The sequence below is a fragment of the Sporosarcina luteola genome (assembly GCF_023715585.1).
Classification (GTDB): Bacteria; Bacillota; Bacilli; order Bacillales_A; family Planococcaceae; genus Sporosarcina; species Sporosarcina luteola_D.
The window spans coordinates 1,845,369-1,903,039 of the sequence record NZ_JAMBOK010000001.1; the positions used below are offsets into that span (position 1 = coordinate 1,845,369).

63 protein-coding genes, 2 pseudogenes, 1 riboswitch and 1 other annotated feature (2 of these 67 cut by a window edge) are annotated in these 57,671 nt (G+C 45.2%); of the genes and pseudogenes, 10 read left to right on the forward strand and 55 right to left on the reverse strand.

Annotated features, from left to right (window positions below):
• A protein-coding gene (locus tag M3193_RS09015) for an SDR family oxidoreductase (RefSeq protein ID WP_251626633.1) crosses the window boundary here: on the forward strand, window positions 1–415 show its end. Its footprint begins 464 nt before the window's first position; the window shows 415 of its 879 coding nt (coding positions 465–879); the start codon falls outside the window, past its left edge; the stop codon is at window positions 413–415.
• A gap of 19 nt (window positions 416–434) precedes the next feature.
• The gene (locus M3193_RS09020) at window positions 435–833 is read left to right on the forward strand and encodes a hypothetical protein (protein WP_251626635.1); all 399 of its coding nucleotides are present in this window, start codon (window positions 435–437) and stop codon (window positions 831–833) included.
• Here the strand turns inward: M3193_RS09020 and M3193_RS09025 are convergent.
• From M3193_RS09025 to M3193_RS09080, 14 genes and pseudogenes are all read right to left on the reverse strand, one after another.
• A complete protein-coding gene (locus M3193_RS09025; RefSeq protein WP_251626637.1) occupies window positions 779–2,980 on the reverse strand; it encodes a YhgE/Pip domain-containing protein in 2,202 nt (733 codons plus the stop codon). The two genes, M3193_RS09020 and M3193_RS09025, sit on opposite strands and share 55 nt — an antisense overlap.
• 69 nt (window positions 2,981–3,049) lie before the next feature.
• Complete coding sequence (locus M3193_RS09030) at window positions 3,050–3,622, reverse strand: TetR/AcrR family transcriptional regulator (protein WP_251626639.1); 573 nt, start codon at window positions 3,620–3,622, stop codon at window positions 3,050–3,052.
• 96 nt (window positions 3,623–3,718) lie between these two features.
• Window positions 3,719–3,985, reverse strand: a complete 267-nt coding sequence (locus M3193_RS09035) for a hypothetical protein (protein ID WP_353056378.1) — start codon at window positions 3,983–3,985, stop codon at window positions 3,719–3,721.
• Window positions 3,986–4,000: 15 nt separating this feature from the next.
• Window positions 4,001–4,387, reverse strand: coding sequence for an SHOCT-like domain-containing protein (locus M3193_RS09040; protein WP_251626643.1), 387 nt, complete (start codon window positions 4,385–4,387; stop codon window positions 4,001–4,003).
• Between the two features lie 12 nt (window positions 4,388–4,399).
• Window positions 4,400–4,764, reverse strand: a pseudogene (locus tag M3193_RS09045) (DUF2089 domain-containing protein).
• Window positions 4,765–4,966: 202 nt separating this feature from the next.
• Window positions 4,967–6,826: a ribosomal protection-like ABC-F family protein gene (abc-f, locus tag M3193_RS09050; protein ID WP_251626645.1), complete on the reverse strand. Its 1,860-nt coding sequence runs from the start codon at window positions 6,824–6,826 to the stop codon at window positions 4,967–4,969.
• Window positions 6,827–6,945: 119 nt separating this feature from the next.
• Complete coding sequence (locus M3193_RS16720) at window positions 6,946–7,068, reverse strand: RAxF-45 family protein (protein ID WP_353056379.1); 123 nt, start codon at window positions 7,066–7,068, stop codon at window positions 6,946–6,948.
• A gap of 74 nt (window positions 7,069–7,142) precedes the next feature.
• Window positions 7,143–8,390 (reverse strand): serpin family protein, encoded by a 1,248-nt coding sequence (locus M3193_RS09055; RefSeq protein WP_251626648.1) that lies wholly within the window; start codon window positions 8,388–8,390, stop codon window positions 7,143–7,145.
• Window positions 8,391–8,752: 362 nt separating this feature from the next.
• A complete protein-coding gene (locus tag M3193_RS09060; protein WP_251626651.1) occupies window positions 8,753–9,943 on the reverse strand; it encodes an acyl-CoA dehydrogenase family protein in 1,191 nt (396 codons plus the stop codon).
• A gap of 28 nt (window positions 9,944–9,971) precedes the next feature.
• Entirely contained in the window at window positions 9,972–11,138 is a 1,167-nt protein-coding gene (locus M3193_RS09065; RefSeq protein WP_251626655.1) for a saccharopine dehydrogenase family protein, read from the reverse strand.
• 24 nt (window positions 11,139–11,162) lie between these two features.
• Entirely contained in the window at window positions 11,163–12,641 is a 1,479-nt protein-coding gene (locus M3193_RS09070; RefSeq protein WP_251626658.1) for an aldehyde dehydrogenase family protein, read from the reverse strand.
• A 136-nt stretch (window positions 12,642–12,777) separates the two neighbouring features.
• Window positions 12,778–13,755, reverse strand: coding sequence for a hypothetical protein (locus M3193_RS09075; RefSeq protein WP_251626662.1), 978 nt, complete (start codon window positions 13,753–13,755; stop codon window positions 12,778–12,780).
• A gap of 3 nt (window positions 13,756–13,758) precedes the next feature.
• Window positions 13,759–13,827: pseudogene (locus tag M3193_RS16820) on the reverse strand (SEC-C metal-binding domain-containing protein); the annotation flags it as partial.
• A 39-nt stretch (window positions 13,828–13,866) separates the two neighbouring features.
• Window positions 13,867–15,384, reverse strand: a complete 1,518-nt coding sequence (locus tag M3193_RS09080) for a DHA2 family efflux MFS transporter permease subunit (RefSeq protein ID WP_435372038.1) — start codon at window positions 15,382–15,384, stop codon at window positions 13,867–13,869.
• Between the two features lie 209 nt (window positions 15,385–15,593).
• Between M3193_RS09080 and M3193_RS09085 the strand changes: the two genes are divergently transcribed.
• Window positions 15,594–16,478 (forward strand): TetR/AcrR family transcriptional regulator, encoded by an 885-nt coding sequence (locus tag M3193_RS09085; RefSeq protein WP_251626667.1) that lies wholly within the window; start codon window positions 15,594–15,596, stop codon window positions 16,476–16,478.
• A gap of 58 nt (window positions 16,479–16,536) precedes the next feature.
• Window positions 16,537–17,334, forward strand: coding sequence for a TIGR00266 family protein (locus M3193_RS09090; protein WP_251626670.1), 798 nt, complete (start codon window positions 16,537–16,539; stop codon window positions 17,332–17,334).
• A gap of 268 nt (window positions 17,335–17,602) precedes the next feature.
• Here the strand turns inward: M3193_RS09090 and hutI are convergent, their stop codons facing one another.
• The 3 genes from hutI to M3193_RS09105 all read right to left on the reverse strand — a co-directional run bounded on the left by hutI (window position 17,603) and on the right by M3193_RS09105 (window position 21,558).
• Window positions 17,603–18,856 (reverse strand): imidazolonepropionase, encoded by a 1,254-nt coding sequence (hutI, locus tag M3193_RS09095; RefSeq protein WP_251626673.1) that lies wholly within the window; start codon window positions 18,854–18,856, stop codon window positions 17,603–17,605.
• Window positions 18,853–20,526, reverse strand: coding sequence for a urocanate hydratase (gene hutU, locus M3193_RS09100; RefSeq protein WP_251626675.1), 1,674 nt, complete (start codon window positions 20,524–20,526; stop codon window positions 18,853–18,855). Before hutU ends, hutI begins: the two co-directional genes overlap by 4 nt.
• A 186-nt stretch (window positions 20,527–20,712) precedes the next feature.
• A complete protein-coding gene (locus M3193_RS09105; RefSeq protein WP_251626678.1) occupies window positions 20,713–21,558 on the reverse strand; it encodes a pyridoxamine kinase in 846 nt (281 codons plus the stop codon).
• Window positions 21,559–21,748: 190 nt separating this feature from the next.
• Here M3193_RS09105 and M3193_RS09110 point away from each other — a divergent pair, with 190 nt between their 5' ends.
• Complete coding sequence (locus M3193_RS09110) at window positions 21,749–22,300, forward strand: ECF transporter S component (protein ID WP_251626681.1); 552 nt, start codon at window positions 21,749–21,751, stop codon at window positions 22,298–22,300.
• Window positions 22,301–22,562: 262 nt separating this feature from the next.
• Here the strand turns inward: M3193_RS09110 and M3193_RS09115 are convergent, their stop codons facing one another.
• From M3193_RS09115 to M3193_RS09180, 15 genes are all read right to left on the reverse strand, one after another.
• Window positions 22,563–22,958: a metal ABC transporter substrate-binding protein gene (locus M3193_RS09115; RefSeq protein ID WP_251626684.1), complete on the reverse strand. Its 396-nt coding sequence runs from the start codon at window positions 22,956–22,958 to the stop codon at window positions 22,563–22,565.
• A gap of 135 nt (window positions 22,959–23,093) precedes the next feature.
• Entirely contained in the window at window positions 23,094–23,558 is a 465-nt protein-coding gene (locus M3193_RS09120; protein ID WP_251626687.1) for a VanZ family protein, read from the reverse strand.
• A gap of 176 nt (window positions 23,559–23,734) precedes the next feature.
• Complete coding sequence (locus tag M3193_RS09125; RefSeq protein ID WP_251626690.1) at window positions 23,735–24,052, reverse strand: hypothetical protein; 318 nt, start codon at window positions 24,050–24,052, stop codon at window positions 23,735–23,737.
• Between the two features lie 142 nt (window positions 24,053–24,194).
• Window positions 24,195–24,572: a DUF4440 domain-containing protein gene (locus tag M3193_RS09130; protein ID WP_251626693.1), complete on the reverse strand. Its 378-nt coding sequence runs from the start codon at window positions 24,570–24,572 to the stop codon at window positions 24,195–24,197.
• A gap of 148 nt (window positions 24,573–24,720) precedes the next feature.
• On the reverse strand, window positions 24,721–25,113 hold the full coding sequence (locus M3193_RS09135; RefSeq protein WP_251626695.1) for a hypothetical protein: 393 nt from the start codon (window positions 25,111–25,113) through the stop codon (window positions 24,721–24,723).
• A gap of 277 nt (window positions 25,114–25,390) precedes the next feature.
• Window positions 25,391–25,630, reverse strand: coding sequence for a hypothetical protein (locus M3193_RS09140; protein WP_251626697.1), 240 nt, complete (start codon window positions 25,628–25,630; stop codon window positions 25,391–25,393).
• 99 nt (window positions 25,631–25,729) lie between these two features.
• Window positions 25,730–26,143 (reverse strand): hypothetical protein, encoded by a 414-nt coding sequence (locus M3193_RS09145; protein WP_251626699.1) that lies wholly within the window; start codon window positions 26,141–26,143, stop codon window positions 25,730–25,732.
• A gap of 160 nt (window positions 26,144–26,303) precedes the next feature.
• Window positions 26,304–26,681 (reverse strand): hypothetical protein, encoded by a 378-nt coding sequence (locus M3193_RS09150; protein WP_251626702.1) that lies wholly within the window; start codon window positions 26,679–26,681, stop codon window positions 26,304–26,306.
• Window positions 26,682–26,815: 134 nt separating this feature from the next.
• Window positions 26,816–27,241 carry a hypothetical protein gene (locus tag M3193_RS09155; protein WP_251626706.1) on the reverse strand — a complete coding sequence of 142 codons (426 nt, stop codon included), beginning with the start codon at window positions 27,239–27,241 and terminating at the stop codon, window positions 26,816–26,818.
• A gap of 181 nt (window positions 27,242–27,422) precedes the next feature.
• A complete protein-coding gene (locus M3193_RS09160) occupies window positions 27,423–27,872 on the reverse strand; it encodes a DinB family protein (protein ID WP_251626708.1) in 450 nt (149 codons plus the stop codon).
• A gap of 134 nt (window positions 27,873–28,006) precedes the next feature.
• Window positions 28,007–28,144: a DUF3221 domain-containing protein gene (locus M3193_RS16825; protein ID WP_353056396.1), complete on the reverse strand. Its 138-nt coding sequence runs from the start codon at window positions 28,142–28,144 to the stop codon at window positions 28,007–28,009.
• Complete coding sequence (locus M3193_RS09165; protein ID WP_251626710.1) at window positions 28,145–28,348, reverse strand: hypothetical protein; 204 nt, start codon at window positions 28,346–28,348, stop codon at window positions 28,145–28,147.
• Window positions 28,349–28,426: 78 nt separating this feature from the next.
• Entirely contained in the window at window positions 28,427–29,275 is an 849-nt protein-coding gene (locus tag M3193_RS09170; RefSeq protein ID WP_251626711.1) for a collagenase, read from the reverse strand.
• A gap of 219 nt (window positions 29,276–29,494) precedes the next feature.
• Complete coding sequence (locus tag M3193_RS09175) at window positions 29,495–30,004, reverse strand: DUF3916 domain-containing protein (RefSeq protein WP_251626712.1); 510 nt, start codon at window positions 30,002–30,004, stop codon at window positions 29,495–29,497.
• Between the two features lie 356 nt (window positions 30,005–30,360).
• Window positions 30,361–31,788: a helix-turn-helix transcriptional regulator gene (locus tag M3193_RS09180; RefSeq protein ID WP_251626713.1), complete on the reverse strand. Its 1,428-nt coding sequence runs from the start codon at window positions 31,786–31,788 to the stop codon at window positions 30,361–30,363.
• Between the two features lie 85 nt (window positions 31,789–31,873).
• Between M3193_RS09180 and hutG the strand changes: the two genes are divergently transcribed.
• Window positions 31,874–32,821, forward strand: coding sequence for a formimidoylglutamase (gene hutG / locus M3193_RS09185; RefSeq protein ID WP_435372020.1), 948 nt, complete (start codon window positions 31,874–31,876; stop codon window positions 32,819–32,821).
• A 79-nt stretch (window positions 32,822–32,900) separates the two neighbouring features.
• Here hutG and M3193_RS09190 read toward each other — a convergent pair whose 3' ends face one another.
• The 7 genes from M3193_RS09190 to M3193_RS09220 all read right to left on the reverse strand — a co-directional run bounded on the left by M3193_RS09190 (window position 32,901) and on the right by M3193_RS09220 (window position 38,322).
• The gene (locus M3193_RS09190; protein WP_251626715.1) at window positions 32,901–33,863 is read right to left on the reverse strand and encodes a 2-hydroxyacid dehydrogenase; all 963 of its coding nucleotides are present in this window, start codon (window positions 33,861–33,863) and stop codon (window positions 32,901–32,903) included.
• 442 nt (window positions 33,864–34,305) lie between these two features.
• The gene (moaA, locus tag M3193_RS09195; RefSeq protein WP_251626716.1) at window positions 34,306–35,316 is read right to left on the reverse strand and encodes a GTP 3',8-cyclase MoaA; all 1,011 of its coding nucleotides are present in this window, start codon (window positions 35,314–35,316) and stop codon (window positions 34,306–34,308) included.
• Window positions 35,317–35,321: 5 nt separating this feature from the next.
• On the reverse strand, window positions 35,322–35,927 hold the full coding sequence (gene mobA / locus M3193_RS09200) for a molybdenum cofactor guanylyltransferase (RefSeq protein WP_353056381.1): 606 nt from the start codon (window positions 35,925–35,927) through the stop codon (window positions 35,322–35,324).
• Complete coding sequence (gene moaD / locus M3193_RS09205) at window positions 35,894–36,127, reverse strand: molybdopterin converting factor subunit 1 (protein ID WP_251626719.1); 234 nt, start codon at window positions 36,125–36,127, stop codon at window positions 35,894–35,896. Before moaD ends, mobA begins: the two co-directional genes overlap by 34 nt.
• A complete protein-coding gene (locus M3193_RS09210; protein ID WP_251626721.1) occupies window positions 36,124–36,570 on the reverse strand; it encodes a molybdenum cofactor biosynthesis protein MoaE in 447 nt (148 codons plus the stop codon). The genes moaD and M3193_RS09210 overlap by 4 nt, the downstream gene beginning before the upstream one ends.
• Window positions 36,557–37,078 (reverse strand): molybdopterin-guanine dinucleotide biosynthesis protein B, encoded by a 522-nt coding sequence (mobB, locus tag M3193_RS09215; protein WP_251626723.1) that lies wholly within the window; start codon window positions 37,076–37,078, stop codon window positions 36,557–36,559. The genes M3193_RS09210 and mobB overlap by 14 nt, the downstream gene beginning before the upstream one ends.
• Window positions 37,066–38,322 (reverse strand): molybdopterin molybdotransferase MoeA, encoded by a 1,257-nt coding sequence (locus M3193_RS09220; RefSeq protein WP_251626725.1) that lies wholly within the window; start codon window positions 38,320–38,322, stop codon window positions 37,066–37,068. Before M3193_RS09220 ends, mobB begins: the two co-directional genes overlap by 13 nt.
• A 61-nt stretch (window positions 38,323–38,383) precedes the next feature.
• Between M3193_RS09220 and moaC the strand changes: the two genes are divergently transcribed.
• A complete protein-coding gene (moaC, locus tag M3193_RS09225) occupies window positions 38,384–38,881 on the forward strand; it encodes a cyclic pyranopterin monophosphate synthase MoaC (protein WP_251626727.1) in 498 nt (165 codons plus the stop codon).
• A gap of 167 nt (window positions 38,882–39,048) precedes the next feature.
• On the opposite strand, the gene M3193_RS09230 is transcribed toward moaC, so the two are convergent.
• The 5 genes from M3193_RS09230 to M3193_RS09250 form a co-directional block, all read right to left on the reverse strand.
• Window positions 39,049–39,561, reverse strand: coding sequence for a MogA/MoaB family molybdenum cofactor biosynthesis protein (locus M3193_RS09230; RefSeq protein ID WP_251626729.1), 513 nt, complete (start codon window positions 39,559–39,561; stop codon window positions 39,049–39,051).
• A 15-nt stretch (window positions 39,562–39,576) separates the two neighbouring features.
• On the reverse strand, window positions 39,577–40,596 hold the full coding sequence (locus tag M3193_RS09235; protein WP_251626731.1) for a ThiF family adenylyltransferase: 1,020 nt from the start codon (window positions 40,594–40,596) through the stop codon (window positions 39,577–39,579).
• Window positions 40,597–40,692: 96 nt separating this feature from the next.
• The gene (locus tag M3193_RS09240; RefSeq protein WP_251626733.1) at window positions 40,693–41,340 is read right to left on the reverse strand and encodes a response regulator; all 648 of its coding nucleotides are present in this window, start codon (window positions 41,338–41,340) and stop codon (window positions 40,693–40,695) included.
• A complete protein-coding gene (locus tag M3193_RS09245; RefSeq protein WP_251626735.1) occupies window positions 41,337–42,404 on the reverse strand; it encodes a sensor histidine kinase in 1,068 nt (355 codons plus the stop codon). The genes M3193_RS09240 and M3193_RS09245 overlap by 4 nt, the downstream gene beginning before the upstream one ends.
• A complete protein-coding gene (locus M3193_RS09250) occupies window positions 42,391–42,864 on the reverse strand; it encodes a GAF domain-containing protein (RefSeq protein WP_251626737.1) in 474 nt (157 codons plus the stop codon). Before M3193_RS09250 ends, M3193_RS09245 begins: the two co-directional genes overlap by 14 nt.
• A gap of 277 nt (window positions 42,865–43,141) precedes the next feature.
• Between M3193_RS09250 and M3193_RS09255 the strand changes: the two genes are divergently transcribed.
• Entirely contained in the window at window positions 43,142–43,825 is a 684-nt protein-coding gene (locus tag M3193_RS09255) for an MOSC domain-containing protein (RefSeq protein WP_251626739.1), read from the forward strand.
• A 223-nt stretch (window positions 43,826–44,048) separates the two neighbouring features.
• Here the strand turns inward: M3193_RS09255 and M3193_RS09260 are convergent, their stop codons facing one another.
• From M3193_RS09260 to M3193_RS09300, 9 genes are all read right to left on the reverse strand, one after another.
• Window positions 44,049–45,110, reverse strand: a complete 1,062-nt coding sequence (locus tag M3193_RS09260) for a ribonucleotide-diphosphate reductase subunit beta (RefSeq protein ID WP_435372021.1) — start codon at window positions 45,108–45,110, stop codon at window positions 44,049–44,051.
• Entirely contained in the window at window positions 45,056–45,505 is a 450-nt protein-coding gene (locus M3193_RS09265) for a flavodoxin (protein ID WP_251626743.1), read from the reverse strand. Before M3193_RS09265 ends, M3193_RS09260 begins: the two co-directional genes overlap by 55 nt.
• Window positions 45,490–47,712, reverse strand: coding sequence for a ribonucleoside-diphosphate reductase subunit alpha (locus M3193_RS09270; RefSeq protein ID WP_435372022.1), 2,223 nt, complete (start codon window positions 47,710–47,712; stop codon window positions 45,490–45,492). The genes M3193_RS09265 and M3193_RS09270 overlap by 16 nt, the downstream gene beginning before the upstream one ends.
• 155 nt (window positions 47,713–47,867) lie before the next feature.
• Window positions 47,868–48,048, reverse strand: a riboswitch (cobalamin riboswitch).
• Window positions 48,049–48,340: 292 nt separating this feature from the next.
• The gene (locus M3193_RS09275; RefSeq protein WP_251626745.1) at window positions 48,341–48,682 is read right to left on the reverse strand and encodes a hypothetical protein; all 342 of its coding nucleotides are present in this window, start codon (window positions 48,680–48,682) and stop codon (window positions 48,341–48,343) included.
• Window positions 48,683–48,806: 124 nt separating this feature from the next.
• On the reverse strand, window positions 48,807–49,100 hold the full coding sequence (locus tag M3193_RS09280; protein ID WP_251626748.1) for an antibiotic biosynthesis monooxygenase family protein: 294 nt from the start codon (window positions 49,098–49,100) through the stop codon (window positions 48,807–48,809).
• A 172-nt stretch (window positions 49,101–49,272) separates the two neighbouring features.
• A complete protein-coding gene (locus M3193_RS09285) occupies window positions 49,273–50,154 on the reverse strand; it encodes an NAD-dependent epimerase/dehydratase family protein (protein WP_251626749.1) in 882 nt (293 codons plus the stop codon).
• Window positions 50,155–50,332: 178 nt separating this feature from the next.
• Window positions 50,333–50,785 (reverse strand): NUDIX hydrolase, encoded by a 453-nt coding sequence (locus M3193_RS09290; protein ID WP_251626750.1) that lies wholly within the window; start codon window positions 50,783–50,785, stop codon window positions 50,333–50,335.
• 68 nt (window positions 50,786–50,853) lie between these two features.
• Entirely contained in the window at window positions 50,854–51,105 is a 252-nt protein-coding gene (locus M3193_RS09295) for a hypothetical protein (RefSeq protein ID WP_251626751.1), read from the reverse strand.
• Window positions 51,106–51,424: 319 nt separating this feature from the next.
• Entirely contained in the window at window positions 51,425–52,681 is a 1,257-nt protein-coding gene (locus M3193_RS09300; protein ID WP_251626752.1) for an erythromycin esterase family protein, read from the reverse strand.
• 66 nt (window positions 52,682–52,747) lie between these two features.
• On the opposite strand from M3193_RS09300, the gene M3193_RS16725 reads away from it, so the two are divergent.
• On the forward strand, window positions 52,748–52,870 hold the full coding sequence (locus M3193_RS16725) for a hypothetical protein (RefSeq protein WP_285851868.1): 123 nt from the start codon (window positions 52,748–52,750) through the stop codon (window positions 52,868–52,870).
• 233 nt (window positions 52,871–53,103) lie between these two features.
• Here M3193_RS16725 and M3193_RS09305 read toward each other — a convergent pair whose 3' ends face one another.
• A complete protein-coding gene (locus M3193_RS09305; RefSeq protein ID WP_251626753.1) occupies window positions 53,104–54,285 on the reverse strand; it encodes a DUF3221 domain-containing protein in 1,182 nt (393 codons plus the stop codon).
• 432 nt (window positions 54,286–54,717) lie between these two features.
• A complete protein-coding gene (locus M3193_RS09310; RefSeq protein ID WP_251626754.1) occupies window positions 54,718–55,866 on the reverse strand; it encodes a DUF3221 domain-containing protein in 1,149 nt (382 codons plus the stop codon).
• Between the two features lie 97 nt (window positions 55,867–55,963).
• Window positions 55,964–56,177: a binding site (T-box leader), on the forward strand.
• A 47-nt stretch (window positions 56,178–56,224) separates the two neighbouring features.
• Between M3193_RS09310 and argS the strand changes: the two genes are divergently transcribed.
• Window positions 56,225–57,671 carry the 5' portion of an arginine--tRNA ligase gene (gene argS / locus M3193_RS09315; protein WP_251626755.1) on the forward strand. The gene runs 218 nt beyond the window's last position, so the window shows 1,447 of its 1,665 coding nt (coding positions 1–1,447); the start codon lies at window positions 56,225–56,227; its stop codon lies off the right edge, out of view.

The following is a 57,671-nucleotide window of genomic DNA, read 5'->3' on the forward strand; positions in this document are numbered from 1 at the left end:
CGACACCAATTTCTTCGGCCTGTTTTACTTATCAAAAGCAGCGCTGGCTCATATGAAGGAAGGCGACTCCATCATCAACACTTCTTCCGTCACGGCCTATAACGGCTCGCCGGGGTTGCTCGATTATTCAGCGACAAAAGGCGCCATCACGTCATTCACACGCTCCCTCGCCTTGAACTTGGCTGAAAAAGGAATCCGCGTCAACGCCGTAGCACCCGGCCCAATTTGGACGCCATTGATCCCGGCGACATTCGATGCGCAAAAAGTCGAGCAGCATGGAGCGGACACACCTTTGAAACGCCGCGGGCAGCCGGCTGAAAATGCACCTGCCTATGTTTTCCTTGCATCGAGCGATTCCAGCTATATGACGGGGCAGACAATCCATGTCGATGGCGGCGATTATGTAGGTTCTTGATCTTTTAGGGCGTTGCTCTTTGGGCGCGGAATGCTGTTCTTCTGGCGCGGAACGCTGTTCTTTGGGCGCGGAACGCTGTTCTTTGGGCGCTGAATGCTGCTCTTTGGGCGCGGAACGCCGCTCTTTGGGCGCGGAATGCTGCTCTTTGGGCGCGGAACGCTGCTCTTTGGGCGCGGAACGCTGCTCTTTGGGCGCGGAATGCTGTTCTTTGGGCGCGGAACGCTGCTCTTTGGGCGCGGAATGCTGTTCTTTGGGCGCGGAACGACGCTCTTTGGGCGCGGCAACCCCCACTCTGGACGCGACCATAGTTCCACTAACTATAAAAAAGCGATTTGCAGACCACAATCTGCAAATCGCTTTTTCTTATGCCTCTACAGTATCTCGTGAATACCGTTTTTTGAAAATCAATGCAAAATAGCCAAACGTAATCGCCAAGCACACGACCAGGAAGCCGATCAGCACGCCATTGCTTGCCCATAAATGCGCGAGGTCTCCAGTGGAGATCGATGCCTTGAACGCTTGGACGGAATACGTCATCGGCAACAACGTGTTGAATAGTTGAAGAGGTGCAGGAATTAATTCCAACGGGAACGTACCTGCACTCGTCGTCAATTGCAAAATCAAGATGATGATTGCTATGAACCGGCCTGGATCACCAAACAGCGACACGAGCATCTGCACAATTGCGATGAATGTGTAGCTCGTAATGATCGCTGTCAAAATGAACAGCGGCAAGCTGACCGTTTCCATTCCAAGCGCTCCTTTGATGATTCCGACGGCAACTAATGCCTGCACGAGTCCGACAATCGCCAAAACGGAAACTTTGCTCGCCATCCAGCCGAATGCGCCTGTCGGTTTGATCGCCGGTTCGACAAGCGGGAAGACGATCGATAACAGCAATGCCCCAACAAATAATCCTAATGAAAGGAAGTAAGGTGCAAATCCAGTACCGTAGTTTGGCACTTCATTGATGCTCTCTTTTTCAACATCAACCGGAGATGCCGCCATTTCATATGTCTTCTCATTCGGATTCACTTCACTTGCAGTCGCATTCGCCTCAGCGAGCTTCTCCTGCAGCGTCAGTGTTCCTTCATCTAACTCTTTCACTCCATCCGACAACTTAGCAGAGCCGTCCGCAAGCTCCTTCGATTTCGTAGCAAGCGTGCCGGTTCCTTCTTTCAACGTACCCGTTCCAGCATTCAGCTCACTCAAGCCGGACGCCAGATCAGATGAACCTTTTTGCGCTTTCGCAACGCCTTCCGATAGTTGACCAAGGCCGGATGCCAATGCCCCGTTCCCTTGCGCAAGAGCGGAAGCCCCCTCCGACAATGCAGAGGACGATCCGTTCAATTTATCCAATCCTGCGAATGCCTGCTTATGGCCTTCGCGCAATTGCCCAGCCGCGCCGTTCAACTGGGCAGCTCCTTCGCTGAGTGCAACCGTTCCTAATGAAAGCTCGGACATGCCGCCTGCTAGTTCAGCACTTCCTTGTTGCAGTTGACCCAACGCCGCCTTCAAACCTGCCTGCTGTTCCTCCGGCAACGAAGCCAATACTGGCGCCAGTTTTTCCGATAAATCACCGATGCCGGCATTCAAATTCTTCGAGCCTTCCGTCAGTTTTTGCGCAGCCCCGTTCAACACAGCTGATTTATCATTAATTGTCCCCACAGCTTTTCCGAACTCGGCTTCCTTTTGCGCAATTTGAGCGTAGCTGTCCCTCAACTTCTGAACACCTGCCGTATAATCAGCAATCCCGCCTTGCAATTTCGCAGCGCCTTCAGCCGCCTGATTCGCCCCCGTATGGAGATCCGCCACACCCGCGGAAAGCGCTCCGATCCCTTTCTTTAAATCCGCAGCACCTTTCGCGGCATCAGCCGTCCCTCTCGCCAAACGGTCCGAGCCATCCTTCAACGTAATCGTGCTTGACGCCAATGTCTCCAAATATCCTTTCAGATCATCCGCGCCTTTTGCAAGTTTGCTTGCGCCGTCATGTAATTTGCCTGCACCGTCCGCTGCCTCGCCGAATCCGTTGCCCATCTCGCTTATAGAGTCAAACAACTGCTCCGCATACGTCGAAGCGACTTTATCATTCACTTCCGCACGGATCCGATCCATTGCAGTCTCCCCGATCTGGGCAGACAAAAAGTTGAAGCCCTCATTCGGCTTGTACACAATCGTCAATTTCTCCGGATTTTCATCAAGCAATGTCGTTGCGTGCTGCGAGAAGTTCTCCGGTATTTCAATCGCGATATAGTAGTCCTGGTTTTTCAGACCTTTCTCCGCGTCCGCCTTGGAAACCTCTTGAATATTGAATTTGTTCCCTTCCATCAACTTGTCGACCAATTCATCGCCTAGTGCAAGCTGTTTTCCTTCAAACTCGGCGCCTTCATCCAAATTGACGATCGCCACCGGCAATTCACTCATATTGGCATATGGATCCCAAAACGCCCATAAGAACATGCCTGCATATAACACCGGAATGAAAAGGATGGCGATCATCGGTACAAGCATTTTTCTTGTACGGAGAAGCTGTTTCCATTCCGCGAATATCATTGATTTTTTCATTTGTCATTCCTCCGTTTATACTGATTGACCAAAAACCTCATCCGGTCAATCGTGAATAAAAAAAGAGTCTCAAGCTAAGAGACTTGTAAAAATGGTGCTGCGTAGTAATCCCGCAATCCGCTCTTCTGACAGCTCTTCGTCTTCATGGGTTTTCCCCCAATCGACGACAAGCGCCATATACGATTTGAACAGAAGGTAGGCAACAAGCTTGCTGTCGCAAGGCTTGAGTTCGCCTTTATCAATCGCCCGCTCAATTTTCGTTTTAATATAAGAGACGATTTCATTTTCAATTTCGGCGAGCACCTCAATGACTGCCGGTGTGCGCAGTTCTTTACCTTCATCGACCAATTTGGCGTATAATTGGTGCGTCTCCCGGAATTTCAGCATTTGCATAAGACGGGCATGGGCGTTCTGCTCAAAAGAAGCACCTTCCACTGTTGCCGCATCTGATGCAACACGCATCTCTTCGACCATCTGCAGGACGATTGCGTTAAACAGTTCTTCTTTGTTCGCGAAAAACGTATAAATCGTCCCTTTGCCGACATTCGCTATTTTAGCGACTTGGTCCATCGTCGTCGCTTTATAGCCGAACAGCGAAAACGACTTGGCGGCCGCCTCTAGGATTTCTTGCCTGCGATCCATTTCTCCACCTCGCTCTATTGACCAGGAAACAATTATGGTCATTCAGTCATTATAATACTCCCTTGTTCAGCAGATTGCAATAAAAAATAGAAGTTATCATAGTTTCACGATAACTTCTGTGCCATCCTTCGCTTTGACATTCACTAACCCAAGTCCCCGATGATTTTTCAACTCAGCAACAATGCCTCTTAATTCCCTTTTATCTATCTGTGGAATTGTAAACACTTTTTCCTTGTCTTCAGATTGCTCTATTATCCATTTGTTAATGAGTTTTTGAAGGCGTTCAGAAGACAAGATCAGTATGCCGATCGACAGAAACACATAAGGGATCGGGACAAATAGCCGCACCTTACCTGATTTCACTTTGACGCGCATCATTTATTCGATAAAAACGGAAACTGTATCGCCGTCTGCCGACTTGACGTCTACGATTTGTCCGTCCAGTTCATTATCTATCGCTTCAATAAGTACATCAATATCAATGTCTTTCACGTACTTTTCGGACTGGGGAATGTTCCCCGCAATGTTATGGCCCGCCTTCAGCAGAACTTTGATCAGCTTAATTGGCAGATTGACAGAAACATTGTCATTATCGGCCGACACGACTCTGATTTTCAATGTCTTATCCGAATATGCAGTCGGCTTGGATGAAGGTCCACTCCCGGATTCCCTGTTTTTCAATACTGCGATAAGCTCTGACGCATTCTCCGCATCCACTTTCCCCTCTTGGACCATCGTCAACACTTTCTCAATTTCCGTTTTCATCATGAATTCCCCCTATTCATCTTTTAACAGTTTTATTGCTTCTTCCGGAGTAATTTCTCCGCTTTCCAGCATAGCGACTACTTTCTTCTATCCACCTCGTTCTTCTTTTTTATCTCATATCCGAGCGAACTGACAACTTCATTCAGTTTACCTCGGACAGTCGGATACGAAATTCCAAGTTCCTTTTCAACTTCTTTAATATTCCCCCTGCACGCCAAAAACACTTCGACAAAATGGAGCTGTTCCCCCGACAACGCTGCCAACTTGGACAGCTCAAACTCATTTTCGATGGACGTATGGCATCGGGTGCAATGTAGCTTGGTGACTTTCAGCGTTTCACTGCAGACAGGGCAATGACTAATAACCGGATATGCCATAATTATCTGAATTCCCCTTTCATTGCATCCATCATATCCCATTCTTTTTGAAATAGCAAGCGTGATATTAATTATTTTAATCCAGTTATCAATAATCTTAATTAACAGGTTTAATTTCATTATCATTTTCAATGAGTAAATAAAAAAGGTAAAGGAGATTTTTCACCCCTTCACCTTTTTGTGTAAGTAGAGAATTTATTTTTCACTCGTTTTCAATCAACCATTGCTCATAGTAGGCATCCAGTTTTTCCTGAAGTGATTTAATCTTCTCTACCCTTGATTCGTAATCGTTCGGGACAGCTTCACTCGATAATTTCTTTTCCAACCGCTCAATTTGGATTTCCAGAGCAGCAATTTCTTCTTCCATACTCGTTTCCCTATGAAGTTTTGGCTGTTTGTCGACAGGCATCTTCTTCGGAGGTTCGGCGACTTCCGATTGCTCCATTTCGTTCCATTTCTGCCTCGCCCAGTCGAAAGGGCCTTCGAACATCGTCATTTTGCCTTCTTCCAGCCATGCTGTGCGGGAAAATAATTTATTCAAGAAGTAACGGTCATGCGAAACGGCGAGGAGCGTTCCCGGAAAATCCTCCAATGCGTCTTCCAGCACTTCACGTGATTCGATATCCAAATGGTTTGTCGGTTCATCTAGCACTAAAAAGTTCACGTCCTGATGCATCAGTTGAGCGAGCCGCAATCGCGTACGCTCGCCGCCGCTCAAATCACCGATCCGCTTAAACACATCCGGTCCGTAAAACATGAACTTCGCGAGTATATGCCTCGCTTCGCCTTCCTCCACGCCGACCTCTTTCCGGAATACGTCAAGCATGCGGGCTTTCGGATCCTCAATAGCAAAATGCTGCGAGAGGAAGCCTACCTTCACATTGCTTCCCAGTTTGCATACGCCTGCGTCAGGGGCAAGCTCGCCGAGAAGCATCTTCAGAACAGTCGATTTTCCGCTTCCATTCCGTCCGACAATCGCAGCACGGTCTTTCCAATAGACTTGCAGACTCGCCTTCCGCAACAATTCGTTTGCACCGAATGATTTCACTGCTTCTTGCAAGATGACGACTTCCTTGCCGCTTCTCGGCGCCGCCTCAAAGGACAATGCCATTTTCCGGGGATCGATCAAAGGCTTCCGCAATTTCTCCATCCGTTCCAGCGCCCGCTCCATATTCCTTGCTTGCCGGTGCAACCCCGCATTGGGAGGATTCGCCTCATTCGCCCATATCCGAAGCCGCTTGATCGCTTCTTTCATCTTCTTGATCTTCTTTTGCTGTTCCTCATAGTCTTGGAATTCGCGTAGAAGACGCTCTTCCTTTTCTTGGACGAATGAACTGTAATTGCCGTAGTACAGATACAGCTCCCCATCTTCAAGATCCGCTATCTTTTTCACGACGTTATCGAGGAAGTAGCGGTCATGTGAAACGATGACAACCGTCCCCGTGTAGTCCGTCAAGTACGCTTCCAGCCATTCGACCGCGAATAAATCCAAATGGTTCGTCGGTTCGTCTAAGAGAAGTAAATCCGGTTGGGTAAGCAGGAGTTTGCCTAACATGATTTTCGTCTGTTCCCCGCCGCTCATCTGACTGAATTCCTGCTCGACAAATGCTCGTAATTGAAGACCGTTGATGATCTTTTCAATTTCCGAATCTATCGCGTATCCATCACGCCTGACAAATTCATCCTGCAATTGGCCGTATCGAAGAAGCAGACGCTCCATGTCCACCGTATCTGGATTCGATAATTCCATTTCCAGTTCAGACATTTGCCGTTGAAGGGACTTCAGTTCCTCAAACGCACTTTGGAGCACATCGTAACCAGTCATCGGTTTGTCGAATGAAGGGATTTGTGATAAATAACCGATTTTAGCTCCCTTTTTGAAATGGATGCGTCCAACATCCGGTTGTTCGACAGCTGCAATGAGCTTGAATAACGTCGTTTTCCCGCTTCCGTTCCGTCCGACGACTCCTAGCTTGTCACCTGTCTTGATTTCCATTGAAAGATTTTCAAAAATGGTGTTGCCACCTAACATTTTGCTTACTTGTTGTATTGTACAGATCATTATTTTCCGCTTCCTTCCATCCTGTTTTCACAGCTAGAAGCGCACAAAAAAAAGACTGCGTTTAAGCAGTCTTCCCCCTAAAAATATTGCAAGGAATGATGTGCTAAACAGCTGTGTGATTACTGAAATTGTCTAAAAAAGGGCATACGTATCCCGTTGAGCGCAATTTCATGAGTAATCGCACATGAAGTGGCTAAATATTCCAATAGACTTACACGTGCATACACAGTGTCCAACATCATTCCTCACCTCCGTCCGATTAATAGTAAGAATAGTTTAGCACGACTCATTCGTTTTCACAATTGATTTTTTCTTTTTACATTTCCGGATTTGCGACAAAGCCCACGAAGAAGACAACCCCAGTTTTATCATGCGTAATCGCAATGAAAAACGGGCGGTTCACATCCATGACGAAAGGTTCGTCTGGCGGTGCAGAAGTGGGCTCCATTAGCACGCCTGTCACTGCAGCAGCTTTCGTTCCTTCTTCATTCACATCAATGTACGTCTTTTGCTTTACTTGGCTAATGAGTAGCGAGGCATCGCCTTCAACCATTTTGCTGAAATCAGCCATGTCCGTAAATGCACTTGCCATGCCGAGGGCTTCCAGCGCTTCATTCAGCTCTGTTTCATATGACAATTTGAACTTCGGCAAAAGGATTGTTCCTCTCATGCTTTTCATTTCTGATTGGATTTCTTCCCATTTTTCACTGGATAAAGTGCTTTGAAATTCCTCTAGACCAACGACTTCATTCGGCAGGACGACTGTCATGCTCATTTCACCATCCGCATATGGAAGTTGAATTGCCTGGTATTCACTGTTCGCCATGTAAAATAACTTTTTCTGCAACTTCATGAATGGCACTTCTTTTTCGGTTCCGTTCATCAAATGGAAGTCTCGATTTTCTGTATCTTTCTTATCAAAAGGGAATGTCCAATCACCTTTGAAATAAATAGCATTCAGCAGCATGGCTACAAGATCTTCGTCCAATGGTCCATCTACCATTTTGTCGATCTTGCCATTTGTCGCCTTTTCAACCCAGTCATTGATGCGTTTGGGCGAATTGTTGCTAGTGATGTCGATTTCCTCGATTTTTGCATTGAAATAATCCTTTGTCAGCTTGGCAAATTCGTCTTGGAACGTGTATTGATCGTTTAGCCATATGGAGTTTGCGACTTGAAGTTGAATGGCGTCGTTGTCTTTATTCAACATCGTCATGAGGGACGCGTTCGCTTTATTCAAATTCATCGGATCTATCCCTTCCGCTTGCAAGGCTTTCGCGATTTCTTCCTTCGTCACCCCATCCGCTCCGTTATACACCATTGCCAAAGCCATCAAAAGACTCGTCGGGGAAATGAAAAGATTCCCGTCTTCATCCGTTTCAATTTCATTTAGTAATTTAAATCCCAATTCATTGTTCGGTTCAACAATTGTTTTATAATCCATCTTTCCGAATTCAACTCCTTCGGCAATTTGAAGACTGCCTTGATCGGAACTTGTTCCACAGCCCGTCACAGGCAGCAGGAGGCTCATTCCAATGAGAGAGGCAACAATTTTTCGTTTCATGATGATCACCATCCTTTGTTCATTAGACATTACGGGATTGGAAAAAGTTACAACCGAAGTTCTGCACGAGTTTCGTGGTGGTTTGCGCGAGTTCGAGTAAGTTATGCTCGAGTTTGCATTAGTTATGCTCATTTTGTGATCTTTGGCCTTCTCCACTCTATAAAAGTTCGTTTATTAAACCTGAGGAGTAATCATAAATCACACCGAACCGCTCATAAAAACCGATATGTGATCATAAATCACAATAACCGCTCATAAATCCCGATAAGTGATCATAAATCCCACCAACCGCTCATAAACAGCGGATTTCCCATTCAAAAACGCCAAAAGCTCAGAAGCTTGTGGCGTTTTCTATCACTTATTCACTCAAACGGCCATTCCGGCAGCATATTGCTCAATTTCTTGTCTTCTCGATAGCCCAATACATATTCCGCCTGCATAATCGTATGGATTTCGCGCGTCCCTTCGTAGATGACCGGTGCTTTCGAGTTGCGCAGGAAGCGGGCGACCGGGTATTCATCTGAATAGCCGTAGGCGCCGTGGATTTGGAAGGCGTCGTCTGCGGCTTTATTGGCGAAATCGCATGCTTGCCACTTCGCAAGAGATGTCTCGCGTGTGTTGCGCAATCCTTTATTTTTCAATTCACCTGCACGGTAGACAAGGAGGCGGCTCATTTGGTAGCCTGCTTCCATATTGGCGAGCATTTGTTGGACGAGCTGGTGCTTGCCGATCGGTTTGCCGAATGTTTCACGCTCGTGGCAATATTTCACGCTTTCCTCGATGCAGCCCATGATCAAACCGACTGCGCCTGCCGCCACCGTGAAGCGTCCATTATCGAGTGCGGACATCGCAATTTTAAATCCTTCGCCTTCTTCACCTAACAAGTTCGCAGCTGGGATGCGCATGTCTTCGAAGAACAATTCTCCCGTATTTCCTGCCCGGATGCCGTATTTACCTTTAATCGCCTTCGATGAAAAGCCCGGCGTCGTTCGCTCGACGATGAATGCGCTAATGCCATGATGTTTCTTCGACTTATCCGTGTAAGCGAAAACAAGGAAATGATCCGCGACATCACATAAAGAAATCCAAGTCTTTTGCCCGTTGATGACATATTCATCCCCATCGCGCACCGCAGTTGTTGCCATAGCTGCAACATCCGAGCCAGCTCCTGGTTCCGTCAGTCCGAATGCGCCGATTTTCTCGCCCTTCGCCTGCGGGATCAGAAATTTGCGCTTCTGCTCTTCCGTTCCCCATTGCATAAGCGTCATGGAATTCAGGCCGATATGGACGGAAACCGCTGTCCGGAACGCTGTATCTCCGCGCTCCAACTCTTCACATAAAATAGCGAGCGAATTATAGTCCATTCCGCTCCCGCCATATTGTTCGGGAACACATACGCCCATGAATCCTAAGTCGGCGAGCTTCTTCCAAATGGCCGGATCGAATCCGCCCTCCGCATCCCATCGCTGGATATGCGGCATGATCTCTTCATCTACGAATTGACGCACCGTCTTACGCAGCATTTGCTGTTCTTCTGTAAACCCAAAATCCAATTCCCACAACCCCTTCCCCGCTTATCATTTACACATGCGCCTCTTGCGTTCTTACCGTTTCCTCAATGACAACACCGCGTTTTTTCATTTCTTCAATGTATTCAGCGCCCGGAACAATATTTTCCGGCGGATGGACGCCGCGTTTCGTGATCGTCCCGTTTCCGATCATTTGTGCAACAATTGAAATCGTGTTTGCCGTCGCACGGGCCATCGCCGTTTCATTCACCGTCAAATCCTTTTTCGTCACCAGGTTGTATTCATACGTTGCCGGCATCCCGTGCGCCTCTCCGCTCACGATCACACGAAGAAGGACGGCATCGGATTTATCGCCCAATCGTAATTGCGGTGAAAGCTGTTCACGCATGACATCGCGGACTTTAACTCGCTTATCCCCGACATTCACTTCGTTGTCGCGTGACAATAAACCAAGGTCGACAAGCAATTGGAACTTCTCGGCATGCCCTTTATACCGGATCGTCTTATATTCAAGCGTCTGTACATCCGGGAACGTTTTCGTCAACGTCGATGTGCCTCCGGATGTGTGAAACGCCTCCAACTCACCGAATTCATCGAAATGGATTGTTTCCACTTCGGATAATGAAGGGACTTCAAGGAGCTGCCCATTGCGGATGACGTGGGACGGGTCCGTATAATGATCGAAAACGCCTTCGAGCGAAAACACGACATTGTAATTAAGCGGTGGCTCCGGCTTTACTGGGATCCCCCCTACATAAAGCCTGATGCTTTCAACTTTGTCGAGCTTGCCCGCGCCGTAGCCCGTCAAGATGTTGATCATTCCTGGTGCCACCCCTAGATCAGGAATGATCGTAACCCCTTTCCCAGCCGCTTTTTGCGCCAATCCAAGCACAGCATCCGTCGCACCGCCGATATGTCCGCCGAGATCGATGGAATGAACACCGATTTCCACTGCGGTCCGCGCGACCTTCTCATTGAACGTGTAGAACAGCGCATTGATGACGACATCCCCAAGCGCCATCACTTCCTGCAATTGAAGATCATTTGTCGCATCGAGCTGCAAAAGGTCCAGCTTGTCGGACAGTAACTGCTCCGCGAAATCTTCTGCCTGCTTCAAATTCAGGTCGGCCAAATACACTTTTGTCACGTCGTTGCTTTTTACAAGATCGCGCACTGCTTCTTTCCCCATTAAGCCTGCGCCTAATACAACCACTTTCATGTGAACATCCCCTTTTATTCCGAATTAGTCCGTATCGATTTGCGCCCGTTGCAGCTTACCGCTGAAGTCGACGTAAATGCTCTTCCACTCCGTGAATACATCAAGCGCTGCTACGCCGGAATCTCGGTGGCCATTGCCTGTTCCTTTCGTACCTCCGAATGGAAGATGGATTTCCGCTCCCGTCGTTCCTGCATTTACATAGACGATTCCGGTGTCAAGATCCCGTTGAGCCCGGAATACTTTATTCACATCCCTCGAAAAGATCGAACTGGACAAGCCATAAACGACACTATTGTTCACTTCAATCGCTTCGTCGAGGCTTCCGACTTCAATTAGCGATACAACCGGTCCGAAGATTTCCTCCTGCGCCAAACGGCTATCCCATTTAACGTCCGTGAACAATGTCGGTTCGAAATAGTGGCCTTTCGCGAATTCCCCTTCCGTCAGCACATTTCCGCCCGCCAACAGCTTCGCGCCTTCCTCTTTTCCGATTTCGACATAGCTCTGGATTTTATCCAATGCCTTACCATTGATGACCGGCCCGATTTTCACAGACTCGTCCAAGCCGTCCCCGATCGTCAAATGCTCCATCGACGCTAATAATTTCGTTTCCAATTCTTCCTTAACATCTTTATGCACGATGACCCGGCTGCATGCGGTGCAGCGTTGGCCCGCAGTTCCGAACGCACTCCAAAGGATCCCTTCCACGGCCAGGTCGATATCTGCATCATCCATGACGATGACTGCGTTTTTCCCGCCCATTTCAAGTGACACTTTCTTTAAGTGGCGACCGCCTGTTTCCGCAACATGGCGACCTGTTTCGGTCGATCCCGTGAAGGAAATGACACGGACATCGGGATGCTCGATCATCGCTGTTCCTACTTCAGATCCTGAGCCGAACACGATATTGGCGACGCCTGCAGGAATTCCGGCCTCTTCGAAAATCTTCGCCATTTCATACGCCATCATCGGCGTTTCCGTAGCAGGCTTCCAAACAAATGTGTTCCCTGCAACCATTGCCGGGAAGGACTTCCATGTGGCAATCGCCACCGGGAAGTTCCACGGCGTGATCAAACCGACGACCCCGATCGGTGCGCGGACGCTCATCGCGAATTTATCCTGCAGCTCGGAAGGGACCGTTTCCCCAAACAGCCTGCGCCCTTCCCCTGCCATATAGAACGCCATGTCGATCCCTTCCTGCACTTCCCCGCGGCCTTCCTCGATGACTTTTCCCATTTCCTTCGTTAACACTTGCGCCAAATGCTCTTTCCGTTCCTTCATGAGATTGCCGATTGCATATAAGTAATCCGCCCGCTTCGGTGCAGGAACAAGTGCCCATTTTTTCTGCGCTTCCTTCGCCGCCTTCACAGCCAGATCTACGTCTTCACTTGTCGATAAACGTACTTGCGCCAGCTCTTCCCCATTTGCCGGATTCGTGACAGCTGTATACTTCGCTCCACCGCTGTCCTGCCAAGATCCCCCGATAAAGTTGTTCAATTGCATGTCTTCATTTCCCCTTTCCAACACGAACTATTTTACAACTGCTTACAGTCTATTAATTTCGACATTATCTTTATGAATCCCTTCTTTTGGAAGGAAAAATAAAATCCCGTACAGGTCACCACCTGTACGGGATCATTCATTTTTTTTGCGCTTCCGCAATATAGGATTTCAATGTATCCACATTCTTCATCATTGCCGAAACGGATACGCCAAACATTTTCGCCACTTCCGCCTGTGTAAACTCGGCATCTCCCAATACTCCGGCTTCGTGAGCCGTTTTAAAGAGGGAGGCAGCGAGAACTTCCGGCTTCCGGATGATGGGTTCCTCTTGAAGGCAAAAGATTGCAAAGACGAGTTTCACCAAATTTTTCATCGGTTCCTTGACGTTAAATTCATCCAGTTTTGATAAAGCGATATCCAACACTTCTTGTTGGGGTTCCGTCATGGATTTTTCAACGTCCGGTACGGCCAATTCCTCGGAACGGGGTTCATGTACACGCGTCAGCAAGAGGTTATAGACATCCATCATATATTCTTTAAAGAAACCTAAGTTGGCCGCACCCCCCCTGGATTCGGCGAATTCCATGATCTGCCGCTGGACGGAACCAGACCGATCGGCTACACGGTATAATCCATTGAGCAAATATGTATTCGCTGTGGGTTTCCGATCATCATACAAAGCGATGCCGAATAAGATATCCCCAACCATTAATTCTTTACTAGGAGACAACGGTAGTATGTACGTATTATTATCCAAAATCTGATCCACAGTTACCGTTTTTTCGGAAATTCCGTTCACTTTTCCAAGCAAAACGATGGGGTCATTCCAATGCTTCAGAAGCCGTCGGGTATCCGACCGTACAGTGCCACTCAACTCTTTCATTATATGACTTCTCCATAAGTCGAGCCGTTCAATGAACAAATAATATTCCCCTGTTACCTGTTCGATCTCTTTGCTGCTGAAAAACCTGCCGAGACTGGAACGCCATTCCTTCTCATATCGGCCGTACTCTGCGAATTCAGCGGGGAGGCTGATCGTATTTTCAAAATAGCCGGAGACGATCCTCCTTAGCTCATTATCAACCAAGTGCTCATTTGAAATATCGGTCTTCAAAGAGCAGCATCTTTTATATTTCTTACCGCTTCCACACGGACAAGGAGAATTCCTTCCAATCAATCCGCTCACACCTTTCTACTTAATTATAGCAAAAGACGGTGCAGGAGACTATTCCTGTACCGTCTTTGTTTCTATCAATTCACTTTCAGCCGGTGATTTCTTTTCTTCAAACTTCGGAGGACGGACCCTTTTCACAAAGAGAGTGAGGATCAATGCGGCAACGGAAATGAAGGTAGCAATCAAGAATGAGTAATTGATGCCGTCCAGCATCGCCTTCAAACCGATTGCATGCTCCATCGCTGCCATTCCATCTTTATCGGCAGGGATATTCCCGCTAGCCGCTGCATCGTTGAAAAGGGTTTCTCCAGAGTTTTCCATTCGCTTCGTCATAATCGTAAGAAGAATCGCAGAGCCGATCGCCCCGGAAACTTGCTGCAATGTATTGTTCATCGCCGTGCCGTGAGGGTTTGATTTCATCGGAAGCTGGTTCAGACCGTTCGTCATGATCGGCATCATGACCATCGACATACCGAACATCCGAATTGTATATAGAGCCATCAAGTAGTAATATCCTGAATCCAATTCAAGGCGGCTTAAGTAAAACGTCGTGATGACGGTAATTACAAGCCCGGTGATCGCTAGGATCCGCGCTCCATATTTATCGAACAGCCGGCCAGTGATCGGCGACATGATCCCCATCAGAACCGCGCCAGGGAGCATCAAAATTCCCGCCTCGAACGGTGAAATTCCGCGCACTTCCTGAACATAAAGCGGCGTCAAGATCATCCCGGAAAACATCGCCACCGACAATACGATGGAAATAACAGACGCAAGTGCGAACATCGGGTATTTATAAATCCTGAAATCCAACATTGGAACTTCCATCCGCAATTGGCGGATGATGAATACGATGAGTGAAACCGCTCCGATACTAATCGTTCCGTAAACGAGCGGATCACCCCATCCTTTTTCTCCCCCAGCCGAGCTGAATCCGTATAACAAACCGCCGAAACCGATTGTCGATAAAACGAGGGAGAAGACGTCAAGCTTCACCACTGTATTCGGCGTAATATTTTTTAGCTTCCAGAGCGCAAAGACGATTGTCAGAATCGCAAACGGCAACACGATTTCAAAAAGCGTGCGCCATGAATAATGCTCGACAATCCAACCCGACAATGTTGGTCCGATTGCCGGCGCCGTGAACATGACAAGTCCGAACATCCCCATCGCTGCTCCCCTCTTCTCAATCGGGAAAGCGACGAGCATGACGTTCATCAATAGCGGCATCATCAAAGCAGAACCTGAAGCCTGGATCATTCGTGCCGCGACGAGCATTCCGAAGGTCGGTGCAAAGATGGCAAGAGCCGTACCGATCGTGAACAACGTCATCGCCGTCAAAAACAGCCGGCGGTTCGTGAATTTCCGGACAAAGAAAGCACTTGCCGGAATCATGATCCCATTTACAAGCATATATCCGGTTGTCAGCCATTGAACGGCTGAAGGTTTTACCTGAAACTCATTCATAATAACCGGCAAAGCAATATTCAATAATGTATTGTTCAAGATTGCGACGAACGCCCCGAAGAATAAAATCGCTATCATTCCATAAGGAGGCTTTTCGTGCATTTTATTAATATCCACTTCCAAGTAAAGCTCCCCCATTCACTCTTAGTCTTTTTAACACATTTTCATATTTTATACCCTATGTCCAAAATAATCAAATCAAGAAACCGTTTTCATTAAAAAATAGTTTTCGACACTGACAAATCAATAGTATGAATGGTAAAATCAGTTTAGACCAACAGTACAAATTCGGAATATTAAGGGTGATAGAAATGAATGAACGTAAACGCCAAGTCATGCTATTAGCTAAAAAACTATTTATCGATAAAGGATTCACAGCTACGTCCGTTCAAGACATTTTGGAAGAAGCAAAGATTTCCAAAGGGACGTTTTATAATTATTTCACATCTAAAAATGAATGCCTTATGGCCATTTTAGAAGATGCCCATAACGAATCGGTCATCAGAAGACGCGAACTTCTCGTCGGGCATGATAAAAAAGACAAAGACATCTTAGCCGGTCAGATCCTCGTCCGGATGCAAGTGAACCGGGAACTGAATCTACTTCCAATTTACGAGGCAGTTTTTTATTCGACCGATGAAGAGCTCCGGAATTTCGTGAAAGCATACTACTTGAGCGAGTTGAAATGGATTGCCGGCCGCCTCGTAGACGTCTATGGCGAGGAAGCCAAGCCTCATGCCTTTGACTGCTCCGTCATGACGCTCGGGATGATCCAACAACTGAACCATTTCTGGAAAGCCGGCTCATCCAAGGACCTCGACATTGAAAAACTTGTCCATTTCACGTTCCGAAGGATGGACGCGCTCATGTCCGATATGATTAAACAGAAGGACGTACTGCTAGAACAACATATTTTCTCGTCATTAGAAATCCCGGCTGGAGATCTGAAAGAAAAGCTTCAAAAAGACCTGCTAGACCTTAAAAAGAAATTAGAACAGGAGCAAATTGGAAGCTGCGTAGACTATGCAGACTTCCTACTTTCCGAATTGCAGTCCGATAAACCAAGAGTATCCCTTTTGGAAGCCGTCGGCCGTTCATTCCGCGAAGAAAGCAATGGCAAGCTGCTGGCTCATCGTGTAAATGAAGTCATATTCCTGCTATGGAAATATATTGACTCGATTAAAACAAATTCATGAAACTTTTGAAGCCTACTGCCGTACAAGTAATCAGCAACTAACTATTAGGAGGCACTCTATGAACAACCACGAAATCGATTTCAAATTGTACGGAGACGATATGCAATTTGTAGAAGTGGAATTGGATCCAGGCGAAACAGTTGTCGCTGAAGCTGGTTCATTGATGATGATGGAAGATGGGATTGAAATGGAGACGATCTTCGGAGACGGCTCCGGAAATTCCGGAGGAGGCATCATGGGCAAGTTGATGGGAGCTGGTAAACGCCTGATTACGGGAGAAAGTTTATTCATGACGACCTTCACTAATATTGGATCAGGTAAAAAGCATGCCTCTTTCGCAGCCCCGTATCCAGGAAAAATCATCCCGATGGATTTAAGCCAATATAACGGCAAGATCATCTGTCAAAAGGATGCGTTTTTAGCTGCAGCAAAAGGGGTTTCTGTCGGAGTTGAATTCCAGAGGAAACTTGGCGTCGGCTTTTTCGGCGGCGAAGGATTCATCATGCAGAAACTTGAAGGGGACGGCATGGCTTTCGTGCATGCCGGTGGAACAATCATCGAGAAGACCCTTTCTCCAGGCGAAACGTTGCGCGTCGATACAGGTTGCCTCGTCGCCATGACACAGGACGTCAACTATAATATCGAAATGGTAAAAGGCGTCAAGACAGCATTGTTCGGCGGCGAAGGATTGTTCTTCGCAACACTGCGAGGACCGGGAAAGGTATGGATCCAATCACTGCCATTCTCTAGACTCGCAAGCCGTGTCTTCGCAGCAGCACCTCAAATGCCAGGCGGCGGCTCGCGCGATGAAGGCAGCATCGCAGGCGGATTGTTCAATATATTAGGCGGAAAATAAACAAGTAAAACCGGAGCGCCGCAGCGTTCCGGTTTTTTCTTGTGCGAAAAACGCATAAACTTCTATAATCACGCATAAATCCGAGGAATGAAGCATAAATCGCGAATTTGACGCATAAATCGCTAAATCGACGCATAAACGCGACTAGACGCGCATAACTTCACAAATCGACGCATAACCGCTCCCAGATGCGCATAAATCTCCATAAACGCTCATAAATGATTTCTCGTAGGGTGTTAGAACGCTACATTGTTCATTCACGGCGGCCTTACCCCACGACCAGTTCTCCCTTTTTCCAAACCTTATCGACATGGTTCACGCCGAATAAATACTGCAACTCCTGGTAGTTCGAAATATTCCACATGACGACATCCCCTTGCTTGCCGACTTCGAGCGAACCGACTTTGTCCTCCATCCGGATGGCGCAAGCGGCATTCATCGTCGCCGCAACAAGCGCTTCTGCAGGAGTAAGCCGCATTGAAATGCACGCCAAGTTCATGACGAGCGGCATCGAAGTCGTCGGCGACGAACCAGGATTGCAGTCCGTCGAAATGGCTACGGCAACGCCTTCATCGATCATTTGTCGCCCTTTCGCTGCATCCTCGCGTAAGTACAAAGCAGTTGCCGGCAATAAACAAGCGATGACTCCAGCCTCCGCCATTTGCTTGATCCCTTCATCTGACGCCTTCAACAGATGCTCGGCCGAAATGGCGCCGACTTTCGCCGCTAGTTCTGCCCCGCCATACGACTCAATTTCGTCCGCATGGATTTTCGGAATCAACCCGAGCTTCTTCCCTGCTTCCAAAATGCGTTCGGATTGTTCGGGCGTGAATACACCTACTTCGCAGAACACATCGTTGAAGACAGCTAGCTTCTCTTCCGCAATTACAGGAAGCATTTCGTTGATAATACTATTAATATATTCATCTTCATTGCCTTTATATTCTTGCGGTACAGCATGCGCCCCCATGAATGTCGGAACGAGGTCGATCGGATGAATTTCATTCAACCGCTTCGTCGCCCGCAGCTGCTTCAGCTCCGTTTCCAAATCGAGGCCGTAGCCACTTTTCCCCTCGACAGTCGTCACACCGTGCTTCAGGAACGAATCAAGCCTGCGCGTAGATTGCTCCACCAGCTCATCTTCCGTCGCCTCACGTGTCATCCGAGTGGTCGCATGGATGCCGCCGCCCGCATTCATAATTTCCATATACGTAGCGCCTTCGAGACGCATTTCGAATTCACGCTCGCGGCTGCCCCCATAAACGACATGCGTATGAGGATCAACGAGACCCGGTGTTACGAGACGTCCCGTTGCATCGATGATGTCCGCCTCGGACGCACGTTTGCCGAATTGACGCTCCAATTCCCCGGTCGTTCCGATTGCGGCAATGACACCATCCTCAATCCAAACGCTGCCATCTTCAATAATTCCAAGTTCAGACATTTCCTTGCGCTTACGCGGCGCATTTTTGCCCGCAATCGTCGCTAGTTGTGCTGCATGTTTAATCCAGATTGGTTTCAAGAATTTCCACCTTCCATCATTGGGATGTTAACCCCTTTTTCCTTCGCCGTTTGAATAGCGAGATCGTAGCCCGCATCGACATGGCGCGCGATGCCCATTCCAGGATCCGATGTCAAGACGCGCCCAAGCCGCGCTTCCGCTTCCTTCGTTCCATCCGCAACAATAACCATGCCCGCATGCTGGGAATACCCCATGCCGACCCCGCCGCCGTGGTGGACAGATACCCAAGTCGCCCCGCCAACCGCGTTGATCATCGCATTCAAGATCGGCCAGTCGGAAACGACATCCGAGCCGTCTTTCATTGCTTCCGTCTCACGGTTTGGTGACGCAACAGATCCCGAGTCGAGGTGGTCACGTCCGATGACGATCGGTGCACTTAATTCGCCGCTTGCAACCATGTCGTTGATAATCTTCCCGAAGCGCGCACGCTCCCCGTACCCTAACCAGCAAATCCGTGAAGGCAATCCTTGGAACTGAATCTTCTCCTGCGCCATTTTGATCCAATTGCAAAGATGTGTATTGTAGCTGAATTCACGTAAAATGACTTCATCTGTCTTCCGGATATCTTCCGGGTCTCCGGAAAGCGCCACCCAGCGGAAAGGCCCTTTCCCTTCACAGAACTGCGGACGGATGTAAGCTGGTACAAAACCTGGGAAGTCAAATGCCCGTTCAATGCCTTCGTCTTTGGCCACTTGGCGGATGTTGTTCCCGTAGTCGAATGTGATGGCGCCTTTATCCATCATCTCGATCATCGCTGCAACATGCTTTGCCATGGAAGCTTTGGAACGTTTCACATACTCATCCGGATTCGAGGCGCGTAGCTCCGCCGCTTCTTCAAGCGACATACCGGACGGGATATAGCCATTCAACGGGTCATGTGCAGATGTCTGATCCGTCAATACATCCGGATTGAAACCGCGCGCAATCATTTCAGGCAATACATCCGCCGCGTTCCCTAGCAGTCCGATCGACAACGCCTTCCCCTCCGCCTTCGCCTCTTCCGCTAGACGAATCGCTTCATCGAGAGAATCCGTCTTCACATCTGTATAACGTGTATCAATACGACGATCGATCCGTGTCTCATCGACTTCGATGCCGATACAGACGCCGCCTGCCATCGTGACCGCCAATGGCTGCGCGCCGCCCATACCGCCGAGTCCAGCCGTCAATGTAATTGTGCCACTCAATGACTCTCCGAAATGCTGCTTCGCTAGCTCCGCAAACGTTTCGTACGTCCCTTGCACAATACCTTGCGACCCTATATAAATCCAGCTGCCCGCCGTCATTTGCCCGTACATCATCAAGCCCTTCTTGTCGAGCTCATGGAATGTATCCCAGTTCGCATATGCCGGAACGATATTCGAGTTGGCAATCAACACCCGAGGCGCGTCTGTATGAGATTTAAAGATTGCAACCGGCTTACCCGATTGGATCAATAACGTTTCATCATTCTCAAGCTCCTTCAAAGAACGGACGATGGCGTCAAAGCTTTCCCAGTTACGCGCCGCCTTCCCGATCCCCCCATAGACGACGAGCTTCTCAGGATGCTCCGCCACATCAGGATGCAAATTGTTCATGAGCATCCGAAGCGCCGCCTCCTGCTGCCAGCCTTTCGTATTCAATTCCGTACCTCTATATTGAACTACCTTCTCCACTGTATCCGCTTTCATTTTCTGATGACCTCCCTTTCGTTACTATCATTCTATAAGGAAAGTTCAGTTAATTGTTTATGAATTAATTGCAATATTGGACTTTGTTGACACTCGGAGTATTCATTTGTGAAGTATTTTGATGTTTATTAATAAAAAGCGAACATTCTCTTGAAGTAATCAAGAAACTGCCCGCTTCAATTATTGTTATAGCAACATCCTCAAAAACAATTCGAAATTCACGCCTGCCTCGCTTGGAATCTGTTCCTTCGCTGTCGACTCGATGGCAGCGCTTAGGAATTTCTCCGCACGCACCATTGACTCCTCAATCTCTTGACCACGCATCATACCGCCCATAATGACCGATGCAAATAAATCACCCGTCCCTGAATAGCTCATGCCGTTATACTCCTGGAGACTGTGAAAGGAGCGGGTGCTGTCGATATACATATTACCTACGAAGCGTGTTTCTGCAATGGCTGGAGGATTCAAACCAGTTATGACGAGGCTCGCGCCGGTCATTGACTGTAGTTGGCGTCCTGCCTCCTCGACTGATGCTAAATAATCGTCGTTTGTTTTGTAGTTATGCAACTTGTCATATGACATGCCTGTCAGCAGACAGCACTCCGTGACGTTCGGCGTAATGATATCCGCACGCTTCGCAAGTTCCTTCATATAGCTAATCAGTTCATCGGTGAAAACGTCATACATCTCTCCCCGATCGCCCATCACCGGATCGACAAGAAGCGTCGTCCCTTCCTTGTAAAACGTATGTAAAAACGAGAAGATATTTTCAATCTGCTCTTTTCCTGTCACGAAACCCGTATGAATGCCATCAAAAGAAGCACCCAGCTTGCTCCACTCGTCTGTAAAATGGTTCATCTTGGACGTCAAATCCTCACAATAATAGCTCGGATACTCTGTCTGCGATGTCAAAATGGCAGTCGGGAGCGGTACTGCCTGAACCCCCATGACAGATAAAACCGGAATCGCCGCTGTGAGCGAGCACTTTCCGAAGGACGACATATCTTGGATGACCGCAACTTTTTTCATTCCATTTCCCACCTAACACTATCGGTACTTGCACTTCTTTCATCGTACCACAAGAAGGTAATCGCAAGAATACAGGGACCAACAATTTAATCTGACCTCTACGATTTTTAACGATCTGGCACTTTTGTGATGGTCAGCTCTTTAGTATTATTGAGTTAATCAAAAACTATGAAGCGAGGAAAAGACGCCTATGCAAAATATACAACGAAGCACTCATTCTGCAACACGGGCAAAAACATTCGATTTGGTGCTTACTGCTGTTCTGTCGACGCTTGTCTTAGTGTCAACCGTATTCATCAACATCAAACTTCCGATCGGCCAAGGCGGCTTGATCCACCTTGGGACCGCCGCACTTTTCATCGTTTCGATTCTTTTCGGACCGAAAAAAGGGGCACTTGCCGGAGCTATCGGGATGGGATTATTCGATATTTTCGGCGGCTGGGCAATTTGGGCGCCTACAACCATTGTTGCCCGTGCGCTTCAAGGCTATATCGTCGGTAGGATCGCTTGGTCAAGAGGCCATCAAGGAGATCATCTCGGGCTCAACATCCTAGGTGCCATCGCATCCATTCCAGTCATGCTGGCAGTCTACTTCGTTGGTCAAGGCATCATGTTCGGCAACTGGATCCAGCCGTTCGCATCGATTCCCGGTGACCTCATTCAGAACATCGTCGGTCTGCTGATCGCCATCCCATTATGTGTCGCCTTGAAGAAGACACCGTTCTTCCGGAAGAGATTCTAATGCAAATGCTGTCAACTATAGAAGCAGCGTAGACAAGCTAACGGGTTCTGTTGTTCGGGAGGAAAACCAACGCTAATAACAAACTAGTCGGCATATATATCAACAGTGTAATATCTATATGAAAAAGAAATAAAACGCTCAAATGAGCGTTTTTTTGACGAACTATTTTACTAACTTTATTGAACTAAAGCACCAGTTAGTTTAATAAGACTCATAAAATTGTACTTAGTATAAGCACCTTTTTTTAGTCATCAATGATAGTTTAATGAAAATTAAATGTACCAATGATTGTCTTGCCATCTTGTAAATACAAAGGAGTCGATTTTTGAGATGAGATAGCAGCTAACTCATTTGGCGAAGATATACTTTTGATTTGATATATATATCCTATAACGCCATTTTCACCTTCAGCCAACAATAAATCTGGTTCACCGAGAGTAATCGTATCGTTTCCCATATTTGGACCATATGTTTGTCCATTTTCATTTACTGGATAACCATCTTTTAAAATACTTTCCCTGGATGGAATAACTAATTCTAAGGCATCCTTCTCTATTTCACTGCTATCATTATCTTCTGCCTTTGGCAATGTTTCTTGTTGTGAACAACCAACTAACAAAAGTAACGTAATTACTGCTAAGACTAATAAATTCTTCATCATTTTCTCCCTCCTCGTATAATTAGAATACCTTCTTCTTTCACTAAACTGCCTCTTTAGTTGAACAAGAGAAAAGCCATCTTAGCAACTCCTATCTTCAAGTAAGGCACCCGTTAGTTTAAAAAAATTACGGTTTTATCTAAGCAGTTTCTGAACAGCGTTCGCTTTCCAAATAACAAATCCTGTCAAAGAACCGAGCATATTAAGAATAAAATCATCAATATCAAAACTACCTCTCCTTGTTACTACTTGAACTACTTCAATTACAACTAAAAATATACTCATTGAAATTAGAAAAACACTTATCTTGTTTAACTTTCTTATGTAGTAAGGTAGGTAAATCCCCGCTGGCAAAAACATAAATAAGTTACCAAAGAGATTTTTAATAGGTATATCTATATTCATACTTCCGTCAAACAATGCCCTAATATATGTATTTATAGTTTTGAACGGTACAAAATTAGATGAGTTCTTTATATACTCTTTCATTGTTAAATCAGACCATATAAAGCCTCTTGTGTCTAAGAATAATAGAAATACTAATGCAAATAAATACACCACGAAACTTATATTAAAAACAATCTTTATTATTTTTTTCATTTCATCCCCCACACTTGCTGTTTTATTCTCTCTGTAATTTAGAAAAACTTTAATTCAGTAATTTAAATTAATTTATTTGATATTATTTAAAATTTCTCCTAAAAACAATTACTTCGAAACACTTCCGATAATACCTCCTTATTGAAATAAAGCACCCGTTAGTTGAATAAGAAGTTCTAATTTTCGACTGTTTTTATATCGAATTTCAAATGATCTAAATCCCAAATATCTGCATCAATATTAGAGAAGACAGTTATTTCAAGGTTTTCCCCTATGTTATATTTCTCTACATTATCAACAGGTATTTCGTATACATTTCCTTCTCGTCTACCCTCATCACCCCCGCCATATTCTTTCAAAACCAACATTTCATCTTCAACAAGTATCTCCTCTACTGTACCTGTGAAAGTAAAAATTTCTTGAAAATCATCAGAACAGCCAGCAAAAAATAAACAAATCAATAATATAAAACATATTTTAGTTTTATTTTTCACAATAACACCCCCTTGAAAGATTAGATCTATTACGCACTAAAGTTTCAAATTGATACTAACCTGCTCCGTTAGTTTAATAAGAATTAAGCCCTCTAGCAGCTCAACGATCTTCGAGTAAAGCACCCTTTAGTGAAAGAAGAGACTACCTTTCCAACTCAATATATTCTCTTAATAATTTCCACTCATTATCTTCTTTTCTCCACACAAACATACATTGAGCGGTATAAGCTTCACCATTTATTAAGTTTGTTTCTCTTCCCAAAATTAAATATTCTTCCCCATTTTTACGTTCAGTGAGTGAAACAACTTCAAAACTTTTTTCAGCATTATCCATTTTTTTCAAAACATTATTTAGGTCATAGGTATGGTAGTACATATCAGGTTTATCAATATTTGAATGTGCCCAATAACCCACAAATTTTTCAGACATATAGCTCCTAATTCTATCACCATTTTTGCTGATAAATCCTTCATTCCAAGACTTAAAATAATCACTTAATATTTCCTGTATGTCATCCATTTAGCGTTCCTCCATCTTATATCTGTTTCAATAAAAAACCCTAAATTACCCTGTTAAAACAATTTTTCCTTCTTAAACTAAACTGCCACGTTAGTTAAATAAGTTCGACAAAAAAAGCGTAAATCCTTTTGGACCAACGCTCCGTTAGTTACTCTATTTCATGGACAACTTCTATCTTAAATGCTTCCCAATTAAGATTGTGCTTACTTACCATATCTTGATATATATCTTTTATTTCTTCTTGTTTTTCATCAGTAATTACTTCGTTATCTGGTACGATTACATAAATCCTAATATCATCCATTGCAAAAATCATTCCCATAGTTTGATATTTGTAACCTGCTTTACTCAATTCTTCCCCTACCGAGGAAAAGAATCCTCCCTCTTTAAAAAGAAAATCATTGAATTCAACTAATTCCTTTTGTTCATCCTCAGTTAAAATATGAGTTTCTCTGTCTGCTTTATATTCCTGTAAATTTAAAAATCCAAATGCTAACAAAAGGATAAGAATGCTTACGATGTAAGGAACAATTTTTTTCATAGAACATCTCCTTTGGTTAAGAGTATGTTCGTTAAAATAGAAGAATAACCAACACTTCTTGTTGAACTAACCTACTTCTTTAGTTAAATAAGTAAAAAGAGCCATCTAAGCAACAGATCTTGAAGAGTAAAGCTACCCGTTAGCTCAATAAATTTATTGAAATTCAAAGTCTGTATGAATGTAATAATCTCCATAAAGAGTTCTGCTAGATTCTTTAAAAAATGCTATTTTTACTTCATTTTCACCTATTAGTGTAATCATCCCTTCTGGAGGATTTTCAAACTCTATTTCTTGTGCACTCTCTCTTACTAGTATTTATATCTTTAATAATTTTTTCTATCTTTGATTTGTCGTTAGATTCTAAGACCATAACTCCATCTATTGTTACTTGAACAGAATTATAATCACCATTATTCAGTTTGTAGTTTTTAATAAAATCACTATTGGTGCTGCTGTTTGCACAACCTATAACAAATAAACTAAGACTTAACAGTGTAAAAATAATCAATCGTTTCATATAAAGGCATCCCTCTTTCCTTTTTCAATTAGTCGTTAGTTGCTGTTATTCGTTACAAGGTTGTTATTCAACTAAACTGCTGCGTTAGTTGAAAATCAATTAACGACTTAATCCATTTACCATATTTTGTATTTTACTGTCAATTTCACTATTTAGTTCATCTTCATACGCATAAAACAGCAATACATTATTCACCTCATACACTTTATATCCGACCGTATCCATACTTGCTGTTTTTTCACGCCAATCTTCCAAACCCTTTTCTCGTTCGTCACTTGAATCATAGATATAAACTAATAGCTCTTTTCCATCTAATTCATAAGCAGAAGGTCTAATTCCATTAAGTTTCATACCAAAAATATGATTCCGCATAACTTTGCTATTTTTTAGTGACAATTGCTGTTCTTCAAACGAAGTTAGCACTTCTTCCAGTGTAATTGCATTGGGATCATTTACTTGGCAAGCGGTTAAGAAGAAGACCAGTAACATAAGAATGAAAGCTAATCTTTTCAATAAATCGCCTCCTTGAAATGTTAGACGTGAAGATAATTTATATGTTTCAATTACTTCTTAAACAAACCTGCCTCTTTAGTTCAATAAGAAAAAAGGCTTTACTCCTTCTTGAAGTAAAGCACCCGTTAGTTTAAGAAAAAATCCTATCTAGTTAAAAGTTTTATTCTTGCCATAATTCAAATATAACAACTTTAAGAAACTTTCCTTCTTTGACTTTGATAGCTATTGCTTCCTTTTCATTAATATCGGTTATCTCATAATACTTTGTTCCTTCTTGATATTTATTTGAGAAATTCCCACTTGTGTCAGAACTTTCTTGGTGAGAATAGAAAGTAACCTCGCCAATTTCAGCACCTATTTCCTCTTCATTAACTTCCTCTTCTGTAACAACGTAAGATTCATTTTCCCATTTAACGAATTCAGTTACCCAGCTTGCACTAGAAACAGTTTGTATTTCATTCTCTGATTTTCCATCATCTAAAGAACAACCTGTTAATATAACAACTCCAAGAACTATTACCAGTAAAATCCTTTGCATAGGTACACCTCCGATAACTTAAACATTCCTAGTCTGCTACGTTAGTTCAATAAGAAATAAGCCTTTACACCTTCCTGAAGTAAAGCACCCGTTAGTTGAAGAAGGATTTACAAGTAGGGACATCCTACTAATAACTATTTCTCTAATGACTCTTCGTACTTCTTATGTTCTTCCCTAACAAAGACAATAGCCTTTTCAACAGTTAACATATTTTCCTTGTGCCAATTCCCACCCATTTCTCTTACCAACGGGTGAACCATTCCGATTTTGCTAAAAGTTGCAACATAATCAAGCAATACATTTATTACGCTATCTGTTAATCCCAATAACTGCAAAGCCTTAACAAGCTTTATATCATCCTCGGTAACAGTACCGTAGCGTTCTTTAATAAAATCAAAAGGTTTTGTAGATTTCACCTTATTAATATACCATTCATCGGGTTTAGCTTTATTTTGTCGTTCGTTCCATTCCTTTATTGTTATTCTATTTATTTCCTTAAAACGTTCTTCTGGTGTCTGACCGTTGACTACTTTTTTGAAACGTTTTTTGTCTTTCATCATACTTTTCACCCTTAATGTTAGTTTTTAATAAATGATATTCGATACAGTTTTCATCTTTCCCTTTTAAATTCTTATTGAACTAAACTGCTGCGTTAGTTGAATACGAACATTGAGCTGTCTTAGTAGCCCAATGTTCTTCAAGTAAAGCACCCGTTAGTGTAATAAGAAGTAAGAAAAAAGTCTAACTATTCAATTTATTATTTATTTGTTGCAAATGGTGAATATCATGTTTTATAAAGATTTTTATAAAACTTTCACCTGAGAACTGTCGTTTGCCTTTTCCTATTGTAAATCTAACATCTTCTTCTACTTTTGAAATACTATCAATAAGTTCCTTTCGTGTTTCTATGAAAGCATTTATAATAGATTCTACTGTGTTGTCACTTAGATATGATATTGCTTCCTTATTATGTTGATCGTGGTTTGGAAACTGTGGCAAATTTACTCCGTTAGCCATTACTGGAACCATTTTTTCAAGATTATACTTATCCCAATAATATAAATGTCCTACAATTTCTCTAATTGACCATTTTCCTTTACTAATCGGTTCAGTTAACTTAGATTCTTGTACTTCTTTTAATTTCTTAATGGCATCAATTGTTTCTTCAAATCCCTCTAGTATTTTCTTCATATTGCTCCCCCCTATCCAAATATTATGTATTTAAAATATACACTAACGAACGAAAAAAGTGAACGTATGTTCTTTTTCTTTTGTTTAAATTCTTGCTGTTCAACTAAACTGCTGCGTTAGTTGAACAAGAAATCTTATTCTTTTACTTCAATTTTTATTGCTCCAGCTTGACCAGGATAGGATGCTGCAATATTAACTTCAAACCATATTTCTACCTTGTTACCTACCCGTAAGTTGCTTATATCATCATTACTAAAATAAATGAGCGAAATTCATTCTTCGTTCAATTCTGAAATTGATTTATCTTTAATTGCTTCGTATTTTTCTGATGTAATATCCTCCGCAACCAATATTCTGCTTTCTTCGATCTCGATAATATAACCTTCTGTTTGTTCTTTTGTAGTTGTTTTACTTATTTCAGAACACCCGACTAATGCAAAACAAAATACAATCAATAAACTAAAAGTCTTTTTCAACCCTAACACCTCTTTTCATAATAAGTCGTTAATTTCTGGTTAAAGTTTCATTTTTAGTTATTGAACTAACCTGCCTCGTTAGTTTAATATTGCAGCCGAAAGATTAGAAACATCTAGTCCTGTAACGCTTTGAAAGCCTACTTCAAAATCGCCTTTCATTTGAGTTTGAAATAGTATTTTGTTGATAACATCGCTACCATACTCATTAATTAGGAATTGTATGGCTAAATTGGATTGTAAGTATATATCGTACAAAGGGTCTGTTCGATAGTTATTCCATTGCTCATGTGTCGTTAATTCATTTAAAGGCACTATTTTAGATAATGTGTTCGGGGCTTCCATACCATTCATGCCAATATATTCAGCAATTCCTTCCGAAAACCAGAGAGGTATATCGCTATAATTAATTTCCAATTCAGATAGTTTCTGAGTAAATACATAATGCGTATATTCATGCATAACATTTTTATTGAATAACCAGACAGTTGGTCCTACATTTTTAATAAGACCTTCTCTATTTTCTGGTAATACTCCGAACATATTCATGCTTGGCGAATTAAATCCAATAGCATATTCTAAACCAGAAAAACTCTCTATTTCATGATTATTTTTAAATATAACTACATCATAAGGTTTATTATAACTACCAATAATTTTTTGATTTAACTTAATTCCATGATTAAGAGCATTTTTGGTTGCAAGTAATAACTCTTTATCCGATTCTAAATAATGTATTGTTAAATGCTCAAAACTTATGTGATTATATCCTTCTAATAATTCCTCTTTTCTATCTTCATCTATCTTTTCTAAATCTATAAATGATGATAATAGTTGAGGGATGTTTTCTTTATACTTATCTACCCCTACTTTGATCACAAATAGAACGACAATTAATAATACTAATATAAAGAATGTTTTTTTTGACAAAATATATCCACTCCTTTCGTATATTATTAGTAAAGATGCCGTAATATCCTTTCTGAAGAACTTCTCTTATATTAACTAATTCATAGTCCTACCGAATAAACCATTCTCCTTATTCAACTAAACTGCACCGTTAGTTAAAGAAGATAAAAGATCCGTCTAAGCAGCTCTATAATCTTCAACTCAAGTACCCCTTAGTTGAAGAAGAATGTAATAGTAAGCCTACTCTAATTCACCTATCAACCAAATTTCTCTCTTATAAATTTCCCCATCTTCATCGGTTATTTCTTCTTTAAACCCCAAGACTTTCATATCTTTGGGGATATTTATTCTCCATTCACTCTCAATATTTCTTTCTTTGGACAGGGGAATCCACTTTTGAAATTCATCATTTCTATTAAAAAACCCCTTGAAGTGAGAATCACCAGCAAACACTATAATTTGAGAATCAAACAGAGCTTGAAAACTAATAAAAACAACCACTCGACACTTTTCAGGAGTAGTTGGTTTGATTTCAATTAAATGGTTAGCACGTTCTAATAAAGTTTGAACACTAAGTCTCTTAATTCCAAAAGGAGTCCTATCGGAATCAATAAAATCCTGGGCGACCGGTAAATGAAGATGCCAAAATCCATTATAAAAATCCAAAGGAAAATCCGAAGTTTCCTCCCGGATTCGCTTTATCATATTTCTTGTTTTTCGCTTTAAGCCCCTTAACTTCTTATTACGCATTTTTCTCTCCTATCTAATTCCGAATCAATTTAACCTTTTCTTGTTGAATACAACTACCTACCGCTTTGTTTAAGATCACTATTTCGCAATCTTTAGTATATTTTATCATAGATTTCTGCTCTTCCTTCTATATTACGGAATTAACAAAGGCATAAACTTATACGCTGTTACCAATTCCTGTGTCAATCGTGGTACCGATTTATCAATATATAGCATCTATATGTTGATGCAATAACAAAAATAGGGACACCAATTCATATGTGAATTGTGTCCCCGTATACTGTGATTTTTATTGTTTTCTCCCCGGCAACCGAACCCGTTAACCTTTCTTCACTGCTGTTTATTTCACTCTACGTCTACCTCATCCTAAACTGATACGGCGTCATTCCCGTCTCCTCTTTAAACCGTCTGCTGAAGTACGTTGAATGGGTGAAGCCTGCAGACTTCGAAACTTCGGCAATCGGCAAATCAGTCTCTTTCAACAGGCGCTTCGCCTCTTCTATACGGGTTCTCAACAACGCCACGCTGAATGTCTCGCCCGCTTCCCCTGCATATTTCCTGCTCAACGTACTTTTATGAATTCTCAACTCTTCCGCACATGCCTCCAAGTTCCACGAAGTGTCCCAATAATTTGCCGCAATCCGTTCCTGCACTTTGTCGGCTAGCGAACTTTTGCCTTCCGCGATGACTTCAGTATTTTGGAGCAACTCCGCAATGAAGGTAAGGAAAGTCCGGATGATATGGTACATGACCGGCTCACGGATAACCGTTTCGAACAATGCACGGTACGCCTGCTCCACTGCCTGCGACTTCAATGATTTCGAGGTCATATACCGGCGGATTTGCGCGAGAATGCTCGTCAGCCGGACGCGGACCATTTCCGGGTCCGGAAATGGGGATTCAAGTGTGAGGAAATCCTGTTCCATCCACTCCCGGATCTCCGACACTTGCCGTTTCTCTAACATCTCCACCCATTTCCGCTGCTCGATCGGTGATAAAAACGGATCCATGTCCCGCCAATGAAGGTTATCCTGCTCAATCGTCAAAATATCATAGCCATCATAGAAAATCCGCTCATGAAACTTGCGCATTTTCTTATAAAGCGCCCTGTAAGTCCGATTCTGGCTTTCAACCGCATGCAAATAAATCGTCAACAATGCGTCCGATTGGCGTTTCCATTGCGCAAAAAAGATTGAATAAGCATCTTGCAGGTCCTGCACGTCTTTTAATTGATGGACGACGAGCACAAAATCAGAAAACGGGAAGATGTCATAAGCGGTCGGAAAATCATGCAATTCGAGTTCGCGGACGAGATGGTCGAGCTCCTCCGCCCGCGATGGCGCGATTAAACTGAATAGCACTGGGGTTTCCGCCTTCGTTTCCCCGATGAGGAAATCCTCGTATGTAACGACTGCCTCCCGCTGTAGGACGGGGCCTTTCAGCTGTGCCCTTTCATTGCGCCAACGGAAGCGAATTTGCTGGACTTGTTTGACGAGCCGATCTGGTTGGAACGGCCTAAATAAAATATCTTCCGCTTTCAGGGAGAGCGCTTTGTAGACTGACTGGAATGTCCTTTCGGAGGAAATTCCGAGCCAGATGGCGTGGGGCGGCAGTTCGAATTCCGCTGTCATGATGTAGTTCATGTCGATAATGTAGAGATACACATCCGTTGAAACGTCCGCTCCCTCTGCAATTTCGACTTCCACATCATTCCACTGGGACGTTAGCAGCCATTTCAGCCCTTGTGCTTCGAGGGAGTCTTTGATGAGCAGTCGTATTTTCATGCGATCACCTATTTTCGGGATTTGATTTATTGCCATCTAGCTTTATACTGATGGCAAGAAGTCTTTCATTTCAGAAAGGATGATTGTGGTGAATAAAGTCAATGAATCTATCTGGATCGGTCGTACGGATGATACAGAAGACTGTGCGAGTTTCCGTTATCATCAAGTTGTTGAACTTGCTAATATCAAGCAGATTTCAGGCGGTTGCGCCATCATCGGGTTCGAATGCGAGGAAGGGGTCCGGCGGAATAAAGGACGGTTAGGCGCGGCCGGAGCCCCGAATGCATTGCGCAGCGGCCTTGCGAATCTTCCGTGGCGATTCCCGGAAAACGCCCAACTTTGCGACGTCGGCAATATCGCTTGCGACGGCGAAGACTTGGAGTCCGCTCAACGGCAACTGGGTGAAGCGGTGACGGCGATCCTGTCCAAAGGCGCTGCGCCCATCATACTTGGTGGCGGTCATGAGACGCTATATGGCCATTATTTAGGAGTCCGCGAATCGATTGGCAAGGACGCTACGCTCGGCATCGTCAACATTGACGCACATTTCGATTTACGTCCGTACGACGAGCAAACTTCCTCCGGCACGATGTTCAGGCAGATTTTGGAGCAGGATCCGCAATCCCGCTATTTCGTCGCAGGCATCCAGCGGTACGGCAACACGCAAGAGCTGTTTGACAGGGCGGATTTGTTAGATGTTACATACGTGCATGAAGACGAAATGATTCCTGGGCATCTCGATAATCTGATGGTTGCATTGGATAATTTCATTGGTCATCATGACGCAGTCTTGCTCACTTTATGTACGGACGTCTTGAACGCTGCGTTCGCTCCGGGCGTCAGCGCTCCTTCGCCATTCGGGCTGGATCCGTCGACGGTGCGGGCAATCATTCGGAAAGTGGCTGGGCATGAGAAAACGCGATCTTTCGATATATGCGAAGTAAATCCCGCATTGGATGAGAACGGACGGACTGTGAAGCTTGGCGCTCATCTTGTGAATGAAGCAATTGCGTCTTTCATTTTAAAGGCGTAAAGGCTTGAATTGTTATAGGCAATTGGCGCGAGAGAAACTTGGACTGTCCAAGTTTTCTTCCCGCGCTTTTTTAATTGCCTTACACGACCCGGTTCGCGGGCTCCCTGCCTTCAAGCACATCGGTGATTGCATCGACGTTCAATTTCATCATGGTGAGGCGCGTTTTAACGCTTGCGCTTCCGATATGCGGTACCGCCGTGACGTTCGGCAACGTGAGCAATGGATGACGGACGGGGACCGGCTCGGTTTCAAATACGTCCAGTCCTGCACCGAAAATCTTTTTGTTTTTCAACGCGTCATAAAGGGCGACTTCATCAACGATGCACCCGCGTGACACGCTGATGAGGGTCGCCGTTTTCTTCATGAGTCCGAGTTCACGCCCGCCAATCATCCCTTTTGTCTCTTCCGTGAAGGGGGCTAGAATCACCACATGGTCGGCCCGTTGTAAGAGGTCGTCCAATTCAGCGAATGCAACGCCGTACTCTTCTTCTGTTTCAGGCTTCCTGCTTCGGTTATGGTAGAGCACATCCATGTTGAACCCCTTAGCTCTGCGCGCAACCGCCTCGCCGATCCGGCCCATGCCGATGATGCCGACTGTCGTCCCGTGTACATCCATTCCGGTGAAACCCATCGGCGTCCACGAAAGCCATCCGCCTTGCCGCAATTCCTTTTCTGCTGTATTGAAGCGGCGCGCCGTGGCGAGCAGCAACCCGAAAGCAAGGTCCGCGGTCGTTTCCGTCAACACATCGGGCGTATTCGTCACGATGATGCCCATCTCATTTGCCGCTTCGGTATCGATATTGTTATAGCCGACAGCCAAATTGGAAATCACTTTTAAGTTTGTCGCGCTTTCCAGCATATCCCGGTCAATCGTATCTGAAAGCATCGTCCAAAGTGCATCAACTTGCGTAATCTCTTCCCGCAATACAGCATGCGTCACCGCCACGTCTTCTGAATCCCACATCCGGACAGTGAACTTCTCTTTAAGCGGCGCAACGATTTCCTCCGGCAGCTTTCTTGTAATAAACACACTAGGCTTCATTCTAACCCCTCCCGATTCTCTTTTTATCTATTTTAGCACAATTCAGTCGGTTCATTTTTGTGGTTATCTATTGAGTTCACAATTATATCTATTGAATATGGAGAGTTATCTATCGAATCGCGAGGATTATCTATTGAATACGGGGAGTTATCTATTGAATATCGAAAGTTATCACCATTTCATGACCTTCGGACTAAGTCACTCTTACCCTTGAACGTCCTTGTTAACGTGAAATCATCGTCTTGAAAAGTAATCGATCATTTCCCGGCGTATATCAATCATTTCCTATGCGTTATCGATCATTTGGGCCGACTTATTGGTTATTTCCCAACTTATATCAATCATTTCCCAAGATATATGGTCATCTCATGACTTTAGACCCACTCCGATGACGACAAAAAAACACCCTGCAAGCCAAATCGGCAACAGGGCGTCACTACATTCATCCACCAATATAACTCATATTAATCTTCTTCCTATTTTTCACCGTCTGTTCCGTCCGCTCGTCGGAATAACGGTCCGTACGGCGTCCCCACACACCACTAATGGCGTCGAGCAGCTCCTCGTCCGACATTCCGCTGCGGATCAATTCCCGTAAATCGAATCCGGAAGAAGCGAACAAGCAAGTGTACAGCTTTCCGTCAGATGAAAGCCTTGCCCTTGTGCAAGTTGAGCAGAACGATTCCGAAACCGATGTGATGAAACCGACTTCCGCGCCGTTGTCCAAATATCTATACCGCTTCGCCACTTCGCCGTAGTACTCTTCTTCGGCAGGCTCCATCTCATACTCCGCGCGCAGCATTTCGTAGATTTCCTTCTTCGTCACGACTTTCTCGAAACTCCAGCCATTGTCATTGCCGACGTCCATGAACTCGATGAAACGCAATGTGATGCCGCGTTCCTTAAAATACGCCGCCATCGGGAGGATTTCGCTTTCATTCACGCCTTTTTGCACGACCATATTCATTTTGATTGCGAAACCGATATCCTTCGCTCGATCGATATTCTTCAAGATAAGCTCAGGCTTGATGCCGCGGCCGTTCATTTTCCCGAACAGCTCCGGATCCATTGCATCAAGGCTCATATTCAAACGACGAAGGCCCGCGTCATACAAATCTTGCGCATATTGTCCGAGCAGCACGCCATTCGTCGTCAATCCGATGTCTTCGATTCCTTCGATCTTCGTCAGCTTCGCAATCAAATCCGGAAGTCCCCGTCGCATTAAAGGTTCGCCGCCCGTCAGTCGAAGCTTCTTCACGCCAATCGATGCAAACAGCCGTGCAAACCGCTCCATTTCTTCAAACGACAATAGCTCGCTTTTCGGTAAAAACACATAGTCATCCCCGAAAATCTCCTTCGGCATGCAATACGTGCACCGGAAATTACAGCGATCCGTCACCGATATCCGCAAGTCCCGGATCGGGCGACCTAATTTATCTACAATCGGATTCATCTTCGTCAGCTCCTTTCCAGGACATCCGGAGTATTCGCATTCATGAAAGTCCGGTGGGCGTCGCCTTCTGCCAGCAATTCGCCTTTCACCCACTGAACGCCATGTTTCTCCTGAACATCCATGACCCGCCGCTTCCCGTTTTCAAGCGCTTCCCGCAAATCCGGAAGCACTTCAGCATCCCACACGGACACGAGCGGATGAAGTTTTCCGTCCAAAACGACAGCGGTCACGCCGGAACTATGGCATTCGAGCAATCGCCCAACCACATCCGCTGTCATGAAAGGCATATCACAAGGCAGGACGACATATCGATCAGCCTGCAGCTTTCCCATCCCCGACAATATCCCCGCGATCGGACCTTGACCCATAAACCGCTCAAGGTCGGTTATTACAAGTAACTCATCAGGAAAACGTTCGACCAATTCGGGCCGTGTCACAACAATGCACTCCTCGCAAAATGGCGATAAGACTGCCAACGAACATTCATAGAAATGGCGCCCCTCCCACTCGGCAAATGCCTTCGGGGAACCAAACCTGCTCGACAAACCTCCAGCAAGGACAATCCCGGCCGTTTTCATCAGCCACCGCTCACAGGAGGAATGAAAGCACATACGTCTCCCGACTCGATGACGTCATCTTTCAATGCATATTCTTCATTCACCGCCACTTGGACATTATCCGCACCGAATCCAGGGTACGATTCCTCCGCCCAATCCAGCAGTTCAGCAACCGTCATCGAATCACGGTCAAGCGTCTCTTCCCCTTTCCCAGTCAACTCACGTAATCTAGCAAAATAATTCACTTTGATCATATCCGTTCAACCCCCTTTGCAGGATATTTCTTCTGCGCACCGATCCATTCTTCCCCGTCTTCCCAAATTTCCTTTTTCCAGATAGGCACGACTTCTTTAATCCGGTCGATGGCGTATTCATTCGCTTCATAGGCCGCTTTCCGGTGAGGCGAAGAGACGGCGATGACGACGGCGATGTCCGAAATTTGCAGTTCACCGATGCGGTGTGCGATTGCGACGCGTATGCCAGGCCATTTTGCTTCCATTTCCGCACCGATTTCCGCCATCTTCTTTTCCGCCATTGGGACGTACGCTTCGTACGAAAGGTAAAGTGTCTTCACGCCGTGCGTCCACTCCCGCACATTGCCGGTGAAGACCGTTACAGCGCCAGCTGAAGGATGAAGCACATAATCCATATATTTTTGAACATCTATCGGTGTTTCCACGATTTCATATTGTTTCATCGCCATCTCCCCTTCCGATCCACCTCATAAACCATTCGTCGATTTGCTCCGTTTGCTCCCGCGAATGAATATGAGCACAATCCGCCTCAATTTCAGGACACCCGATAACGAGCAGCTTATCTTCCAACTGACGCAATGTATGCCAGTCTTCCAAATCTCTCAGCAAAACAACTTTATCCCCTGTTTCTCCTTTATACCCTTCAATCAATAAGACATCAGGATTGCCCATCGAAGCCATTTCTTTGAGCCTAGCAAAATCAGGCTCTTCATTCCAAATGAATTGAACTGCTCCGCCGCCCGCTACGAGCGTGGCATCCGCTCCATTCGCCAGAAACTGCGCCGTATCAGTCTCGGCTTCGTTCATATCCGGCTTCCCGCCATGCCCATGATGCTTCAGCACGGCAACCGACAAACCTTTTTCCTTCAATAAACGGACCCACCTCGCAACCAACGTCGTCTTGCCGCTATTTTTATAGCCGACGACATGGAGCGTTTTCACAATGTCCACTCGCTGACGCCTTGTTCACTGCCGACCAACAGGATATCGACTTCATCCCCCTGGACAAAGCCCCTCGTTCCGCTGGGCAGTACGATCAGGCAATTCCCTCTTGCAATTGAAGAGACTGCATTGGATTTATTAAAACCCGCAGGCGCCGCTTCAATTCCGTCCTTGGTGAATATCCAAGTGGCGCGGATGAAACGCGTGAACGGATTCGGCTTCGTAAAGTCCTCTCCTAGTTTCGCCGTCATCCTTGGCATATATGGGGCTGCCCCCCCCATCATCGCGAGGATTGCCGGCCTTGTAAACAGCTCAAACCCTGTGAAGCAGGCAGATGGATTGCCGGAAAGGCCGAATAAGTATTTATTGCCAAGAACCGCGACTGTCGTCACACTGCCCGGGCGCATCGCCACTTTGTTGAATAAAACCTTCGCGCCAAGCCGCTCGTAAATGGCAGGCAAATAATCATAATCGCCGACAGACACGCCGCCTGTCGTTATAAGAAGATCCGTCTCTGCGATCGCCTTTTCAACAATCGATGTGCAGGCATCCAGATCGTCCGCCGCCATCCCGTACGACTTATAGTCGATGCCCATCCGCTTCAATTGCGCACGGATCATCGGCCCGTTCGAATTCCGGATTTTGCCCGGCAAGAGTTCATCCGCCACATCGAGCAGCTCCGTCCCCGTGGATAAAATTCCGGCAATCGGGCGTTTCGCAACTTTTACTTCCGCATAGCCGAACGTCGCGAGCAATGCGATCGTGCCAGGATGGATGAGTGAGCCCGCTTCAATGAGCAGCTCCCCTTCCTTCGCGTCCTCGCCTTTATAAGAGATATTTTCACCCGCTTCAAACGGCTTCCGTAGCGTGAATCCATCATCCGTTTCGACTGTCTGCTCGAGCATGACGACTGCATCCGCGTTTTCCGGAATTTGCGCGCCTGTCATGATCCGATATGCTTCCTTTTCACCGATCGGCTTGTCTCCGACGTATCCGGCACCGATTTCTCCGATGACTGAGAAGGGAACCCGGTTGTCGCCAGACGCTCCTTCAGAATCGAGCGACCGGATTGCAAATCCATCATAAGGGGATCGGTCAAAAGGAGGTACATCGTGTTTTGCGATAATCGGCTCGGCAAGGACTCTTCCGTAAGCGTCCTCGATGCCAATCATTTCCGTTCCCAAAGGCGCTGCGTGTTCCATTACGAGCCTGACAGCCTCCGCCACGGGAATCGGTTTTCTCATTTCCACCATTGCGTTTCCTCTCCTGTCTTCTGATATACTAAACGTACTATGCTTGAAGGGATTGAATCCAATGTCCGAATTGACACATTTCAACGAGCAGGGACGCGCCAAGATGGTCGACGTCTCCGACAAATCGGTGACGACTAGAACCGCGGTTGCCGCTTCATCGATTGTTGTGAATGAATTGATCCACTCTCAAATTACCGAAGGAACGAATAAAAAAGGGGATGTCTTCGCCGTCGCGCAAGTCGCTGCAGTCATGGCCGCGAAAAACACATCGTCCATTATTCCAATGTGTCACCCACTCGCCCTTACAGGCGTAGATGTCCGCTTCGAATGGAAAATTGACGAATCTGAGCAGCATTATGAAGTGCTCATCGAAGCCGAAGTGAAGACAAAAGGCCTCACCGGCGTCGAAATGGAAGCATTGACCGCCGCATCCGCCGCAGCTCTCACCATTTACGACATGTGCAAAGCGGCCGGCAAAGAGATGATCATCGGTCCGACGATGCTTTTGAAAAAGACCGGCGGGAAAAACGGCGATTTCGAACGGACTAACCATAGGTGAAAAGTCACTTAGTGACGATAACTCTCGGGAAGTGATCGATAAATTTGTGACATTGACCTATAACTTCCCGAAAGTGATCGATAACCTTGGGAAAGTGACCGATAACTCGCCAGAAATGATCGATAACTATCGCAAGGAACCTTTCGATCGACTTCGCGAGCTACCGATCACTTCCGATGCTTCGTCAGCTCATGCACGATATGATGAAGCTCCGGGAGGATCAGTTTTTCCATCGCGAGCTTCACCGCTTTCGACGACCCCGGCAATGCGAATAGAACTTTCTCGTCAATTGAACCTGCAGTTGCCCGACTCAACAACGCCTTCGATCCGACGTCTTCCGTATAACTCAAGAACCTGAACAATTCACCGAATCCATCAATCGTTTTCGTAAAATACGGTGTCACCGTTTCAATCGTCACATCTCGTTGGCTGATTCCCGAACCGCCCGTTACGATAATGGCCTCAACGGCGGGATTGCCAATCCACTCGTCCACGTTACGGGATATCTCCTCCGGCTCGTCCGTACAAATCCGATAATCAAGAATAGAATGACCAGCGTCTTCCGCCATCCCGATGATCGTCCCACCGCTTTTATCCGTTTCCTTCTCCCGCGTATCGCTCACCGTCAACACGGCAATTCCAATCAGTTTCTTCTTTTCCGCTTCTGTTAGTTTCGACAACCCATCCACCCCCTATCACCCGAAAAATTGATGATACAGCTTCCGCCCTTGCTTCATATCTTTCAATCCATGGATGAGCAGCCTTCCGTTTTGGAATAATACACAGCGATACCCTTCTGCATGGAATTCCACGAAAAACGGCGTCATCCGATATTCCGTCCCCAGTCGCTCCGCCACTTGCACGCCGTCTGCAACTGATAAAGTTCTTCCGCTATCCGGCACGATCTGGACGGCCTCCCTACCGCAAAGGACTGCATAATGTGTGCCTACCGGTTGATTCAAGGAAGGATATGTAGGTGCCGCTCCGCAAGTCTCACAATTGACATTCCGAATCCTCGAAATGCCCGCTTCCGCTTGTGTATTATTCCAAACGTCAAAGTGCAGGAGCTTTGTCATCATCGCGTCCTCATTGCCTGTCAGCCACTTCAATGCCTCCGCGGACTGCCTCGCCGCAACGATCTGGACGGCAGGTGCAATAATGCCGGCCGTATCGCATGTTTCATTCACCGACGGGAGGACAGGCAGCAAACAACGGAAACAAGCCGACCGACCGGGGACGAACGGAAATACAGTGCCCGAACTGCCGACGCAGGCGCCGTGAATCCAAGGGATCCCCTTCTTCCAGGCGACGTCGTTCATGAGGAGCCTCGTTTCAAAGTTATCCGTCGCGTCCATGATCAGATCGGCGTCTGACGCAAGCTCTTCAAGCAACGCACCGTCCACATGGTCGAGCACGGTACGTATTTCGATATCTTGCCGGATCTCTTTCAGTCGACGTTCGGCAGCGACGACTTTCGGCACGCCGTCCAAAGCGTCCTGTTCCGTGAACAATTGTTGCCTTTGCAAATTGGACATTTCGACGTAATCGCGATCCGCAATCGTCAGCTTGCCGACGCCCGCCCTGACGAGTGTCTCGGAAATGGGAGAACCGAGCGCCCCGCAGCCGATGACGAGTACATGTGCATTTTTCAATCGCTCTTGCCCTTCCTCGCCGATCCGCTTGAAAAGCGTTTGACGCGAATATCTCGTTCCCACCCTGATTAGCCCCTTTCAAATTACACGTCCAGCTTCGATACACATTCAGAGTGTAGAAGTTGGAATATGATCGCTTTCGTCAAACTTCACTTTGTGTTAGAAGTTCAGAAACTTCTTTCGTAACGCATATTCCACAAGTTCCGGCCTGCTTTTTAAATTCAGTTTTTCCATGATCTTCGCTTTATGAGCCTCAACCGTCTTGACGGAAATATAAAGCATTTCAGCAATCTCTTTATTTCCATATCCTTTCGCGACTAGCGGAAGGACTTCGATTTCCCTTCGCGATAAGATTTTATACGGATCCGTCTCGGCTTCATCGACATCCTTTTTCACGAATTGCCGTACGAGGGAGGTCGCCATGGAAGGGTGGATATAAGTTCCTCCGTCATAGACCGTACGAATCGCCGACAGCAATTCCTCGTCCGGGGAGTTTTTCAATACATAACCGGAAGCTCCGTTTTTCAATACATGGAACAGGTACTCCTCGTCATCGTACATCGTCAGGATAATGACTTTCGTTTCAGGAAAATCCTCTTTGATCTTCCCTGTAGCAATCAAACCGCTCTCCCCGGGAGGCATGCTTAAATCCATGAGAACGATATCGGGGCGGTGCTTTGCCACTTGTTCATACGCTTCCAATCCGTCCGCGGCGGTCGCTACGACTTCCATATCCGCTTGGAAGTTCAATATGTGCATGAAACCGCTGCGGACGACCGCATGATCATCGGCAATGATGATCTTCAATCGTCAACCCCTCCTTTAGCAACCGGGACTTCCAACTGGAGGACAGTCCCTTTCCCGATTTCGGAACGAATTTGAAGGTGACCGTCAACGAGTTCCGCCCGTTCTTTCATGCCATAGATGCCTAACCCAGTGCCTTTCGGGTCCGTATTTTTCAACTCGAACCCTTTTCCTTCATCCATGACTAGTAAATGAAGCAAGCCATCCGCTTCGTACAACCGGACAACCATTTCATCGACTTCCGCGTATTTCAACGCATTGAACACCGCTTCCTGACAGATGCGGTAGACGATTGTTTCAGTTTCGCCTTCATACCGCTTGGATTCAAGCTCCGGATTAAAATGAATTATAAGGCCATAGTTCTTCTCAATCCATTTGAAATGTGTGCGGAAAGCTGCTTCCAACCCGAGATCATCGAGCGTGGCGGGCCGCAGTTCGACCGACAGATGGCGGATGTCATCCAATAACCGCATGAGCGAGCCTTCCGTCTGCTGCACTTTCTTCAATACATCCTCTTCGATGTTCATATATTTTAAGACGCGCAAATCGACTAAAGAACTGAGCATTTCTTGCGCTACGCTATCATGAAGCTCGCGCGAAAGTCGTTTCCGCTCATCCTCCTGAGCTTTAATTACCCGCTTCATCAGCAGCTTCTGATTCAATTCCTCTTGCGTCTTGAATTGGTGGGTCAAATCCCTCAGCATGAACACACGGATTCCCGTCTTTGCATCAATCGTCTGGATGCTCCCGGAATAAGGAATGACGCCCCTGCCTTTCGTATCGAAATATACTTGGAAGGAGCTGATGTTCTCGTCCGGATTGGTCATATAGCACGCGACGCACGTCAACGGTTCATCGGAGCTCGTATAGCCTTTGCATGCTTTGCAGATCGCTTCTGCGCTGCCCGCCATCATCTGTTCGTAGACATCTTTATCCAAGATCTCTTCCGCCGCAGAATTCATTGCCAGCACTTTCCCTTGCCGATCAAAAAAGAAGATGGCTTCATCGGAATTCCCGTATAGTTTCATTAACAGATCTGACAACTGCACATTCTCAGTCCGACTCATCGTTCACCATCTCCTTATTGTAATATGGACCGAATTCCGCTCCGATCTCCTGCTTGAATTTCTCAAACTGCACACCCGTCAGCTTCCCGCCGGTCCGGTACCCGACGAGTAATACGCCCTTTACACGATTGTATTTATAGAGGGGGATCGCTCCGAAGCTTTTGAGCCCTTCCGTTGCGACAATCGGATAATTGAACAGATTGTCGCCACTCCATACTTCATCCACATCCCCGACGAACATCGGCTTGCCCGTTTTGAAAACGAGTCCTGCCAGTCCTTTGCCCGATTGTAATTTGATGCGCCGATAGCGCTCACTCCGATTCCCCGTCACATGCGTCCATCTCACTTCAAATCCGCGTTCCGGTGATTGGACGAGCGCAATACCGACAAAGTCGAATTCGAATAACTCTTTCAAGCGCTCAATTTCCAGCTCGTAATTAAATCCCACCCGTTCATTCATCACCATTGCTCCCTGCGAAAAACTTAAACCTATTTACCCTTATTCTACACGTTATCTACTAATCAGAATAGTTTTATAGGTTTTTTCCGTAAAATCAAAGCTTCTCCAAAGCAGTTCACTAACTTTTAATGATTGCTCTTTCACAAATTAAAATCACTGGGATACTGCTTCTTAAAAACTAACCTTGTAGACGGGGGTGTTTAGTGTTGTCTATAGAATGTTTTTCCCTTGATTTACCTGCAATCAATTATACTTATCATCAAGGGGTGAATGAACCATGCAGAAAATCGAAATCCATTCATTAAACGTCGGCAAACCGCGTGACATGCAGTTCGGTAAAAAGGAAGTAACGACCGGCATTAACAAAAAACCGGTCACAGAGCCCGTTTATTTATCAACAGTGAATTTTGACGGCGACGGGCAAGGCGATCTTGTTAATCACGGTGGCATAGACAAGGCAGCTTGCGTCTATCCGTATGAACATTACACGTTTTGGGAGAAGGAGTTAGGCAAACCATTGGAGATGAGCGCATTCGGCGAAAACTTGACGCTGCGCGGGTTGCTTGAGGATGAAGTATGCATCGGGGATTCATTCCAAATTGGTGAAGCGATCGTGCAAGTGAGCCAGCCGCGGCAACCTTGCTTTAAGCTGTCGCTCATCCATGACCGCAAAGACATGCCCGTCCTTGTGCAGGATACAGGTTTTACGGGGTTTTATTTCCGTGTATTGAAGGAAGGCATCGTCTCCCCATCTGACGAGTTGGTGCATATTTCACGTCCGGAACTTGCCATAACGGTATCTGAGGCGAACCGGCTGATGCACCATGCGAAAGATGACTTGGACGGCGCGCGGAAAATTCTGCAGTTGGAGGAATTATCGACAAGTTGGAGGCGAACGTTCAACAAGCGTATCGCCGGTGATGCAGCAGATACGAGCGAGCGGTTGACCGGGAATAAGTAGATAGTTCGAGGTTCGCTTTGGACGCAGATAGACCAATTTTGGACGCGGGATTGTCTCATTTGGTGCCCGGTGGTCCACTTTGAACGCAAGATCACTCACTTTGGCCGCGAGACGGCATGTTTTAGACCCTGGATAGCGTTCTTTGGACGCGTGAATTTAGTAAAAAAAATAACAGAAAGAGCTGCAACAAACTTTCTTGCAGCTCTTTCCTTATAGTCGCACTTTACAAATCATCAAACCCGTTCAAATCGCTCGTTTTCACGTATTGCCTCGATGTCTGCTCGAAGAAATCCGTTTTCGTATCGTCGAAGTTGTCGACATATGCACGAATCCACTTCATCGGATTTTCCGCGAATTCAGGGTAAATTTCACTTAAACCCAGCATGCGCAGCATTTTATTCGCACGGTACTTAACATAACCCGCCATTTCATCCAAGTCGATGCCTTCAATTTCTCCCAGTACATAGCGGCTCCAAATGATTTCCTGTTCAACCGAATGGCGGAATTGATCGTAAATCCATTCTGTGAAAGCTTCGGTATTGTACTCCGGGTTTTCCGCAAGAGCAGCGCGAAAAATGTCGCTGATCGCTTTGCCGTGCTGCAATTCATCCCGATTGATGTACGAAATCATCGTCGACGTTCCGACCATCTTCTGATGACGCGCAAGATTATAGAAAAATGCAAAGCCGCTATAGAAAAATAAGCCTTCCAGCAACGTCGTATACACCATCGCTTTCAACACCGTTTCAATCGTCGGTTTCTCCGCAAATTCATTATAAATGTCAACAATCCGCGCATTCCTCTTCATAAGCACTTCATCGGTGCGCCCCATTTCAAATGAAGCCATCTGCTTGTCGAGCGTCGTCACAGAGGAAAGTACATATGCGTAGCTATGATTATGTTCACTTTCCTGATCGGCGATTGTTGCCATGATTGATTTCACCGAAGGATCAGTTGCGAAATCCGCGATTTTCATAGCGACGACGGTTTGAGGTCCGTCCAATGTCGCCAGCAGGCCGATTATTTTGAGGAAAGCTTCCTGTTCGGCTTTCGACAAATCCGCGAATTGCTTCACGTCCTGCGTCATATCTACTTCATTCGCCGTCCAAAATAGAGAGCGGATCTTTTGTCGCAATGTGTAGAAATGAGGGTGTGCAAGGTCATTCCAGTTTAGAATGCCGCTCGCTTCCCCACCGAAAATCGCTGTTGATTTATTCGGTTGTGCCGGATTCAATACTTTAACGCGTGTAAGTGTTGCCAATGATGAACGACTCCTTTCAACCATTCGATGACTTTCTGTTCCTGCGTACCACGGGGGCTTTGCTCGATTTTAAGAGGTTCAATTGCCGACTCATAAAATCGCGCCAGTTTGACGGCAGCATGGCAAAACAGCTCTTCCCCTCCAAACTGCGTATCCCCTGTTCCGAAGACATACACATTCCTCGGTTTGTAGCCGATGTCCGCGACGAATTCCTTCACCTCGTCAGGCGTGGCGCCCTTGTCCCATGTGAATGAACCAATGATCATCGCATCAAATTGCCGCGGATTCGGCAACGGAGCGAGCCCGATCCGATGCATAGCGACATCGATGCCCTCGGACAAAAGCGTCTCCTCTATGATTTCGGCTACTTCCTCCGTATTCCCGCTCCACGACGCATACGCAATCAGGAATGACACCATTCGCACTCCTCAATGTCAGATGCCGTGGATCTCATGTAATACGTCGTTTTCATGCCTGATTTCCATGCTTGTATATGCAAATCGAGGAGGACGGATGCGCGGATATTATTCGGCACATAGATGTTGAACGAAATTGCCTGATCGATATGGCGTTGCCTTGCTGCATTCTGCTTGATGGACCAGCGCTGATCGACAATATATGCGGAGCGTCGGTACACGTCATATGTGTTGTGGTCCAAATCCGGCGCAATGACCGGCAGCTTGTAATCTTTCTTTTCCTCGTGGTAGAACGGCTTGAAAATCGGATCGATGGAAGCTGTTGAACCTGCGATGACCGATGTCGAGCTGTTTGGTGCAACCGCCATCAAATACCCGTTCCGGATGCCGTTCGTAGCGACATCGAAGCGCAGTTCTTGCCATTCCTTCGAGTCATATTGACGTTGCTCGAAGTAACCCCCTGTCTGCCAGTCCGATCCTTCAAATAAAGGATAAGCCCCTTTTTCACTCGCCAATTCCATTGATGCCTTGATCGTTAAATAGGCGATTTTCTCGTATAGATTATCCGCATAGGCAACCGCCTCATCCGATTCCCATTGGATGTTTTTCAAGGCGAGCAGATGGTGCCAACCGAACGTCCCGAGCCCAATGCCGCGGTATCGGCCATTCGTCCGTTGCGCCTGAACGACCGGAATTTTATTCAAATCAATGACGTTGTCGAGCATCCTGACTTGGATTGTGATGAGCCGCTCCAGAACATCCGCAGGAACTGCACGCCCAAGATTGATGGACGACAAGTTGCAGACAACGAAATCGCCTGGCTTGGATCGTGTTACAACGATATCGTCTTCGAGTGTGACGGATTCGAATTGCGTCGGGCTCTGATTTTGCGTTACTTCTGTACAGAGATTACTCGAATAAACCATCCCCTCATGCTTATTCGCGTTCGCCCGGTTTACTTCATCACGATAAAACATGAATGGCGTCCCCGTTTCGAGCTGGCTGCGCATTACTCGCTTCATAATTTCAATCGCCGGAACAGTTTCCTTCGTCAATTCCGGGTGGTTGACACATTCCTCATACTTCTCACGGAACGAACCGGCCCCCTTCGTTTCATCATAAAAGTCTTCTAGCGAATAGCCCATTACTGTCCGCACTTCATGCGGGTCGAATAAATGCCAGTCACCCCGCGCTTCAACTTGCTCCATGAAAAGATCCGGCAGGCAGACGCCTGTGAAAATATCATGTGCTCGCAAGCGATCATCCCCGTTGTTCAGCTTCAGATCGAGGAATGTGAAGATATCTTTATGCCACACATCTAGGTAGACGGCAATTGCACCTTGCCGCTGTCCAAGCTGATCGACGCTCACCGCTGTGTTGTTGAGCTGTTTGATCCACGGGAGAACACCGCTTGAAGCCCCTTTGAAACCGCGGATGGACGACCCGCGGGAACGGACTTTCCCCATGTACACACCGATGCCGCCACCGTATTTCGATAGATTGGCAATATCGGTATTGCTGTCATAGATACCTTGCAGCGAATCATCAACCGTGTCGATGAAGCAGCTCGACAACTGACCATGGGGTTTGCCCGCGTTTGAAAGCGTTGGCGTCGCAACAGTCATATACAGATTGCTCATCGCCCAATATGCCTCCGCCACCTTGTCGAGTCGGTTCTCAGTTTCATTTTGCATGAGCGTCATCGCAATGATGAGCCAACGTTCCTGAGGCAATTCGACAGGATCTTTATTGAAATCAACCGCAACATACCGGTCCACAAGCGTTTTCAATCCAATATACGTGAACAGCTTGTCCCGCTCCGGCTCAAGGAATGTTCCTAGCTCTTCCAGTTCTTCACGCGAATACTTTTCAATCAAAACAGATGTATACAAGCCTTTCTTGACAAGCCGCTCCACATTGTCGGCAAAATCCGTATATGCTTTCGCCTGCCTAACACTTTCCTGGCGGGAATAAACCTCCTGCAAATAGATTCGCGCAGCAACGAATGTCCAGTATGCTGACACTTCATCAATATTACTGAGCGCCTCCAAGATCATCGCTTTCGACCAATCGGAGTCAGCCCCTTCAAGATGCCGCTCCTTCCAGCGTTCACTCGCTATAATGAGTGGTTGGAGCTTGTCCGCTCCGAATTCAGCTTGCAGCTTGTCCATAATGCTTGTCGTTTCCGTGATAATCGTCACATCATCCATCTCCTTTAAATTAGCTTCACAAGTGAAAAAAGCGATGATTCCACCTTTTCGGTAGAGTCATCGCTCATGGATTTTGATTAGGAAACAGATCGGGATCGCCTGAAAAATGAAAGCAAAAACCCGCTCGCTTCCACCTCTCAACCCCCGAAGAAAGTGTCGCTGGACGATGGACGGCAGGTCTACTGGCTAACGCTTCCTCCTTCCATCTCCCCTTCCCGCAGCTAGATGCTGCAGTGGTTTTTGAGACGGTCGTCTGCGCTTACAGTTGCGGGGACAGCTCCGATTTGCGGATTCCCTTTTAAACCGATAACGGTACCATTCCATCGTTCGATACTATATATTGTGCCTTATGTACATCCATTACCCTAACATGTTGTGTTTCAATCGTAAATAGGTAGAAAGATATTTTATTAGTTTTAATTAAAAATAAGAGCCATGCAATCGATGTAACGGGATCGGTTGGGGAGAATAGTGCAATTAGCAATGCAAATAACAGGTTAATCACAGTAAAAAAATAGTTGGATTAAAAACAAGTTAAAAACGCTCTAATTGAGCGTTTTTTTGCGAGATAACTTACTATCCTTATTGAACTAAGCCACTCGTTAGTTGAAGAAGAAGGTTCATTTTCTTATAAACTGTTTAACTCCTTTAACCATTTAAGTAGCCATTCTTGTGGTAAGGAAACTTGAGAAAAGCCTAATGTTTGTAATTCTTTAAGCGAGTAAGTATTGATTAAATACAAATCCCATTGACATTCGATATCCCTTGCGATGCCATTGACCAGTGAATCATACTCATTCAATTCCTCACCTTCATCATCATCAAATGCCATCGTTAAATTATCGCACCACATAGCAAAATCATATTGAGAAAACTCGTTTTCTCCCCTACAGACAGTATCTAATAATGTCCTGAAGTTTTCAGATGTATACGGGAGTTTTATATGGGTTTCATTCCAATTCCAATCCATTTAGAATCTCACTCCCTTTTTAATTGTTTAATCCACTAATCTTATTCAACTAACTGCACCGTTAGTTCAATAAAAAAAAGGCTTTACTCCTTCTTAAAGTATAGCACCCGTTCAAGAACAACTATTAAAGTTTAACCATCTCAAAATGTTCGACTGTTGGAAATGGGTCATAAAAATTATGTAATTTCTTTTTCCATTCTTGATACTCATTAGATTGTCTAAATCCAACTGTATGGTCTTCTACTGTTTCCCATTGCACCAATAATAAATATTTCCCCTTAACTTCCATACAACGCTGTAATTCGTGAGATATGTACCCTTTCATTGAAGAAATAATTTCTGATGCCTCACGAAATGCTTCTTCATATTCAGCCTCCATACCTTCCTTAACTTGTAAAATAGCAGCTTCCAATATCATTTAATTTCCCCTTTTTAAAATTATATTATTACTACTTTTTTAATGAATTTTTTATTGTACCAAACTGCTCCGTTAGTTCAATAAGAATATTGATCCGTCTGTGTAGCTTGTTCTTCAAGTAAAGCACTAGTAAGTTGAAGAAGGTTATATATTTTTTAAAAAACTTTAATACCTATAACTGACTTACAGCTAATGATACAAGATTTGAGATAGTTTGCTCAAAGGTTTGAATTGGTCGATATCCTAATTCTTTAATTTTAGTATTTGAATAAACGGGACATTCTTTCTGACGATTTGGTACTTTTAATTTTTTACCTAAAGCTGTAATTAGTCTTACTCGAAATTCTTCTTCTGAAAAGTTCCCATCTATTGCATTATAGATATGATTGCTTACTCCTTTTGATAGGACAAGATGTATCATCTCTACTAAATTATCTACATGAATCCAGGGTACAATATCTTCTGGGTGGACCCAATCAATAATATCAGTTTTTAACATACGGCTAATTTGTCTGTCTCCCCAATATGAATTTTCTTCCGCACAGATTGCACCTGGTCTTAAAATTATTACATCAAGTCCTTTTATAATATAACTATTAAGAATCTGTTCAGATTTTGATTTTGTATCTACATAGACCTCTTGGTGTTGTTGAATAATTGGAGTTGTTTCATCAAAATATCCTTCTGTCGGTTCCCCGAAAACTGAAAGCGATGAAATATGGATGAATTTTTTTATTCCAGCAGCTAGTGAAAATTTCGCTATATTGTCTACTCCACTTACGTTAGAATTCACAGCTTCTTCTAATTCATCACCTAAATAGGCAGCACAATGAATGACAATATCAATGCCCTTTAAAACATCAAATAAGATTTCAGAATCATTCAATTCTCCTATGATTGGTGTAATTCCTAGATCCCGATACTTATTAAAGTAATTTCCATTCCTTATTAACCCCTTGACATTAGCACCTTCGTTGACAAATCTAATAGCCACTTTTTCTCCTAAAGTTCCAGTTACCCCAGTAACTAAAATATTCTTTCCTACAATCTCCAAGTTAACACCCCTTACCTTCTGTACCTCATATTTACAATTAAACTTTAACAGTTATTTGTCTACTTCTACTATTAGTATTAATTGCTCTTCTTCAACTAAACTGTCCCGTAAGTTCAATATGAACATTGATCCGTCTTAGTAGCCCAAATTTCTTGAAGTAAAGTACTCGTTACTTTAATTATCTCTTTTCACAATCTATATATTGCTCTATATATCCCCTATACTCATCTGTTAATTCAATTGGTAAATTATAAATTGAGACATATTGCATCTTCTCTGATTCGCTATAATCAATCTTGATATCTCCACTTACATCATTGGTATAATAAACAGCTGTTACCGAATATAATTCGTCACCATTAGAAATTTTAAAGTAATATTCAGAACCAGAGAAAACACTAAGTAAATTTAAATTTTTAACTACTAATCCCGTTTCTTCAAAAACCTCTCTCTTTGCTACTTCTTCAAAGCTTTCCCCCAAATCCATCAAACCGCCTGGTAACCCCCAATATCCATCGTTTCTTTTTTGCAATAACACTTCATTTTGTTCATTTATAATAATAACAACAGAACCTGGTAAAATAATTGGTCTATGTCCTACATACTGTCTAAGATATTTATAGTATTCCATTTTTTAATCCCCCTACATGACTGGTTGCCAACCAGTCATTATGCTTTTAATTTTATTAACCTGCTTCGTTAGTTAAATAAGATTTTAATTACTTTAACTAAATATTTTGCAGAGAAATAAGACGCAGGAAGCACCCCGAATATTAATAGGAAAACTTCAAGACCACCGTTAGTACCGGTCCATATCCAACGGCCAAACACATAGCCAAGCATTTTAGTATACTGAACAATAAATAGTATGATTAATATTGTAAAGCCAATCTCTTGCATTTCCAACTTTTTCAAGTACTCCTTTTTCTTATTATGATATTCTTCTTCCATAACTGAACTTACCTCCTTCGTTATTGAAAAGTCGGGTTAAAATTTCCGATCGTTAATCTCTAATTAAAGTTTCATTATTGAACTAAACTGCCGCCTTAGTTGAAAATCAACATTTCACAATCTTTAATATATTTTAGCATAGATATCTCATCTTCCATCTACATTTTTCTTTCCAGTATCTAATTAGAGAGCGTTTTAAGCTAAGTGTTGATTCAACAAAAATAGGGACTCCAATTCATATTCGAATTGTGTCCCGAAATGCTGTGTTTTTTTAGTTTTCTCCCCATCAACCGAAACCGTTACAATCGATGCATGGCTCTTATTGGCTGAACGGCTTCAGCGCATTTGTTTGATCCACAAAAACAAATCCATCGTACCGGCTGCCGACGCGCGAGGACACATAGTTCCCATACGCCTCAAACTCCGGATTATAGACGACCCCGATAGCGCGATGGCCGATCCATTCATTGAATAAATCGCGGTTTTGTTCTGTGAAAAGGATTACTTGATCCTCTGGTGCCGCTGCATGCATCTGCCCTTCCCATGAATTGAACGTGGCGGGTGGCACATTCATCTTTTGAAACGGCTCGCCCCAGCTTTCTCCTGCTATGACGGTCCCTTCATACGTGCCGAAGCCGATTGCAAAAGTGGATTCTCTTCCGTATTTCTCACGAATCAGTTGGCCGACGTTGATCATATCGTGGTTGACCATCGACGTTTCAGACGCATCGCCGACATGGGTATTATGCTCCCAAATGATGATTTTCGCGTCGCTTCCGTGATAATTCAGGAGTTCACTGATCGCCTCCACCATATGCATATCGCGGATGTTCCACGAGATGGCGTCATCCTGCATCATTGCACGATAGTATGACTCAGCATTTTTAGCGACCAATGCATTCATTGCCACATTCAAGTCCTTCTCCTGTTCATCCGAATAAAGATCTTCGTGGCTACGGATTGTCGTCAGCAAGTTCGTGACCTCCCGGATACATTCATCCGAGAAATGGGCTGTCGACAGCGCGTAATGCTCCGGCATCCGGTTATACGGCTCAAAACAGGAGAATGCCTTTTTTGCCAACTCCAAATCGGCTTTGTACTGCGGATTCTCTCGGAGAAAGCGAAGCACTTCATCGATGGATTCATAAAGGCTATACATATCGATGCCATAAAACCCTGTTTTTCCGGCTACGTCCTTTCCATCATTTTCACGCTTCAGCCATTCGACAAATTCCTCGACTTCTTCATTCGCCCACATCCATGTCGGCCAGCGATTGAAGGACTCCGTCAATACTTGCCGAGCAGTTTTTCCTTCTTCATCAAACCCTTTTATATAGCGGTTGACCGCCTGAGCGGATGGCCAATCGCCCTCCACTGCAATCATTGTGAACCCTTTTTCTTGAATAAGGCGTTTCGATAACGCCGCGCGAACTTTGTAAAACTCCGAAGTTCCATGCGTCGCCTCACCTAGCAGCACAATACGGGCTTCACCAATTGCGTCCAAAATGGTATCGAACGCTTTATCATTTAACGGGAAAGAGTACTCCTGTATGGCGGAAATCAGCTTTTTCGACAAATCAATCCTCTCCTTCATCCATAGCATACCCATGGGTACCGGACAGAAACCGAGGGAGTCTCTGAAATGTTTATCACCGACTTGCGGGGGATTATCACCGACTCCTGGACTGTTATCACCGACTCTCAGGCGTTTACCACCGACTCGGAGCACTTTACCACCGACTCTGGTGAATTTATCACCGATTGACTACAATTCGAAGTTCTTTGGAATGAATTTCCGCGCTTCTCATAGCAAGTTTAAGCTCCAAAAACGTTTATCACCGTTCAAGCACACTTTATCACCACTCAAAGGGAGTTTATCACCGCTTAGGCAACCGTTATCACCACTCAGTCGTTGTTTATCACCACTTACTTAGAATTTCCACCATTCGCTCATTTTTCACATAAAAAAACCGCCACAAGTGACGGTTTCACTAAATTTTATTTATCTGCAATTTCCAACGTTGCTTCCTTTTCATCTTGAATAATTTTAAAAATCCACTTCATTTCTTTCTCGTCAAAAGAAATTTCTTGAATAACCAAGTAGCCAGGTGCTGTTTTTCCATCGGTCATTTCTATGGCCTTCGCCACAGCCTGCGATTCAGAAAGCGTTGCACCAACCGGTTCATAATCTGGCAAGACTTCCACAAACTTCGCGCTTCCCTGCCCAGGAAGAGATAACATTATCCCACCGGACGCCTCGACTTTGACACGTTGTCCGACGTTCAGCTTGTCTGCCTCAGAAAAGTTATAATATACCGCACCTTCAGTTCCTCCCGCGATAAAGAACTGCCCCTCCTCAGCTGATAATATGAAACCGCCTTCTGAAACAGGAGTATCCGTGAATGTTTGCTTCGGATAAATAATGCTCGATTCCCCAGGCTCAGCAACCATCCTGCCTTCCTGTTCAAATTGGAATGTCTTGTCCGGGAACATATTCTCCAGCTCCTTTTGCTGTGCCGGTTTCAGGAAGTCATGGCTGATTTCAATAATTCCTGTAATTGTATTTACCGATAATCCATATGATCCCCACTCAGATTTCATCCCTTTCAGCGCTCGTCCGACTTCATTCTGTAGTTCATAGAGTTCCTTTTGTGTATGCGGGCTACGGAAAATATAGATCGGTTCCGCCAGGATTTCACCTGCATCCACTTTCGGTTGCAGCTCATCAAGCAGCTTTTGAACGCGCTCATCCGGCTCCTTCACACCGATCCAGATCCCTGCTTGCTCCGCACCACTCATTTGATTTTCAAAAAAGAGGATTCCTTCTTTTTCAAAACCTGCGTAACCGCCATAGATCTTTTCCACAGCCTCTATTGCGGTTGGTCCTTCAATCGCTTGCACTGCCATATCCTCCGCCAATTCCGGAGTAGGTTCTCCGAATAATCCCTCTTTGTATTCATAGCTTTCCGTTTGTGCAGCAGCTGCCTTATTCCGTTCGGGCGATTCTTTAACTGATTGCTTCAATTCAGCAATGATTTCACGTCCACTCACTTTTTTCAACGACTTCTTCCCGTTCTCCACAACCGTCCCATTTATCGCGGATGCATCCGTGCCAGCCGTTCCACATCCTCCTAGCAATAAAGCAGCACTTACCATTATCAATGACACACTATATTTCATTCCAAAACCTCCCAATCAACAAATTAGACGGACAATTCACGTTAACGTTACGCCAAATGGCTGGAAACCAGGAAAGTTTTTTCTTGCAGCGCAAAATGTTTTATCACCGACTTGTCATGGTTTATCACCGACTCAGGCGTTTACCACCGACTCTCGCAAATTTACCACCATACGACGACAATTGGAGTTGTTTTGGAATGAATTTCTGCATTTTCTAAAGTAATTTTCACCTCCAAAATCGTTTATCACCGCTCAATCACAATTTATCACCGTTCAGACGGAGTTTATCACCGCTTAGACAAACGTTATCACCACTCAGACAAACGTTATCACCACTCAGCTGGGGTTTATCACCGGTCAAATAGGCTTTATCACCGTTCGACCAATTTCCCCATAAAAAACAACCGCCACAAGTGACGGTTGCCGCAACTTTTATTGATCTGCAACTTCCAATGTCCCTTCCCCATCATCCGGCAAGAGCTTGAATACCCACTTCTTTTCATTCTCATCAAATGAAACTTCTTCGATGACAACATATCCGTTCGACAATCTCTCACCCGCCACTTCCAATGCTTTTGCGACGGCTTGTGACTCGGAAAGCTTTGCGTTTGCTGGCTTATAGTCCGGCAAGACTTCTACAAACTTCGCGGTTCCTTGTCCAGGATACGATTCCGCGATTGGCCCTGATCGTTCCACATTCACACGTTGGCCGACTTTCAGCTTGTCGGCTTCTGGGAATTTATAATACACAGCGCTTTTAGTTCCGCCCGCTACAAATATTGTCCCTTCGCCAGCGGACAATATGAAGCCGCCTTCTTCCACCGGGGTATCTGTATACGTTTGTTCGGGAGGTATGATTCTTGATTCTCCCGGCTCCGGGACCATTCGTCCATCTTGCTCAAAATTGATCGTATAGTCGGTGAACAACTTCCTCAGCTCCTCTTGTTGCTCCGGCATCAGAAAATCATGGGTAATTTCGATATCGCCAGTGATGATATCGACGTATACACCGAATGATCCCCCTTCCGATTGCATGCCTTTCAATGCTTCTGCAACTTCCTCCTGTAGATCATAAAGTTCCTTTTCCGTATGAGGACTGCGGAAGAAATAAATTGATTCCGCTAGGATTTCGCCCGCATCCACTTCCGGCTGCAATAATTCAAGCAATTGCTGAACACGTTCATCCGGCTCCTTTAACCCGATCCACACGCCGGATTGCGCAGCACCCTTCGTCTGAAGTTCGAAGAAAATGACGCCTTCATGATGAAATCCACCCTCGCCGTAAACTTTTTCCACCGCCTGGAAGACAGCAGGCCCTTCAATTGCTTTGACATTCAAATCCTCCACCGTTTCTTTCGTAGGCTCCTCAAACTCAGGGGGCGTTTCTATAGTCGCCCTCTCGTCCCGCTTAGGTGTCTCTTCAACGGTTTGCTTCAGTTCGGCAATAATTTCGCGTCCACTCACCGTTTTCAACGTCTTCCATTCACCATCTTCAACCGCGACATTTTTCAGGGATGCATCCGTTCCACAACCGCCTAACAATAAAGTAGCACCTAACAGAATTGATAAACTAGTTTTCATTCCAATACCTCCCACTCAGTAAAGTAGACGGATGAGTATTGTGAAAGTTACGCCAATTGCCCATTGACAGCCAATCACCGATTTGATACATTCAACTACAATATCGATGACGAAGAGAGTAATGATTCAGTACTTCCGTAGCGAGTCGGGGTTGGTGGGAGCCTGGCGGAGTCGATTCATGAAGCGCACTTCGGAGATGCTTTTCTGAATGAAGTAGGTGAAGCCGGTGTCTCGCCGTTAGGAGAAAGGGGCCTCTATCTAAAACAAGGGGCAATTTGAGTGGTACCGCGGAACAAGCTTTCGTCTCATTTATTGAGATGAAGGCTTTTTTATTTTACCTGAAAAGGGGTTCGTGATAATGAAAAAGGACATTTTACAAGCTTTACAGACAGTCAGTCCGATTCAAGTGGAGGAGCAGATGCTGGAGCGCCCAGCAAATTCAAAGTTAGGCGATTTTGCATTGCCTTGTTTTCCGTTCGCAAGGGCTTTACGGAAATCACCTGTAGCTATTGCGGAAGAAATCGCTGGTTCGCTTACTCATCCATCCATCCGAAAAGTGGAAGCTGTCAATGGATACGTGAATATTTTCCTGAATCGCACTGCCATTACTGACGATCTTCTGCATTTGATTTTGGACCAATCCGCAACATACGGCTCATCCAACGAAGGCAACGGCGGTGTCGTGACAATCGATTTATCCTCTCCAAACATTGCAAAGCCGTTTTCCATGGGCCATCTGCGTTCCACGGTCATCGGGAATTCCATCGCTTACTTGCTCGAAAAAACCGGCTACCAACCGGTAAAAATCAATCACATTGGCGATTGGGGCACGCAATTCGGCAAGCTCCTTACCGCGTACCGGAAATGGGGCAACGAGGAGGAAGTCCGTCAAGCGCCAATCGAAACGTTGCTGAAGCTGTATATCCGTTTCCATGAAGAAGCGGAAACAGCTCCTTCTTTGAACGATGAAGGTCGCGCGGCATTCAAAGCACTTGAGGACGGCGATTCGGATGCACTTGCCCTTTGGGATTGGTTCAAAACCGAGTCATTGCAGGAATTCCAGCGGATTTATGATCTGCTCGGAGTCACCTTCGATTCCTATAATGGCGAAGCATATTACAACGACAAAATGGAACCAGTTGTCCAAGAACTTGCGGACAAAGGGCTGTTGGTCGAATCGGACGGCGCCATGGTCGTGGAACTTGAAGAAGACATGCCGCCATGTTTGATTAAAAAATCAGATGGAGCGACGTTGTATGCAACACGTGATTTGGCAGCTGCCATCGATCGAAAGAACAAGTACGACTTTGTCAGATCCATCTACGTCGTCGGGAATGAACAAAGCCTCCACTTTACACAAGTGAAGAAAGTGCTTGGCAAACTGGGGCATGAATGGGCAAACGACATCGTGCACGTACCATTCGGGCTCATCTTGCAAGGCGGCAAGAAGATGTCGACACGGAAAGGAAAGATTGTCTTACTTGAGGAAGTCTTGAAAGACGCGATTGAACTTGCACAGAAAAACATCGAAGAAAAGAACCCGACACTAGCTAATAAACCCGAAGTGGCTAAAGCCGTAGGTGTCGGCGCCATCCTATTCAGCGACCTGAAGCAGCATCGGAAGCATGACATTGAATTCAATCTTGAAGCAATGCTACAGGTCGAAGGTGAAACTGGGCCGTACGTACAATACGCACATGCGCGGGCGAACTCCATCTTGCGTAAAGCGGGGGCACCTGACAAGTTCGCGATTGACGAAGTGAATGATTACGAATGGGACATCGTCAAACTGCTTAGCCAATTCC

Bases quoted from the DNA above. Each gene is read 5' to 3' on its own strand.
- M3193_RS09025 (WP_251626637.1), bottom strand. From the start codon at position 2,980: ATGAAAAAATCAATGATATTCGCGGAATGGAAACAGCTTCTCCGTACA.
- M3193_RS09030 (WP_251626639.1), bottom strand. From the start codon at position 3,622: ATGGATCGCAGGCAAGAAATCCTAGAGGCGGCCGCCAAGTCGTTTTCG.
- M3193_RS09040 (WP_251626643.1), bottom strand. From the start codon at position 4,387: ATGAAAACGGAAATTGAGAAAGTGTTGACGATGGTCCAAGAGGGGAAA.
- abc-f (WP_251626645.1), bottom strand. From the start codon at position 6,826: ATGATCTGTACAATACAACAAGTAAGCAAAATGTTAGGTGGCAACACC.
- M3193_RS16720 (WP_353056379.1), bottom strand. From the start codon at position 7,068: ATGATGTTGGACACTGTGTATGCACGTGTAAGTCTATTGGAATATTTA.
- M3193_RS09055 (WP_251626648.1), bottom strand. From the start codon at position 8,390: ATGAAACGAAAAATTGTTGCCTCTCTCATTGGAATGAGCCTCCTGCTG.
- M3193_RS09065 (WP_251626655.1), bottom strand. From the start codon at position 11,138: ATGAAAGTGGTTGTATTAGGCGCAGGCTTAATGGGGAAAGAAGCAGTG.
- M3193_RS09070 (WP_251626658.1), bottom strand. From the start codon at position 12,641: ATGCAATTGAACAACTTTATCGGGGGATCTTGGCAGGACAGCGGTGGA.
- M3193_RS09080 (WP_435372038.1), bottom strand. From the start codon at position 15,384: ATGCACGAAAAGCCTCCTTATGGAATGATAGCGATTTTATTCTTCGGG.
- M3193_RS09085 (WP_251626667.1), top strand. From the start codon at position 15,594: ATGAATGAACGTAAACGCCAAGTCATGCTATTAGCTAAAAAACTATTT.
- M3193_RS09090 (WP_251626670.1), top strand. From the start codon at position 16,537: ATGAACAACCACGAAATCGATTTCAAATTGTACGGAGACGATATGCAA.
- hutU (WP_251626675.1), bottom strand. From the start codon at position 20,526: ATGAAAGCGGATACAGTGGAGAAGGTAGTTCAATATAGAGGTACGGAA.
- M3193_RS09105 (WP_251626678.1), bottom strand. From the start codon at position 21,558: ATGAAAAAAGTTGCGGTCATCCAAGATATGTCGTCCTTCGGAAAGTGC.
- M3193_RS09110 (WP_251626681.1), top strand. From the start codon at position 21,749: ATGCAAAATATACAACGAAGCACTCATTCTGCAACACGGGCAAAAACA.
- M3193_RS09115 (WP_251626684.1), bottom strand. From the start codon at position 22,958: ATGAAGAATTTATTAGTCTTAGCAGTAATTACGTTACTTTTGTTAGTT.
- M3193_RS09120 (WP_251626687.1), bottom strand. From the start codon at position 23,558: ATGAAAAAAATAATAAAGATTGTTTTTAATATAAGTTTCGTGGTGTAT.
- M3193_RS09130 (WP_251626693.1), bottom strand. From the start codon at position 24,572: ATGGATGACATACAGGAAATATTAAGTGATTATTTTAAGTCTTGGAAT.
- M3193_RS09135 (WP_251626695.1), bottom strand. From the start codon at position 25,113: ATGAAAAAAATTGTTCCTTACATCGTAAGCATTCTTATCCTTTTGTTA.
- M3193_RS09140 (WP_251626697.1), bottom strand. From the start codon at position 25,630: ATGAAACGATTGATTATTTTTACACTGTTAAGTCTTAGTTTATTTGTT.
- M3193_RS09150 (WP_251626702.1), bottom strand. From the start codon at position 26,681: ATGCAAAGGATTTTACTGGTAATAGTTCTTGGAGTTGTTATATTAACA.
- M3193_RS09155 (WP_251626706.1), bottom strand. From the start codon at position 27,241: ATGATGAAAGACAAAAAACGTTTCAAAAAAGTAGTCAACGGTCAGACA.
- M3193_RS09160 (WP_251626708.1), bottom strand. From the start codon at position 27,872: ATGAAGAAAATACTAGAGGGATTTGAAGAAACAATTGATGCCATTAAG.
- M3193_RS09175 (WP_251626712.1), bottom strand. From the start codon at position 30,004: ATGCGTAATAAGAAGTTAAGGGGCTTAAAGCGAAAAACAAGAAATATG.
- M3193_RS09180 (WP_251626713.1), bottom strand. From the start codon at position 31,788: ATGAAAATACGACTGCTCATCAAAGACTCCCTCGAAGCACAAGGGCTG.
- M3193_RS09190 (WP_251626715.1), bottom strand. From the start codon at position 33,863: ATGAAGCCTAGTGTGTTTATTACAAGAAAGCTGCCGGAGGAAATCGTT.
- moaA (WP_251626716.1), bottom strand. From the start codon at position 35,316: ATGAATCCGATTGTAGATAAATTAGGTCGCCCGATCCGGGACTTGCGG.
- mobA (WP_353056381.1), bottom strand. From the start codon at position 35,927: ATGTGCTTTCATTCCTCCTGTGAGCGGTGGCTGATGAAAACGGCCGGG.
- moaD (WP_251626719.1), bottom strand. From the start codon at position 36,127: ATGATCAAAGTGAATTATTTTGCTAGATTACGTGAGTTGACTGGGAAA.
- M3193_RS09210 (WP_251626721.1), bottom strand. From the start codon at position 36,570: ATGAAACAATATGAAATCGTGGAAACACCGATAGATGTTCAAAAATAT.
- M3193_RS09220 (WP_251626725.1), bottom strand. From the start codon at position 38,322: ATGGTGGAAATGAGAAAACCGATTCCCGTGGCGGAGGCTGTCAGGCTC.
- moaC (WP_251626727.1), top strand. From the start codon at position 38,384: ATGTCCGAATTGACACATTTCAACGAGCAGGGACGCGCCAAGATGGTC.
- M3193_RS09245 (WP_251626735.1), bottom strand. From the start codon at position 42,404: ATGAGTCGGACTGAGAATGTGCAGTTGTCAGATCTGTTAATGAAACTA.
- M3193_RS09250 (WP_251626737.1), bottom strand. From the start codon at position 42,864: ATGAATGAACGGGTGGGATTTAATTACGAGCTGGAAATTGAGCGCTTG.
- M3193_RS09255 (WP_251626739.1), top strand. From the start codon at position 43,142: ATGCAGAAAATCGAAATCCATTCATTAAACGTCGGCAAACCGCGTGAC.
- M3193_RS09260 (WP_435372021.1), bottom strand. From the start codon at position 45,110: ATGGTTGAAAGGAGTCGTTCATCATTGGCAACACTTACACGCGTTAAA.
- M3193_RS09265 (WP_251626743.1), bottom strand. From the start codon at position 45,505: ATGGTGTCATTCCTGATTGCGTATGCGTCGTGGAGCGGGAATACGGAG.
- M3193_RS09270 (WP_435372022.1), bottom strand. From the start codon at position 47,712: ATGGATGATGTGACGATTATCACGGAAACGACAAGCATTATGGACAAG.
- M3193_RS09275 (WP_251626745.1), bottom strand. From the start codon at position 48,682: ATGGATTGGAATTGGAATGAAACCCATATAAAACTCCCGTATACATCT.
- M3193_RS09280 (WP_251626748.1), bottom strand. From the start codon at position 49,100: ATGATATTGGAAGCTGCTATTTTACAAGTTAAGGAAGGTATGGAGGCT.
- M3193_RS09290 (WP_251626750.1), bottom strand. From the start codon at position 50,785: ATGGAATACTATAAATATCTTAGACAGTATGTAGGACATAGACCAATT.
- M3193_RS09295 (WP_251626751.1), bottom strand. From the start codon at position 51,105: ATGGAAGAAGAATATCATAATAAGAAAAAGGAGTACTTGAAAAAGTTG.
- M3193_RS16725 (WP_285851868.1), top strand. From the start codon at position 52,748: ATGTTTATCACCGACTTGCGGGGGATTATCACCGACTCCTGGACTGTT.
- M3193_RS09305 (WP_251626753.1), bottom strand. From the start codon at position 54,285: ATGAAATATAGTGTGTCATTGATAATGGTAAGTGCTGCTTTATTGCTA.
- M3193_RS09310 (WP_251626754.1), bottom strand. From the start codon at position 55,866: ATGAAAACTAGTTTATCAATTCTGTTAGGTGCTACTTTATTGTTAGGC.